Source organism: Providencia sp. PROV272 (assembly GCF_049901975.1).
Lineage (GTDB): Bacteria > Pseudomonadota > Gammaproteobacteria > Enterobacterales > Enterobacteriaceae > Providencia > Providencia stuartii.
This window is the reverse complement of the sequence record NZ_CP096291.1, coordinates 4,037,007-4,080,001: the sequence shown is the minus strand read 5'-3', so window position 1 is coordinate 4,080,001 and position 42,995 is coordinate 4,037,007. Positions and strand designations below refer to the sequence as shown.

Sequence of the window (42,995 nt, the reverse complement as noted above, 5' to 3'; positions counted from 1 at the left end):
AAAATATTTTTAGATCGGCCGATGATCCTTGCGCTTTGAGGCGGAGTCCGTATAATCTTCCACCCTGTGTACTGCATTGAAGTGATTTTCACGATAGACCATTTCGAGGTAAGTTATGAAAATGGCGCTTCATTCGCTGTTGCAGCATATGTCAGCAAACCTGTCAGCCAGGCTATAAATAAAGTGGTTTGATTGCGTCATTTCATTGACGTGACCCCCTATGTTTTATTACAATCCTGCCTCTTTCTATATTGTTGCGATAGAGGCACAGGTGTAAATCAGTTTCCACTGGTTGCCAACGCGTTTACTGAATCAGTAATAAATTTTAAAGTTAGGTAGAAATCGTTATGAAACGCACTTTTCAACCGTCCGTACTGAAACGCAACCGTTCACACGGTTTCCGTGCTCGTATGGCCACTAAAAATGGTCGTCAGGTTCTGGCTCGCCGTCGTGCTAAAGGCCGCGCTCGTCTGACCGTTTCATCTAAGTAATAAAGCTAGCCCTCTATTCAAGTGGTTACGCTCGCTTTTACCCGGGAGTTACGTTTGTTAACTCCCAGGCACTTCGATAATGTCTTTAAGCAGCCGCAGAGGGCGAGTTCCCCAGAGATAACAATCCTTGGTCGCCTAAACGAGCTGGGGCATCCCCGCATCGGTCTCACCATCGCCAAAAAAAATGTTAAACGAGCTCATGAGCGAAATCGTATTAAGCGATTAGCCCGTGAATATTTTCGTTTGCATCAACATGAGTTGCCTCCCATGGATTTTGTGGTATTGGTAAGAAAAGGGGTTGCTAATCTCGATAATCAACAAATAACGGAAACATTGGGTAAATTATGGCGTCGACACTGTCGCTTGGCTCAAAACTCCTGATTGGGTTGATTAGGGGATACCAATTGGCAATTAGCCCACTGTTAGGGCCTCGTTGCCGTTTCAATCCAACTTGTTCAAATTATGGAATTGAGGCATTGCGCAGGTTTGGAATGTTAAAAGGTAGTTGGTTAACGGCGAAACGCGTATTAAAATGCCACCCTTTACACGCTGGTGGAGACGATCCTGTTCCGCCTAAAAAAAACGATGATAATAGAGAATTATAACGATGGATTCGCAACGCAATCTTCTACTCATCGCTTTGCTATTTGTTTCGTTCTTAGTATGGCAGGCCTGGGAAAGCGATAAAGCTGCTCAGGATCTAAAAACTGTCCAAACGACACAACAAACAGATATGCCAAGCAGTGATTCCCAAGCTGTTACAAGCAGTGGGCAAGGTAAGCTAATCACAGTGAAAACGGATGTGTTAGATTTACGCATCAATACTCGTGGTGGTGATATCGATGAGGCTGACTTGTTAGCCTATCCTGCAACCCTTCATTCGGAAAGTCCCTTCCGTTTACTGGAAACTACACCCGATTTTATCTATCAGGCACAAAGTGGTCTGATTGGCCAACATGGCCCAGATAACCCAGATAATAGCAATGGTCAACGCCCTGTTTATAGTGTGGAATCATCAAGTTTCATTCTTGCGGATGGCCAAGATGAGCTACGTGTTCCGATGACATTCACCGACAAAAACGGTGTGGTTTATCAAAAAACCTATGTGTTGAAACGCGGCCACTACAATGTTGATGTTGAATACAATATTCAGAACCCAACAGCGCAAGCTTTGAACCTTGCCTTCTTTGGTCAGTTAAAACAAACTATCCAACTACCAAAAGAACGTGATACAGGTAGCAGCAACTTCGCATTACATACATACCGTGGTGCAGCCTATTCTTCAGATGAATCTAACTATAAAAAATATAGCTTTAGTGATATCGAAGATAAAAAACTCAATGTCACCACTAAAGGTGGTTGGGTGGCGATGTTGCAACAATACTTTGCAACCGCGTGGGTTCCTGCAAGTAATGAAAATAGCACGTTCTACACCATCGACCTTGGTCAAAAAGAGGCGATTATCGGTTATAAGAGCCAACCATTAACGATTGCTGCTAATGGTGCTGGTACTTATTCATCGACGCTATGGGTAGGCCCTGAAATCCAGTCAGAAATGGCTGAAGTGGCACCTCATTTAGACTTAACGGTTGATTATGGTTGGTTATGGTTTATCTCTCAGCCACTGTTCAAGCTGTTGAAATTTATTCACGGTTTTGTCGGTAACTGGGGTATTGCTATCATCATCATTACCTTTATCGTCCGTGGTATTATGTACCCGCTGACTAAAGCACAGTACACCTCAATGGCGAAAATGCGTTTATTGCAACCAAAACTGGCGGCAATGCGTGAGCGTATTGGTGATGACAAACAGCGTATGAGCCAAGAAATGATGGCGTTGTACAAAGCAGAGAAAGTCAACCCACTAGGTGGTTGTTTACCGCTGCTTATCCAAATGCCAATCTTCCTTGCTCTTTATTACATGTTGATGGGTTCTGTTGAACTACGTCATGCACCATTCTTTGGTTGGATTCAGGACTTGTCAGCACAAGACCCATACTACATCCTGCCAGTGTTGATGGGTGTGACTATGTTTGTTATTCAGAAGATGTCGCCAACAGCCGTGACCGATCCTATGCAGCAGAAGATTATGACCTATATGCCGGTCGTCTTTACTATCTTCTTCCTGTGGTTCCCTTCTGGTCTGGTACTGTACTACATCGTGAGTAACTTGGTGACCATTATCCAGCAGCAGATCATCTACCGCGGTCTGGAAAAACGTGGTCTACATAGCCGTGATAAAAAAGAGAAGAAATAATAGAGGTCTTGGGTAAGCAAGAAGCTTATTTCAGGATATAGTATTAAGGCGGCCATTCATGACCGCCTTAATTTTTTATAGGAATGACAGAGAGACATCATGCAAACCAACGATACGATTGTTGCACAGGCAACACCTCCCGGTCGTGGTGGGGTCGGTATTTTACGTGTATCAGGCCCAAAAGCGGCTGTAGTTGCTCAAACTGTGTTGGGTAAGCTACCAAAACCGCGTTATGCGGATTACCTACCTTTTCGTGACGTCGATGACACCGTACTGGACCAAGGTATTGCCATTTTTTTCCCCGGCCCTAACTCATTTACAGGGGAAGATGTTCTAGAACTGCAAGGCCATGGTGGTCCTGTCATTCTTGATTTATTACTTAGACGTATTTTGACGATTGATGGGGTGCGTATTGCTAACCCAGGTGAGTTCTCTGAACGTGCATTTTTGAATGACAAATTAGATTTAGCACAAGCTGAGGCGATTGCAGATCTGATTGATGCAAGTTCAGAGCAAGCCGCCCGTTCGGCAATGAACTCGTTACAAGGGGCATTTTCAGCACAAATCCATCAAATGGTCGAAGCATTGACGACATTACGTATTTATGTCGAAGCTGCCATCGATTTCCCTGATGAAGAAATTGATTTTCTTTCTGACGGTAAAATTGAAGCCAAATTGGATGACGTGATAGCGGATTTAGAGCGAGTGCGCTCAGAAGCTCGCCAAGGCAGCTTGTTGCGTGAAGGGATGAAAGTGGTGATTGCGGGTCGTCCTAATGCAGGGAAATCGAGTTTATTGAATGCGTTAGCAGGTCGTGAAGCAGCGATTGTGACTGATATTGCAGGAACCACACGTGATGTTTTGCGTGAGCATATTCATATTGATGGTATGCCATTGCACGTGATTGATACAGCGGGCTTACGTGAAGCGAGTGATGAAGTTGAACGTATTGGTATTGAGCGAGCATGGAAAGAGATTGAACAGGCAGACCGAGTTTTGTTTATGCTTGATAGCACCACCACGGATGCGACAGAGCCTCAAGAAATTTGGCCTGAATTTATGGCACGCCTGCCAGAAACATTGCCTGTTACTGTGATCCGCAATAAAGCGGATAAAACAGGTGAAAAAATTGAGTTTGTTGAAGATGTTCGTTACCCATTAATTCGCCTATCTGCACGTGAAGAGAAAGGGATTGATTTGTTGCGCGATCACCTAAAAGAGACGATGGGTTTTAATAGTAATACCGAAGGTGGTTTTTTGGCTCGTCGCCGTCATCTACAAGCCCTTGATGCAGCGGCAATGCACTTAGCGCAAGGTCATGAGCAATTGGTCGTTGCTCGCTCCGGTGAGCTACTTGCAGAGGAGTTGCGCCTTGCACAGCAAGAGCTGAGCGAGATCACCGGTGAATTTACATCAGATGACCTGTTAGGCCGTATTTTCTCCAGTTTCTGTATCGGCAAGTAAAAATTTGCTTAGCTAAAAGTTGTGGCAGCTTGCTATCTTATCAGCAAGCTGCTGTCAATCTATCGCCGTTAGATCTGTTAACTGGTTATAAAACTGAGACTTCACAGGATATGCATGACGATCGGTGAATACAAAAGGTATCTTTACGGCGGCTAATGAGGTCTGTATTGTCAATAGTCACCCAATTCGGTGACAGATGTTCACTATTTCCTGCATATAAACTATTGGCAAAAAGCCAAAGGGTGCCTTAGGATAATTTTCCAGTTTTCTTTTTGAGCCAACTCTCTTTTAATCGTAATGAGTACAAATTTTTCATTAGGAAAATTTTTTTGCACTCTGCCATCAAAGGGATTGCGTGAAAACCAATGAAACGGAACATAGCTATCTAATTGATGTTTTTTTCTACCTTCGATGATCTCTTTGTCTGCAATATCATGAAATTTCTTAATGTCTACTCTTGGCTTTAAGCCCTCAATCAATATATTTCTTATATTTTTCAAACTAGTAAGATGATATATTAGCTTTTTTGTTTTGATATCATTCATATAGCGCGAATTCAGATAATAAGTGCAACGCTCGGTCATGTTAGATGGAAGGACGGTTAGCTACTGATAAGCTATCCTGCTCTTCCGACCAAAGATGAGCGAGTAAGTATGAAGTATCAGCAACTAACCGAAGGACAACGATACCAGATATCGATACTGCGTGAGGATAATTTATCCTGCCATGAGATAGGTATCCGTATCGGTGTAAGCAAGTCCACGGTCTCCCGTGAACTGAGGCGTAACACTTCAGATACTGGTTATAACCCACAACAGGCACACCAGAAGTGCTGTGATAGGCGGCTGTCATCTGCCAAAAGGACAATTCCTCAGCAGACCATAGATTTCGTGATATTTGCTCTGGAGTGGAAGTGGAGTCCTGAGCAAATAAGTGCAATTGGCAGCATTATTGGTCTTAGCGTCAGCCATGAATGGATTTACCAGTATATCTATGCGGATAAGCGTAGCGGTGGCGAGTTGTACAGGCATCTTAGGCAGGGCAAACGGCGATATCGTAAGGGCTACGGGCAGAAACGAGGGCGCATCCCTGATGCGGTATCCATTGAGCTACGGCCGTCAGTCGTCGATGACCGTAGCCGTCTGGGGGACTGGGAGGCCGATTTGGTGCAGGGTAAACAGGGCACTGGTGCTATCGTGACACTGGCAGAACGCAAAAGCCGTATTTACCTGACAAAAAAGGTGTTTTCAAAGGATGCGGTGGAAGTCAGTAAGGCCATTATCTCACTGCTGAGTGAGTATCAGGATGTATGTCACACAATAACGTTCGATAACGGTCTAGAGTTTAGTGAGCACAAGGCGATAGCAGAAGCACTGAACGCAGATACGTACTTTGCCCATCCGTATGCCTCGCATGAGCGTGGGCTGAACGAGAATACGAATGGGTTGTTAAGACAGTTTATCCCGAAAGGAACAGACCTGCGGACAGTGACAGAAGAAGACTTACAACGCTATCAGGGAGCGTTGAACAGCAGGCCACGCAAGTGTCTGGGGTTCAGACAACCTTCGGTGGTGTTTGCGGAGCTAAGAAAGGCGGCTTAGCGTTGCACTTCGGACTTGAATCCGCCTAGTATTCCTTTGATTATTATAAAAATAATATAATTAGAGTGTTAGTTTAATTATTTCATCTAATTATCAAGAGAATATCGCAATATATGGCAAAGAGCAGTGATAGTGCTAACATCATTAAGAAATACTTATTATTTGGATGATGTCTGCTTAACGTTAATTTTGTCTTAATCCTTCTTGTGATTTTTCTTTTTATAATGTCGAGCTAATTTTAGTCATAGGTTATATTCATGAGCATTAAGCTTCCTACCAATATACACATCTACAATTTTGTACAGCGACCTGACCTTATCGATGAATCCGATGAACTGCTGGATAAATTATGGCCAGAGTTTATGAGCCAAACTGCTGTTTGTGATGAATATTGGCAAGTATTGTATGAAGAGCCGAATGCACAATTTCAGTTTTTAGCTGTCGCGAATGTGGATGGAAAAGAGAAGGTCGTCGGTGTCATTAAAGCGATCTCCTTTCTATGGCCTGATGAAAATCTGACAAAACTGCCTGATTTTGGTTGGGATGATATTTTCAATTTTGCGGTTGAGAATAAACAAGGTGAAGATCGCTATATTTCTGCATTATCAGTGACGATTGAGCCTGAATATCGTGGTTATCAAATTCCAGCACTACTGATTAATGCGTTGAAAAAAGCGGCTGTAGCGTATGGGGCGAAGGCGGTTGTTGTTCCTGTACGACCCACTTTAAAGCATCGTTATCCTCTACAATCATTTGACGATTATTGTGCATGGAAAAATACACAAGGGGAGCCTTTTGACCCTTGGATACGCACACATTGGCGATTAGGGGGTAAAATTTTACAGCCTGTATATCGTTCTATGGTGATTGCTGGCACCATTAAACAATGGGAGTCATGGACAGGCATGCGTTTTATGCAGTCTGGCCAATATATTGTACCGCAGGCGTTAGTTCCCGTTAATATCGATACACAAGCTCAATGGGGCGAATATATCGAGCCTAACCTTTGGATGTTGCACTCTCTGGGAAATGAATAAAGGGAGTGCTATGTAAATGTTTATGCATGCCATACTATTTTTAATGTTAGGACGTTGATATTTTTCTTTTTTAATTGTTTATTTGAAATATCAGTCGGTGGCTTAATCTGTAATTCGATTACTGTGGGTAAATACTGTGGCTTTTCCTTGGCGGCAGAAACCGACTAACGTTAAATTTGCTTTTTGCGCGACTTCAATGGCTAATGAGGTCGCAGCAGAAACAGCAAACAAAATCTCAGCGCCACAGCTTGCCGCCTTTTGCACCATCTCATAACTCGCTCGACTAGAAACCAATACGGCACCTTGTTGCCAATCATGACGGTGTTTCATACCTAAAAGTTTATCCAATGCGACATGGCGGCCAACATCTTCACAACCGCCAACCAATTGGCCCTCTGGTGAAATCCACGCGGCAGCATGAGTACATCCAGTGAGTGCTCCGATTTCTTGCACTTTTTTTAGCTCAGATAATGCGTTATCTAAGTGACTTAGTGAGAAAGTTTGGGTGAATGGCAGTGGGGAAATAGGTTTAAAAATTTCGTCGAGTTGTTCCGTGCCGCAAATACCACAGCCTGTCCGGCCGGCGAGGTTGCGCCTGCGCTCTTTCAACCCCATGAAACGGCGGCTGGATAACTCAACATGCACTTCAATACCACGATGGCAGCCTTGAACAATATCAATTCCACGAATTTCTTGCCTTGACTGTATGATCCCTTCCGATAATGAGAACCCAACAGCAAAATCTTCTAAATCTTTTGGGGTCGCCATCATAACGACATGAGATATCCCATTATAAACCAAAGCAACAGGTAATTCTTCGGCTACCCAATCAGTTACAGACTGTTCGAGGTTGCCTTTTTGTTGCACACTTGTGTGATTTGCGCCAATCATTTTGATGGATTTTGACAATTTCGTGTTATTTGTTTCATGCATTAGATGAATTCCTAGCATTAATGATACATAATATTGATTATGGGTAAAAAGAATTTACACCATTTATCAGGCAATGAACCTGAATACGATACGGAAGACGTTGAATAAGAACAGTTTACCTGAATAATGCGATTTAAAACATTCACCGGGTAACAAGAGCAATGTAAATGAGGAGATCCCCATGCAAGTCAGCAGAAGACAGTTCTTTAAGATCTGTGCTGGCGGTATGGCGGGTACGACGGCAGCAGCATTGGGTTTTGCACCCTCAACTGCGTTAGCGTCCACACGTCAGTATAAATTACTGCGTGCGAAAGAAACCCGAAATACCTGCACGTACTGCTCTGTCGGTTGTGGGCTATTGATGTATAGCTTAGGCGATGGAGCGAAAAATGCGAAAGAGAGCATTTTTCATATCGAAGGTGACCCGGACCATCCGGTAAACCGCGGCGCACTCTGCCCGAAAGGTGCAGGACTTATCGACTTTATTCATAGTGAAAGTCGACTCAAATACCCTGAAGTACGCGAACCAGGTACGAATGAGTGGAAACGTATCACTTGGAACGAAGCGTTTGACCGCATCGCCAAGTTGATGAAAGAAGACCGTGATGCCAATTTTATTAAACAGAACAAAGATGGTGTAACGGTTAACCGTTGGCTGACAACAGGTATGCTCTGTGCATCAGCCGCCAGTAACGAAACAGGTTTTGTCACCCAAAAATTTAGTCGCGCCCTCGGCATGCTTGCCGTGGATAACCAAGCGCGTGTCTGACACGGACCAACGGTAGCAAGTCTTGCTCCAACATTTGGTCGCGGTGCGATGACCAACCACTGGGTTGATATTAAAAACGCTAACCTTGTTGTTGTTATGGGTGGTAATGCGGCTGAAGCGCATCCAGTCGGTTTCCGCTGGGCGATGGAAGCCAAAATCCATAATAAAGCCAAACTGATTGTTATTGATCCACGCTTTACCCGTACAGCGGCAGTGGCGGATTTCTACACGCCTATACGTTCTGGTACTGATATTGCGTTCTTGTCAGGTGTGATCAAATACCTACTGGATAATAAAAAAATCCAGCAAGAGTATGTGGAAGCCTACACTAACGCCAGCCTGATCATCCGTGAAGATTACGGTTTTGATGATGGTTTGTTCACAGGCTATGATCCCGAGAAACGTCAGTATGATAAAACGACGTGGAACTACGAGATGGATGAGAATGGTTTCGCACGACGCGACCCAACGCTCACTCACCCTCGCTGTGTCTTGAACTTACTAAAAGAGCACGTTAGCCGTTATACACCAGAAGTGGTGAATAACATCTGCGGTACCCCAATCGAAGATTTCCTGAAAGTTTGCGAGTACATTGCAGAAACGAGCGCGAAAGATAAGACGGCCTCATTCCTATACGCACTTGGCTGGACACAACATACTATCGGTGCGCAAAACATCCGTACGATGGCGATGATCCAGTTACTGCTAGGTAATATGGGTATGCTAGGTGGCGGTGTTAACGCATTGCGTGGTCATTCGAATATCCAAGGTCTGACCGACTTAGGTTTATTATCTCAAAGCTTACCGGGTTATCTGACTTTACCGTCAGAAAAACAAACTACCCTCGAAAGCTATTTGGCTGCGAATACACCCAAAATGACCTTACCAGGTCAGGTTAACTATTGGGGCAATTACCCGAAATTCTTCGTCAGTATGATGAAGACATTCTATGGTGATAAAGCGCAGAAAGAGAATGATTGGGGCTTTGACTGGTTGCCTAAATGGGATCAGGGCTACGACGTATTGCGTTATTTCGAGATGATGGATAAAGGTGAAGTCAATGGCTATATCTGCCAAGGCTTTAACCCATTAGCCTCATTCCCGAACAAAAACAAAATTATCAAATCGCTATCTAAGCTGAAATTCTTGGTCACCATCGATCCGCTGAACACAGAAACGTCAAACTTCTGGCAAAATCACGGTGAAATGAATGACGTTGACCCGTCTGCAATTCAGACAACGGTCTTCCGTCTGCCATCTTGCTGTTTTGCTGAAGAAAATGGTTCGATTGTTAACTCAGCGCGTTGGCTACAGTGGCACTGGAAAGGTGCAGATGCACCCGGTGAAGCGATTAGCGATGGCGAAATTCTGTCGGGTATCTACCACCGTATACGCCAACTCTATGAAACAGAGGGTGGTGAGTCGCCAGAGCCAGTCTTGAACATGACTTGGAACTACTTTGACCGTGATAATCCAACACCGGAAGAAGTGGCTCAGGAAAGCAATGGTTATGCGCTGGTGGATCTGAAAGATGCCGATGGCAACATCATTGTGAAGAAAGGCGAACTACTGAGTTCGTTCGCTCAATTGCGTGATGATGGTACGACATCAAGTGGCTGTTGGATCTTTGCTGGTAGCTGGACACCGAAAGGTAACCAGATGGCGCGCCGTGATAACTCTGACCCTACTGGCCTAGGTAATACCCTTGGTTGGGCGTGGGCATGGCCATTAAACCGTCGTGTTATCTATAACCGAGCATCTGCTGACCCAATGGGTAAACCATGGGATCCTCGCCGTCAAATTCTTGAGTGGGATGGCAGCAAGTGGATTGGTATGGACGTACCAGACTATAGCAATGCGCCTCCGGGAAGTGGTGTGAATCCGTTTATTATGCAACCGGAAGGGATGGGTCGCCTATTTGCACTAGACAAAATGGCAGAAGGTCCGTTCCCAGAACACTATGAACCAATTGAAACTCCGCTCGATACTAACCCATTACATCCAAATGTGGTCTCGAACCCGGCTGCGCGTGTGTTCAAAGATGACTGGGCGCAAATGGGTAAAGCGACAGAGTTCCCTTATGTTGGAACAACCTATCGCTTAACAGAGCATTTCCACTATTGGACAAAACATGCGTTGTTGAATGCCATTATTCAGCCACAACAATTCATTGAAATTGGTGATCGTTTGGCGAAAGAAAAAGGTATTAAACAAGGTGATATGGTGAAAGTCAGCTCTAAGCGTGGCTATATCAAAGCGAAAGCAGTTGTGACGAAACGTATTCATACGTTGAAAGTCAACGGCAAGGATGTGGATACGATTGGTATTCCTATCCACTGGGGCTTTGAGGGCTTAGCAGTGAAAGGCTTTATTGCAAATACACTGACACCATATGTGGGTGATGCCAACACGCAAACGCCGGAATTTAAATCATTCCTTGTCAATGTGGAAAAGGTGTAAGGAGATAAATTATGTCAATGCAATCACAAGACATTATTCGTCGCTCCGCCACCAATTCCCTGACGCCCCCCGCGCAAGTGAGGGACTTTAAGGAAGAAGTGGCGAAGCTGATTGACGTGACTACCTGTATTGGCTGTAAGGCTTGTCAGGTAGCATGTTCAGAGTGGAACGATATTCGTGACAAAATCGGCACTAACGTTGGGGTATATGATAACCCAACGGATTTGACCGCGAAGTCGTGGACCGTTATGCGCTTTTCTGAAGTGGAAGAAAATGGCAAGTTCGAGTGGTTGATCCGTAAAGATGGCTGCATGCACTGCTATGACCCAGGCTGTTTGAAAGCTTGTCCGTCAGAAGGTGCGATCGTTCAGTATAAAAACGGTATTGTTGACTTCCAATCTGAGCACTGTATTGGGTGTGGCTATTGTATTGCGGGGTGTCCGTTCAACATTCCACGCATCAACAAAGAAGATAACCGTGCATACAAATGTACGCTCTGTGTCGACCGCGTTGAAGTTGGACAAGAGCCTGCTTGCGTGAAAACCTGTCCTACAGGCGCTATTCATTTTGGTAGCAAAGAGGATATGACGGCGCTGGCAGGCGACCGTGTGGCTGAACTGAAAACACGTGGTTACAACAACGCGGGTCTTTATGATCCAGAAGGCGTTGGTGGTACACACGTAATGTATGTTTTGCATCACGCTGATAAACCTCAGTTGTATCATGGTTTGCCGGACAACCCGACAATCAGTCCAACAGTCACTTTCTGGAAAGGTATCTGGAAGCCGTTAGCAGCGGTTGGTTTTGCTGCGACCTTTGCGGCGGCCATCTTCCACTATGTGGGTATTGGTCCGAACCGCGTCTCCAAGAAAGAAGAAGAAGAGGCTCTGAAAGATATTCAGGACTCAAAATCTTCTGAGACTTCAAAGTCAGTTGAAGGGGAGGATCAAAAATGATGCCGCAGGATAATGAAAAAATTATTCGCCATAAGCCGATTGAGAGGATCAATCACTGGGCGGTTGTGATTTGCTTCTTGTTCACTGCTATCAGTGGATTGGGGTTTTTCTTCCCATCACTGAACTGGTTCATGAACATTTTTGGCACATCACAACTTGCTAGGATCCTGCATCCTTTTGTTGGTACCGCGATGTTCCTGCTGTTCGTCTTTATGTTTTTCCGTTATTTTCACCACAACTTTATCAACAAAGAAGATATTAAGTGGGCGAAAAATATCGGTAAGGTATTGAAAAACGAAGAAGCTGGGGATGTTGGTCAATATAACCTTGGTCAAAAAGGGGTATATTGGGTTGTCTCTATCTGCTTAGTGCTACTGGCTGTAAGTGGCGTGATTATGTGGCGTCCTTACTTTGCAGACTTTTTCTCAATCCCAATTTATCGTGCAGCGATTATCGTGCACTCCATTTCAGCGATAGCTCTGATCATTATGATTATCGTGCACGCTTATGCCGCAATCTGGGTGAAAGGCTCTGTGCGTGCGATGGTGGAAGGTTGGGTAACCCGTGGTTGGGCGAAAAAGCATCACCCGCGTTGGTACCGTGAAATCGTCGAAAAAGAGAAACAGCAGCAACAAGAGAAAAATTAAACCTTTCAATTGTTGAGTTCTGATAATAAACCCACAAACAAGAATATTGTTTGTGGGTTTTTTCATAAAAAGAGGATTAAAAAATGGAACACTTTCTTTTTATATTCATATAAAGTGTACGCTTTGATTAATTTTAAGAATAAACATAATGAGTGTAATAACTTTTTTCTCTATTATCATAATATAGAAAAATACATAACCGATTCTATTTTAATAAAACAAATATGACGTACCGATAAAGATCATTATTAATCACTTTCTTTTTATGAGTTGTTTTATTCACCTGATTAAGGAGTAGATCAAATAAATAATAATTGAATATTATTCAATAATAATTAACTTATTGTTGAATTTTATTTAATCCAATAAAACAGTAGTGCGGTTAATTGGTTGATTTTAAATATAATTTGTTGTTTGTGAATGTTTATTTAAGAACATCCAATTATGTTATTTATTTTTAGTCAACCAAATAGGATTCTCTAAATAAGATGTAATAATGTCTTATTATAATAATCCATATTGTTTATTTTGGTATATATAGATAGAGGTTTGTTCTATTATTGAAAGAATAGGGTATTAATAACTGTTAATCATTAATAGGAAAGGATAATTGAGCTATTAAAACACATTATTTCTGTCGTCTAGACATTAAGTGAAATATTTATTATAACGGTGTAAATCATTATTTATTAATAAAATCCATCTAAATAAAATCTTTATTTTTTGAAATGACTTTCACCACAGCTAAATAAATATTCAATTCCATTTACGACAGCTAAATAATGAGGTAATTCATGGATCTTCCTTTACAAGGTATCAAAGTACTCGATTTCACCGGTGTACAGTCAGGGCCATCTTGTACCCAAATGTTAGCGTGGTTTGGTGCTGACGTAATTAAAATTGAACGCCCAGGCGTCGGTGACGTGACGCGCAATCAGTTAAGAGATATTCCTGATGTCGATGCGCTTTATTTTACCATGCTCAACAGTAATAAACGTTCTGTTGAACTGAATACCAAAACGCCGGAAGGCAAAGAGGTCATGGAACGCCTGATTAAGCAGGCGGATGTATTAGTTGAAAACTTCCATCCGGGTGCTATCGACCATATGGGCTTTACTTGGGAACATATTCAAGAGCTAAATCCACGGTTAATCTTTGGCTCTATCAAGGGGTTCAATGAGAACTCCCCTTATGCAGATGTAAAAGCGTATGAAAACGTTGCGCAAGCTGCGGGTGGAGCGGCGTCAACCACAGGTTTTTGGGATGGCCCACCATTAGTCAGTGCAGCAGCACTAGGCGACAGCAATACGGGAATGCACTTATTAATTGGTCTACTAGCCGCCTTGTTACACCGTGAAAAAACCGGAAAAGGGCAACGCGTGACGATGTCGATGCAAGATGCCGTATTAAACCTTTGCCGTGTGAAGTTGCGCGACCAGCAGCGTTTAGAAAAAGTGGGCTATCTTGAAGAGTATCCTCAGTATCCAAACGGTAAATTCGGTGATGCCGTTCCTCGTGGGGGCAACGCTGGTGGCGGTGGCCAGCCGGGTTGGATCTTGAAGTGTAAAGGTTGGGAAACGGATCCAAACGCATACATCTATTTTACTATCCAAGAGCAAGATTGGGAGCAAACTTGTATTGCTATTGGCAAGCCAGAGTGGGCGAAAGACCCTGCCTACAGCACGCCACAAGCGCGCCAACCACATATCTTCGATATTTTTGCTGAAATTGAAAAATTCTTAGCCGATAAAGACAAACATGAAGCCGTTGAATATTTAAGCAAATATGGTGTGCCATGTGCGCCTGTATTGAGCATGCGTGAGATTGCTCGTGACCAATCATTACGCGATAGCGGCAGCATTGTTGAAGTTGAGCAACCAAAACGCGGGACTTATCTCACTGTTGGTTGTCCAATGAAGTTCTCATCATTCACCCCTGAGATAAAGAGTGCGCCACTGTTAGGTGAGCATACCGAGGAAGTGTTAACTGAATTAGGTTATAGCGCGGAGCAGATCGCCTCAATGCGCACCAATAAAGCCATTTAACGCGAATAAATGAGGGGGTCGCTGATAAGCCCCCTCCACACTTTCTTTTTACATATTTCATGAGGTGGACATGTCGACTGATCAAACCCAAAATTTGACTGATGGTATGCATATTATTGTTGATGCACTGAAAAAAAATGGCATTGACACAATTTATGGTGTTGTGGGGATCCCTGTGACGGATATGGCTAGGCATGCACAGGCTGAAGGTATTCGTTATATTGGTTTTCGTCATGAGCAATCTGCGGGTAATGCTGCGGCAATCAGCGGCTTTTTAACCCAAAAACCCGGTATCTGTTTAACGGTGTCTGCACCGGGGTTTCTAAATGGTATGGTGGCATTAGCGAATGCGACGACCAATGGCTTTCCAATGATACAAATCAGCGGCTCCAGTGATAGAGCAATTATCGACCTACAACAAGGCGATTATGAAGAGCTGGATCAAATGAATACCGCTAAGCCCTTTGTTAAAGCATCCTACCGAGTCAATAAACCGGAAGACCTGGGTATTGCTCTGGCTCGCGCAATTCGTGCTGCTGTTTCTGGTCGTCCTGGTGGCGTCTATCTTGACTTAACAACCGAAGTATTGGCTGCGGTGATGGACAAAGATGCTGCAGACAAAACAATCTTTACGGTTGAAGACCCTGCTCCACGCCAACTACCTGCGCCTGAAGCTGTTGATAAAGCACTTAAATTATTGGCATCGGCAAAGCGTCCGTTGATTATTTTAGGTAAAGGGGCAGCCTATGCCCAAGCGGATGAAAATATTCGTCAATTTATTGAAACAACAGGTATCCCTTACTTGCCTATGTCGATGGCAAAAGGGTTATTGCCAGATAATCACCCACAATCAGCCGCGTCAGCACGTTCCCATGCACTCTCTAATGCCGATGTCGTCGTATTAATGGGGGCACGCCTAAACTGGCTATTAGATCACGGAAAAGGCAAACACTGGTCGCCAGAGACGAAATTTATTCAATTAGATATTGAGCCATCTGAAATCGATAGCAATCGTCCAATAACAGCCCCTGTTGTCGGCGATATCTATTCAAGTGTTGCCGCACTACTTGAAGGGTTAAAAACCACACCAGTGAAGTCACCGAGCGATTGGATGGCTGGGATTGATGAGCATAAGAAAGCAAATAGCGAGAAGATGGCCGCTAAGCTGAATACCGATACATCACCGATGAACTATTTCAATGCATTGCGCGCAATTCGCGATGTGTTAGTCGACCATAAAGACGTTTATGTGGTGAATGAAGGGGCTAACACCCTCGATAATGCACGAAATATCATCGATATGTATGAACCTCGCAAACGTCTCGACTGTGGTACTTGGGGCGTAATGGGGGTTGGTATGGGTTATGCTATTGGTGCAGCGGTCACTAGCGGTAAGCCTGTCGTGGCGATTGAGGGAGATAGTGCGTTTGGTTTTAGTGGTATGGAAATTGAAACTATCTGCCGTTATCAACTGCCAGTCACCATTTTAATCTTTAACAATGGGGGAATTTACCGCGGCGATGGCGTCAATTTACATGGCGATAAGGACCCGTGCCCAACGGTATTAATGGCAGGCGCACGTTATGACAAGATGATCGAGGCTTTTGGCGGCATCGGTTATAACGCAACGACACCAGATGAAATTCAACAGGCGCTAAAAGCAGGTCTTGAGTCTGGTAAACCGACATTGATTAATGTGGTTATTGATCCAGCAGTAGGAACAGAAAGTGGTCATATTGGTAACTTAAATCCGAAATCTGTTGTGAAAAATTAGCGTTATTTCAATGAAATAAATATTTAAATGGTTTCTGTGCCACTTATTCTTTTAAGTGGCATAGGAACGCTTTTGCCCAAAATAGGTGAAAATCATATGGCTGATTTTATGTTTAAGATATTTATGAGCGATTTATTGCCCATAATTATCATTATGGTTCTGGGATACGCTAGCGGTAAACGCAACGTATTTACCAATGACCAAGCAAAAGCATTTAATAAACTGGTTTTAAACTATGCTTTGCCTGCCGCGTTATTTGTCTCCATTGTGCGTGCAAACCGTGAAATGATTTTTGCAGATACTAAGCTGACAATTATTTCGTTTGTCGTGCTATTGGTCTGTTTTTTCTTTTCTTTCTTTAGTTGTAAGTACATTTTTAAACATAGTCGTGGTGAAGCCGCGGTGTGTGCATTGATTGCTGGCTCTCCTACCATTGGCTTCCTTGGTTTTGCGGTTTTGGATCCTATCTATGGGCAAACCGTATCAACCGGTTTAGTTGTGGCGATTATTTCGATTATCGTGAATGCGATTACTATCCCAATTGGCTTATTCTTACTTAACCCTTCCAATGCTGATGGTAAAAAAGGCGGCGGCGGTATGGATGCTCTTATTTCGGCATTCAAAGAGCCTGTTGTCTGGTCACCAGTATTGGCGACAGTTTTGGTATTAATCGGGATTAAAATTCCTGATGTTTGGGACCCGACCTTTGACCTTATTGCCAAAGCTAACTCCGGTGTCGCGGTATTTGCAGCCGGCCTGACACTGGCCGCGAATAAATTCGAATTTGATGGTGAAATTATCTACAACACCTTACTCAAATTAATATTGATGCCGGGCTTATTATTGCTAGTTGGTATGACATTTAATATGAGCTCAGAGCAACTACAGATGATGGTATTAGCCGGCGCATTACCGCCTGCCTTCTCTGGAATTATTATCGCGAGCCGTTTTAACCTGTATACCCGTACGGGAACAGCATCCCTCGCAGTCAGTGTACTTGGTTTTATCATCGCAGCACCGTTGTGGATCTACGTTGCGCGTTTGGTTGCATAATAAATAGATGAAGGTGAGGCATCAAATAGATGCCTCGTATCCATCATACAATAAGGAGTGATTATGGCTTTTCCACTTCCACTTGAAGGCATTCGTGTTCTTGATTTTACAGGGGTACAGTCTGGCCCATCATGTACTCAGATGTTGGCTTGGTTCGGGGCAGATGTAATAAAAATTGAGCGACCGGGGATTGGGGATGTCACCCGTAACCAGCTTAGAGATATTCCTGATGTTGATGCATTGTATTTTACCATGCTCAATAGTAATAAGCGTTCGCTAGAGCTGAACACGAAAACCCCTGAAGGCAAAGAGGTGATGGAAAAGCTGATCCGCCAAGCAGATATTTTGGTTGAAAATTTCCATCCGGGAGCGATTGACCATATGGGGTTTACCTGGGAAGTCATTCAACAGCTAAACCCACGCCTGATTTTTGGCTCCATCAAAGGGTTCAATGAAAACTCCCCTTATGCGAATGTGAAAGCCTACGAAAACGTTGCGCAGGCCGCGGGGGGAGCCGCATCAACAACGGGTTTTCCTGATGGCCCACCGGTTGTGAGTTCAGCGGCACTAGGCGATAGCAATACTGGTATGCACCTATTAATTGGTTTATTAGCAGCATTACTGCAACGCGAGAAAACGGGGAAAGGGCAACGTGTCACTATGTCGATGCAAGATGCCGTGCTTAACCTATGCCGCGTTAAATTGCGTGACCAGCAACGTCTCGAAAAACTCGGTTTTTTAGAAGAGTATCCTCAATATCCAAATGGTTCATTTGGTGATGCAGTACCGCGTGGCGGTAATGCCAGCGGTGGAGGGCAACCGGGAACGATGTTGCGATGTAAAGGGAGTGATCATGACCCGAATGCCTATATCTATTTTATCAATCAAGATCACAACTGGGCCAATACCTGTGATGCATTAGGTAAACCTGAGTGGAAAACCGATCCTGCCTTTGCAACCACAGAAGCACGGGTCAGCCATATCCAAGATGTTTGGGATGCTATTGAAGAGATTGCTAAAGACAAAGATAAACATGAGCTAACAGATTACTTTGACCAGTTCGGCGTACCTTGCTCGGCGGTTTTGAGTATGAAAGAGATTATGTATGACCCATCTTTGCGTGACAGTGGCTCTATTGTTGAAGTAGAACAACCATTGAGAGGCCATTATTTGACGGTGGGTTGCCCAATGAAATTTTCAGCTTTTACGCCTGAAATAAAAAGTGCACCACTTTTAGGTGAACATAATAGCGAAATTTTAAAAGAGTTAGGCTATAGCGAACAACAAATAGCTGAAATGAAAACGAAAAAAGTTATTTAAATTATCCAGCCCAATTAATTTTATTATTTAAATAAATTAATTGGGCTACGGCTAAATAATAGAGATTAATGATATCGAAATAAGAGTGCTACGCATTAATTAAATAAACGTAATAAATCAATTAAGAAGTTTGTTACCTCATCATTATTGATGAGTCGGCTTCACTCATCAATTTTTTGAATATTCGTTATTTGTTGGTTTAGCCAATAGTTGGGCTGCTTTATATGACTTCTGACAATAACGGTGGTTATTAAATAAGGACGAATAGCATGAACCATTTAACAGTGAAGAAAAGCAGTAAAGTTGCTGCTGTTGATTTTGTTCCCGCTTGGGGCGACTTAGAGGGGAATATTCGCCGTCTCGCGGAAGCAGCGGAAAAAGTGGCGGCACAAGGCGTTGATTATGCAGTATTCCCCGAAACGGCAGTAAGTGGTTATTTATTTTCTGATTCAGCAGAATTAGCACCTTATTTAGCAAAATCCGCCGTAAACCCTCGCCCAATGCGGGCGGGGATATAAGGCGAAAAGCCCGCTGGGCTTTAAGGCAGGCTACTCCGGCGTATTCTGACTGAGCACATACGCTTTGAGCGTTTCTATCGTGGCACCACCTGCACTACAGGCAAAGTATGAGCGAGACCACAGCAGCCCAGTTTTGCTCTGCATCCGCAAGTGGGTATTTTGCTGACGGAGCAGGCGCGACGATACCGATTTTAAATTATTGACCATCACGCTGACAGCTAGCTTTGGCGGATACGCTATCAGCAGGTGGACATGATCTCGTTCGCCATCCATCTCGATAATTTCGCACTCCAACTTTGCCGCAGCCGAACCAAAAGCTTCACGTAACTGAGCGATCATCTGCCCGTCAAACAGCTTACGGCGGTATTTTGTCGTAAAGATTAAATGCACAACCAGCTTACTTACACTATGCCGTTTACGAAGAAAGCCTTCGAGAGATTCGTGTTGATTACTCAATTGAATTTTTCACTTAACGTGTTAAAATAAATGAAGTATATCAATGAGCGCTGAATATGTTAAGAGCTACAAAAGTACGCATATATCCGACACCAGAACAAGCTGAGTATCTCAATGCCCAGTTCGGTGCAGTTCGTTTCGTGTACAACAAAGCTCTGAACATTAAAAAGCAGGCTTACCAGCGTCACGGCGTAAATTTAAACCCACGTAAAGACCTCAAGCCACTGCTTGCAGTAGCGAAGCGATCACGCAAATATGCCTGGTTGAAGGAATATGATTCGATCGCGTTGCAGCAGGCGGTGATCAATCTGGATATCGCTTTTTCCAACTTTTTCAATCCGAAGCTAAAAGCCCGTTTCCCGTCGTTCAAACGCAAACATGGAAAACAATCGAGCTATCACTGCGTTGGGGTGAAAGTGCTGGATGGAGCAGTCAAAATCCCGAAAATTCCGGCGATTAAAACACGGTTGCATCGTGAAATTACCGGCACGTTGAAAAGCATCACATTGAGCCGCAGTGCAACGGGGAAATACTATGCCTCGCTACTATGTGATGACGGGATGGAAGAGCCATCAAAGCCAACGTTGATATCAAATATCACAGGTCTGGATATGGGGCTGACGCATTTTGCCATAAAATCTGATGGCGCTAAGGTTGCTAATCCCCGACACCTTATCAACGCCAGCCGGAATTTACGGCGCAAACAGAAAGCCTTATCACGTAAGAAAAAAGGTAGTGCAAATCGCAGGAAAGCCCGCATACAGGTTGCGGGTGTCCATGAGCGGGTAGCTAATGCCCGCGCTGATTTTCAACACAAACTCTCTCGCGCAATTGTTGACGAAAGCCAAGCGGTAATTGTAGAGACGCTGAAATCGGCAAATATGATGAAGAACCACCATCTGGCACGAGCGATAGGCGATGCCGGATGGAGCGGATTTATCTCAAAACTGGAATACAAAGCAGCAGAGAAAGGTGTTCATGTGGTGAAACTGGAACAATGGTTCGCCAGTTCGAAAACCTGTCATTGCTGTGGTTACAAAATGCCGGAAATGCCGTTGAACAGGCGTATCTGGCAATGTCCCGAATGCGAAGTTGAACATGACCGCGATATCAATGCGGCGATCAATATACGGCAAAAGGGCATGCTGGAATTATGTGCGGCGGGACTCGTCGTGCCTGCCCATGGAGGCCAGCGTAAATCCGTCATATAGACGGTTGCGGCCAACGAAGTGGGAAGCCTCGCCCGAAAGGGCGGGGAGCAGTCACAAATCATACTGCTGTTACTGCTCATTGCTTATATTTACTTTTTTAAAGTGGAGGCAAGTGGTTTCCACGCGGTATGGGCGCTATCGTTTATTGCGGGTATGCAAGGTAATGCGTTCCATAAAATTAATGGCATGTTATATGGCAATATTGCTGTGACACTTAACGTACAATTAGGTTTTAGCTCATTAGCAGAATCCGTGGCATTTAAAGGGCAAGAGCGCAAAGAGGCGTTATACAAAAGTTATTGCTACTTTTTAACCTTATTTGGCTTTGCTGGTGGTGCTTTTATGATGGCAATGTTAGCTGACTATGCGAGAGAGTACGCATTATTAATTACCCTAATCCCATTATGTTTGATTTTTACCATGGGGCGACATTTCGCAAAAGAAGACAGTAGCTTACCTATTGATTCAAATTAGTCTGAGTCCGTTTAACAAATATAACGCGATATGGGTGATATTCAGGCGTAGTGAAATCACCCATTATCTTTAATATCATCATTTCCTTCCCCACATCACCTCATCTAAAGAAACGGTATAAAGATTGCTTCGCTCTGATATAAAAAGCTGGCGATACGCACGATACAAAGGGAACAAGGTGGCTACTGAGCGACTTTTGTTTTATCCTGAGCGATAGATAACAGCAATTTCCGCTGATAAGCATACAATACGATAGATAGCTCTAGGGAAATCCCCTAGAGCTATCATTTTAAAAATTTGAAAGAGAGCAATGCGATGGGTATTCGTATCGTCCCTAAAGAAGAATTAGGGCAAGAAAGACTAAAAGAAAAAGGTATTGGTTTTATCCCGCCTGTCCTATTCCCGAATTTAAAAAATCTGTATCAACGACGCGCAGAAAGATTAAAAGCACTGGGTGTGGATGAACATCCTTTTGCAGATTATCTTAATTTTGCAGCGGAAGTGGCAACAGCACAAAACAATGCGCAGCATGATAATCCTTTAGAAATGGATATGAATGCGGTATTAGAGCGCGCAACGGCGACCAATAATCCGCCTCTTGAGGCGAAAACATTCCCACGTATAGCCCATTGGCATAAGTTATTAAATGCGATTATTGCTGAATTATTACCAGTGGTTCCAGAGTCAGTACGCCCTGCATTAGAGAATCTCGATAAGGCGTCTGAAAATGAGCTTGAAGAGATGGCGACTGCGCTACTTAACGAGCAATTTGAGAAGGTTCCCGCTGATAAATCCATGTTTATTTGGGCGGCACTGTCTGTGTATTGGGCACAAATGGCAGCACAAATTCCCGGAAAAGCGCGCGCTGAACATGGTGATCATCGCCACTTCTGCCCCGTTTGTAACAGCATGCCTGTGTCTAGCATTGTACAAATTGGCACAACGCAAGGCCTACGCTATTTGCACTGTAACCTGTGTGAAACAGAATGGCATATGGTACGTGTCAAATGCAGTAACTGTGAACAAACTCGCGATCTCCACTATTGGTCTCTTGATGATGAAAATGCTGCGGTAAAAGCAGAAAGTTGTGGTGACTGCGGTAGTTATCTCAAAATTCTTTATCAAGAAAAAGATGCGAAAGTCGAAGCCGTTGCTGATGATCTGGCGTCTATCATCCTAGATGCTCGGATGGAAGAAGAGGGCTTTGCCCGTAGTAGCCTTAACCCATTTTTATTTCCCGGTGAAAAATAGTCACTAAAAGAGAGTAATCACGATGGTAGACTCCACCGCCGAACTATACCGCCAGCTTCCTGCTGTTGATAAACTCCTCCAACTTGACGAGGTGCAAACCCTCGTCATCGAGTCAGGACACCACTGGGTAACCGAGCAGTTGCGAGAGATGCAACAGCAAGCTCGCGAGTATATCCGACAACATAGTCAGTTGCCCGCTTGGCATCCTGATTGGGTTGCTGAGTTGGTTAGGCGCCATGGTGCTTTACAAGAAAGCGCATTAAAACCCGTGTTTAACCTGACGGGAACGGTGCTGCACACCAACCTTGGTCGCGCGGTGATGGCCTCTTCAGCGATTGCTGCCGTTAATAAGGTGATGAGCTCACCTGTGACTTTGGAATACTCTCTTGATGGCGCGACGCGAGGGCATCGTGATCGCGCTTTGGCTGAATTGCTATGCCAACTCACGGGCGCCGAAGATGCTTGCATTGTGAATAATAATGCTGCTGCCGTATTATTGCTTTTGGCGACGGTGGCTCAAGGCAAGCAAGTTATTGTTTCACGTGGCGAATTAGTTGAAATAGGCGGTGCTTTCCGAGTACCGGACGTGATGGCACAAGCAGGTTGCCAATTAGTCGAAGTAGGAACAACAAATCGTACTCACCTGCGTGATTATGCGGGCGCTATTAATGAGCAAACCGCGTTATTGATGAAGGTGCACACCAGCAACTACAGTATTGAAGGGTTTACCGCGGAAGTTGAAGGCGCTGAATTGGCGGAATTAGGTCAACAGCATCAGTTGCCGACCGCAATTGATTTAGGCAGCGGATCAATGATCGATATGACCGCCTATGGACTACCTGCCGAGCCAATGCCGCAAACGTACCTTGCTCAAGGGATTGACCTTGTTTCTATTTCTGGGGATAAGCTACTGGGAGGGCCGCAAGCAGGGATTATTCTCGGGAAGAAAAAGTGGATTGAAGCCATTCAAAAGCACCCGCTTAAGCGTGCCTTACGTGCTGATAAAATGACGTTAGCCGCATTAGAGGCCACATTAAAACTCTATTTAACGCCCGAAAAACTGGTCACGGAGCTTCCAACACTACGCTGGTTAACACGTAGTGCCGATGAAATCAAAGCGCGAGCTGAACGTTTGATCGTTCCATTACAAGCCTTCTATGGCGATAAATTTGTCGTAGAAATGGAGCCTTGTTTATCCCAAATTGGTAGCGGCTCATTACCGATTGATAGGCTACCGAGTTATGCCGTGACGTTTACGCCATTTGATGGGCGGGGCAATACGTTGGCCTTACTGACGGCACGTTGGCGTCACACCGACCAACCAGTAATTGGTCGATTAAAAGATGGCAAATTATGGCTAGATCTCCGTTGCTTAGATGATGAACATGGATTATTGCAGGTATTGTTGTCATGATTTTTGCTACTGCTGGCCATGTTGACCATGGTAAAACATCGCTAATTCAATCAGTCACTGGGGTGAATACGGCGCATTTACCCGAAGAAAAAAAACGGGGTATGACCATCGACCTCGGCTATGCTTATTGGCCTCAACAAGATGGTAGTTCAATCGGTTTTATCGATGTTCCCGGACATGAAAAATTTTTAGGGAATATGTTAGCGGGGGTCTGCGGGATCAATCATGCCTTGCTGGTGGTTGCTTGTGATGATGGGGTCATGGCGCAAACGCGAGAGCACTTAGCGATTTTACGTTTAGCTGGTTGCCAAAATATAACAGCCATTTTGACGAAAGCAGATAAAGTTGATGCAGAGCGAATTGCACACATTTCTTTGCAAGTGAAAAATGAGCTACAGCACCAAGGTTGGCCTGACGCTGCGATATTTGTGACCTCGGCCAACGATGGACGCGGAATTGCGGAATTACAGGCTTACTTACAACAATTACACCAGCAAAGAGCCGATCACCAAAATCGTCAACAACGTTTTCGTTTAGCGATTGACCGTGTATTCCATGTCAAAGGGGCCGGTATTGTTGTCACAGGCACGGCCTTAGCAGGGCAAGTGCAGCTTGGTGATACTTTATGGTTAACGGGCGCTGACACCACTGTTCGTATTCGGGGGATCCACCGCCAAAATCAGCCAGCAGAGCTAGCTCAAGCGGGTGACCGGGTTGCACTCAATTTAGCAGGAGATATTGATAAAGCGGCTATTACACGTGGTGATTGGCTGCTATCAGAGAAGCCTTTCGCTGCGGCAACAAGAGTGATTGTTGAATTAGAGTGTGATTCGGTGATTAAACATTGGCAGCCGGTCCATTTATACCATGGTGCGAGCCATATTACAGGTCGAGTTTCATTATTAACCGAATTTGGCTCGACGCCCTTACTCGCGGAACTCATTCTCGATACACCGTTGTGGTTTGTGGATAATGACCGCCTCATCATTCGTGATATTAGTGCGCGAGAAACACTGGCGTCAGCAAGAGTGATCCGGCTTACCTCTCCACGTCGAGGTAAGAGATTACCTGAATTCATTGAATGGTTAACTCGCCTCTGTATGACAAATGATGAACTTACCCATCTGAAATTACAGTTACCTAATGGTGAGTTAGATTTAAAGCGTTATAGTTGGGCTCGTCAATTAACCCCGCCCGCCCTTGAACAGCTATTATCACAGGTTGAACTCGTTCGCGTAGGAGATTTGGCTCTTTCTGCTTTTAAAGCCCAAGTGGCGAAAGAACGGCTCGTTCAAACATTAGAAGATTTCCATGAGGTGCACAGTGACCAAATTGGGGTTGGGAAAGCGCGCTTAAAACGCATGGCATTACCGACAGTAAGTGAATCATTAGTTTTTAAATTAATTAATGAGTTGATTGCTGATGAGCGTATTAAACAGACCCGTGGTTGGCTACACATGCCACAACATGGGTTAGTCTTTGATACGGAACAACAACAAATTTGGCAACAAATAGCGCCTTTATTCCCTCGAGCCGAGGCATGGTGGGTCCGTGATCTGGCTAAAGAAATCAATCATGATGAAGACGCTGTCCGACGTGCGATGAAAAAAGCGGCACAAATGGGGCTAGTGACGGCGATTATCCGTGACCGCTACTACAGTAGTGATCAAATAAAGCAATTTGCCGAGCTTATTTTGCGTTACTGTACGCATAAAGGAGAAATAGGCGCCGCTGATTTTCGCAATGAATTAGGGATTGGTCGGAAATTGGCGATTCAAATTCTTGAATTTTTCGATAGAAGTGGCTTCACTAGACGCAAAGGCGATGGGCACTTTTTACGAGATAAAGGCATTTTTGTTGAATAGATTTATCGTCTAAATTAGTTAAAATAGCCAGTCTGTGGCGGCCTTTATCTGTTGGAGGTCGTCGATACTTACATATTTTGTGGTAAACCCGATGAAGAAAAGAGTATTTTCCGCCGTTTATCTAACACTGATATTCATTGCTTCCCTTTTCCTAGTCTTCGAGAAAACGAGTGTGATTTACCCCGGATTGATCTCGGTAAGTGTTTATGCCGTTATCTTTGGGGTGCTCTATCTTGTCTCAGCTAGATGGTTATTTTCTGCCGTTGTTACCAGTACGCTGTTTATTATTATTAAATTCCTTAACCAACTCAAAGTTCACTATTATAAAGAGCAATTATTTTATTCCGATATTAATATCATGACGGATACGTCAAATATGGGAACCTTGGGGCATTATTGGTTAGCTGGCGTTGCATTGATCGGATTATTGATTTTGTTAATCATTAATGCAGTGCTTAGTTGGCGTCTATTACGCCCAACGAAAACATTTTCTTGGCGATTAATTGGCATATTACTTGGCGTTGGTGGCTATTTTGGCGCGAGCTTTGCGGCCTCCCATTATTACAACCAATGGACGGAGACCTTACCTAAAGGTAGAGGAACCGTTACCAACTTGGTTATGTCGGCGAAAAATTCAAATTACCATTCCCCCCAAATTAAATGTTCATCTGATTATTTTATACAAAAAGCGGCAACGGTATCATTACCCGCATCTGATATAACAGAAAAACCGGATATCTTATTGTTATTACAAGAGTCCACTGTTAATCCAAGCATCTATAAATTACCAGACGGCACTAAACTACCCGATTTATTTATGTTTCAACAGGATAACGAGTTGATCGCGCATAGCCATATGCGAGTGCAAACTTTCGGGGGAGGAACTTGGTTGTCTGAATTTGCCGCTTTAACAGGGCTAAACAGTGATGACTTTGGCTCGCAAAAAAGTGGTGTCTTTTACTTTATTGTCGACCATCTAAATAACAGTTTGTTTAAAGAGATGAAGGCAAATGGTTATTATACCGTCGTTCTGACACCATTTAACCGTGGTGCTTACCATTCAGGCCATGCTTATCAAACATTAGGTGTCGATAGAATTATTCAGCCTCAAGAGTTGGGTTACCCAGGAAAATTACAAGATAACTTATGGACGATCAGCACTGAAGATATGCTGAAATATGTCAAAGAAATCTTAGCAAAAGAGACTGATAAACCAGTATTTATTTTCTCGTTAACCATGTATGAGCATGGCCCTTATAAAGAGAGCCATCATGATGATTATGGCTTAAAAGGGAAGGTAAAAAATGCAGACTCCGTTGGTGAATTTAGCCATTATATGGAAAAAATCGTCGCGTCTGATAACGCGATACGCGATTTTGTAGAATTTATGGCGAAGCGCAAACGTCCATTAATGTTTTTATATTTTGGTGACCACCAGCCGGGGATCAGCTTAAATCAATATCAATCTGAATTTTCTAACCCCGCCTTTATCACACAATTTACGTTACGTGATAATTTGAAATCGGGTAATCAGATTAAAACGGGTCCGTTAACCGATATTGCCTTCCTTGGAGGGATAATATTAGAGCGCGCAAATTTACATGTTTCCCCGTTCTATGAAGCGAATATTAAGATGCGTCATTTGTGTGATGGCAAGTTAGATGACTGTGAAGATAAAAAATTATTAGAGAGTTATCACCACTACATCTATCACACATTACAGGCGGCGAATAAAAACGTCGAGGAATAAGGGGTAGGAAAATAGCGGGGCTGTGCTCCGCTATTTTTTATCTCCGCTGCAATCACTGGCGAGTCGCGAGGATCACACTAGAGGCTTTCACTAAGGCGATGATATCGACCCCTTTAGTGAGCGCCATCTCTTTTAGACTTTCATTGGTGATCACGGCGGTTAGCTCAACACCTTTATCGGTGACGAGGAGAACGGTACTGTTGACGGCGCCTTCAATAATATTGCTGATTTTACCGTTGAATTGATTACGGGCTGAAAATTGCAAACCACAGTCCGGTGTGGCGAGTACCACCCAAGGGGCCTTAATAATAGCGACCGCCTCTTTGCCTACCTCTAACCCCAAGGTTTTGCAGCTTTCACAGGTAATGACGGTGGTAAGTTGTTCTCCGTTGCCTAAACTGAGCACCACTTCGTTGTTAACTGCACCTTCTTTAATTTCACTAACTGTACCGATTAATTGGTTACGAGCAGAAACCTGCATGATTTATCCCCTCTCTTTAATAGTAAAAACGACTATTAATTAGAATAAAGGTAAATGTTTAAGTAATCTAAATTATCAATCGTGTTCGTGGATAAGATCACGCCAAGCGTTATGGTGAATTAAACTCCAACTCATAGATATCCCCACGGCAGATGATTTCACTGTACTCAATGATCACGCCACCTTGCAGGGTGCTAGTTTGTTTCACCTGTAATAATAGAGCCCCTACCGTTGTGTTTAACCAATTTGCATACTCTTCATTGCAACTGATCGCTTTCACTTTATGTTGCACATGATTGAAAGTAATACCTTGGCTCCCCCATAGGGCATAGAGAGAGTCGGTCAGTTTTTCCGGTTCAGGAAGATATTGAGCAGGAATATAGTTATTTTCAAAAGAAACAGGCTGACCATTTGCGATACGGATACGCCTTAATTGCGCGATTTGGCTACCAACAGCTAAACCTAATTTTGCGGCAATATCAGCCGTTGCTTCGGTGAGTGTGCGCAATAACCACTGTGTGGTGACTGTACCACCTGCTTTAATCACTTGAGAGGTAAAACCACTTTCATGTGATAACGAGTAACCTAGATATTTTGCGACTTGAGTACCAACCCCTTGCTGCCGAACAACGGCTCCCTTTTTTTCAAGAGATTGCATTGCTTTACTGATTGTCACTCGAGAAAGATTTAACTGTTGTGCAAGATAGCGCTCTGCTGGAAGATAATCGCCTGCATCCACAATTTTGTGCTCAATCGCGGATTCAATCGCTTGTTGCAATTGGCGATACAGAGGCATTGTGGAATTCACATCTAGTTGATTCTTAATCCATTCAAGAAAGCGTACTTGCATTGTATTTTTCCATAAAACTTTCAACAAATTAAGTTTATAACAGAGTTCAGGATATGCATAATATCATCGATTGGACTTACATTGGCATTATTTTTTAACTGATTGGACTGGTATTGGACTTAATTGCTGCTAATATAATTAGTGTTGTTAAGGAAAGTACTGGGAGTAAAAATGGGCCTGAAACCCAACATTGAAGCGGCGATACTTGGATGCTTATATGGTCAGGCTACAGGGGATGCCATGGGCATGCCTTCTGAACTATGGCGCCAAGACAAAGTTCAACAATTTTTCGGCTGGATAGATCACTTTTTACCAGGGCCAGACGAAAATATTGCCGCGATTGGGTTTCGTGCTGGTGAAGTGACGGATGACACTCATCAAGCAATTGCGTTAATGGATGCGATTATCGCTTGTCATGGTCAGGTAGAGCCGAAGGTGGTTGCACAAAATATTTTAGCGTGGGCAGACCGCATTAATGCCTTTGATAAAAATATTTTTGGACCAACATCCAAGCAATCTCTATTAGCTATTCAAGCAGGCGTTCCAATTAACGATATTGTGTCAAATGGTGTCACCAATGGTGCGGCAATGCGGATAGCCCCTGTAGGGTGCATTGCTTCAACTGCTGATCGCAATCAATTTATAAAAACCGTTGAAGCGGCTTGTATCCCGACACATAAGTCGGACATTGCGATTGCAGGTGCCTGTGTCATTGCTTGGGCAATTAGCCGAGCTATCGAGCAAACTCCATGGCCTCAAATAAAACAAGAACTTCCACTACTCGCCGATGAGGTGCAACAGTTATATGCCTCAACGTTTAGTCCATCTTTAGGCCAACGAATTTTATTGGCCTTTAAGAAGGCTAGTGAGTTGCAAACATGCTCTCCTCAAACAACACTTAAAGAGCTGTACGATTTTATCGGAGCCGGTATGGACACGATAGAGTCTATTCCCTGCGCTCTGGCCATAGTTGACCTAACAAATGGTGATCCTGTCATGTGTGCGAAATATTGTGCCAACCTGGGGGGAGACACGGACACCATTGGTGCTATGGCCGGAGCGATTTCGGGAGCTTTGTCAGGTATTCAATCTTTTCCTGAAGAATGGATTGCAATGATTAACAATTCTAATAATATAGATTTTTATCCCTACGCAAAAATACTCAGCGCCTTACGTCATTAAGGAGAGTTGAATGAGTGCACTACCTGACGCTGCACAAAAAAATGAAGCATGGAAAATCGAAAATACAGGTATTGATATCGTACCTGAGCATGAGCGAACAGCCACTCCTCTTGAGTTATTTTGGATCTGGTCTGCCGCGAATATCGGGATCCTCGGTATTGTTTATGGCGGAATTATTGTTTCTTTTCGTCTCTCTTTCGTGCAATCGCTGCTCGCGGCGATTATCGGTATAGCCAGCTTCGCATTAGTTGGTTACATCAGTTTATCAGGCCAAAAAGGCCGCACCTCTACACTAACACTCTCGCGAACCATTTTCGGCAAAACAGGGAATATAGCCCCGACATTTTTCAGTTGGGTCACTTTGATGGGATGGGAAGCCATCAACATGATCACTGGGACACTGACATTAAAAGCGCTTTTTCAGGTGCTTGGATTTAGTGATTCAGTGACATTAACCGTTGTCTGTATGGTGTTATTTGGTGGTTTAGCTATCACTATTAGCCTACTCGGGCAAGCAACGGTTGTGGTTATGCAAAGCTGGATCACGCGTATCTTTGGCACCATGACTTTGATTGCCGCGCTGTATATTATTTGGCATACAGATTGGCAGGCAGTGTTATCCATGCCTTCTGGTAGCTGGCTAACGGGCTTTTTACCTGCTGTCTCAATTATTGCGGCAGGAACAGGTATTGGCTGGGGGATTGCAGGAGCAGATTACAGCCGTTATCAAAGCGAACGGTCATCAAAATCATCTATTTTTAATGCCGTCACATTTGGAGCGATGCTACCGCTATTTATTCTGTTATTTACAGGGATTTTGCTGTCGGCACGCTTGCCGGAATTAGCTTCCGCTGAAAACCCGATTGCGTTAATTGGTGCAGAGCTGCCAAGTTGGATGTCTATCCCTTATTTATTAACGGCAACCGCGGGTATTATTACTATTGCGGTACTAAGCCTCTATTCTGCGAGTCTCAACTTACTGACGATTGGCATAAAAATTCGCCAAGTTTATGCGGTCGCAATAGATGCTATTTTAGTCATGGGTGTGGCGATTTATATCCTATTTATTTCAGGCGAATTTATTAATTCATTTATTGCTTTCTTACTATTTTGTGGCGTGTTCTTAGCCTCATGGGAAGCGGTATTTATGTTGGATTATGCCGTATTGCGTAGTCGCCAAGGTTATAAGTTTGAGCAACTGTTTGGTCAGTCGAACGCAGGAATTCGTTGGATACCGCTGCTGTGCTGGCTGTTAGGTGCGCTGGCTGGTTTGTTAGTCAGTGATAATGAGTTTATTAAAGGGCCTTGGGCAACAGGGATTTTTGAAGGCTCTAGTTTATCCATTCTTCTTTCATTTGTATTAAGCTTTTTGCTTTACGGCTTATACTTGATGTTTAGTCATTCAGCGGAGAAAGATTAATCATGCGTACCGTTGCCGTGATAGGGGCTGCTGCTGGTGATTGCGTTTTAAGCGTCGCGAGAATGCCACGTAGTGGTGAAGATATTGCAGCCCACGATCACGGCTGGCAAATCGGTGGCTGTGCATTTAATGTTCTTCGTGCTTTAGCTCGTCTACAACTCCCTATAATTAATGGTATTCGTGTGGGTAATGGCCAATGGGGACAGCGAGTTCGCCAAGCGCTATCAGAGCTTGGTGTGTCACCTTTTTTCGTTAGCGAAACCCAAGATAATGGTTGGTGCTTTGCATTAACAGAGCCTAACGGCGAAAGGACGTTTATTTCTATCGCGGGTTGTGAAGAAGAGTGGAATAGGGAGGAGCTACAAACTCTCGCTTTACCGAACGACAGTATTATCTATGCGAGCGGCTACGAACTAGGCTGCTTGCAAGGGGAAGCGTTACAACAATGGTTGCTGAATGACTGCCCAACACAAACCCTCGTTTTAGATTTAGGGCCAAGACTTGCAGTGCTTCCTCAGAATTTCTTACAGCAATTACCCGCCAATAGAACCCTTTTAACGGTCAACCGTGATGAGGCGCGTTTCCTCTGTGGTGAAGGTGACCTTGTAAGGTTGTCAGCGGAGTATGCGTATCGTCGTGGTATTACGCTGATTGTTCGCTTGGATAGCCAAGGTGCTTGGCTATGTCAGCCGAATCAACAGCCACTGTTCGTGCCTGCATACCAAGTTGCCGTTGTGGATACGATTGGTGCTGGGGATGCACATACCGCAGGAGTATTGGCGGGATTATCCCAAGGCTGGTCATTACGCGATTGTGTTGACTTTGGTAACCAAGTTGCTGCCATCGTTGTCAGTAAGCAAGGCCCCGCGGGTGCACCGACATTAAGTGAAATTAATCAATCTGCACTATCACAAGCCATACCAGAAACTTTCGAATAGCTCACTGAGAGCATTATTTTATTTCTTTAGAAATAAAACCATTGTTACATTTACAGGTCTTAACTCTAAATGGATATTGAATGCGGCTTATATTGAGTCGTGAGAATGGTTTAATACTAAAAGATAATTAACATGAAATATTTAGTTACTGGTAGTGCAGGTTTTATCGGTTTTAGACTATGTCAGCGTTTATTAGATAGTGGTCATGAGGTTGTTGGGATCGACAACATGAATGCTTATTACGATCAGGGTCTGAAACAGTCTCGTCTACATATTCTTGAGCAATACCCTCATTTTCGTTTTATTCCACTTGATATTACCGACCGTGAAAAAGTCGTGGTGTTGTGTACCCAAGAAGATTTTGACCGTGTGATCCATCTTGCTGCTCAAGCAGGAGTTCGCTATTCATTGCAAAATCCATTTGCTTATGCAGATAGTAACCTTTCCGGTCATTTGGCTATCTTGGAAGGGTGCCGACAGGCAAACGTCAAACACCTTGTGTATGCGTCTTCTAGCTCTGTGTATGGCATGAGTGAGCAAACTCCATTTAGTACCGATATGCCGACCGACCACCCAGTCTCCTTGTATGCGGCAACTAAAAAAGCCAATGAATTGATGGCACACTCCTATTCACATCTCTATCAGTTGCCAACCACCGGTCTGCGTTTCTTTACGGTTTATGGTCCGTGGGGGCGTCCGGATATGGCCTTATTCAAATTTACTAAGGCAATTTTGGCGGGCGAGCCTATCGATGTTTATAATAACGGCAATCTCAGCCGTGATTTCACTTTTATTGATGATATCGTGGAAGGGGTTATCCGTATTTCCGATATAATCCCACAAGCAGACCCAGAAAATGGTTCTCTTTCACCTGCACAAAGTCGTGCGCCATACCGTTTATACAATATCGGTAATGGTCAGCCTGTGAAGTTAACTGACTTTATTACTGCACTTGAAAAATCACTGGGCAAAAAGGCAATCAAAAACTTTTTACCGATGCAGGCTGGGGATGTGTATACCACATGGGCCGATACCGAAGACTTATTTAAGGTTACGGGATACCGCCCACAAGTTTCGATAGAGCAAGGGGTGCAGGCGTTTGTTGACTGGTATCAGTCATACTATCACCTGTAATTTGTCGCTGATGAAGGATCCCTTGTCATACACTAAGATGGATTTGAGAGGTCAGTTTTGAAAATAGCAATTGCGGGTACAGGCTATGTGGGTCTGTCCAATGCCATGTTACTGTCACAACACCACGAAGTGGTGGCAGTCGATATCATTGCCGAAAAAGTGGCGATGCTTAACAACAAACAGTCGCCAATTATCGATACCGAAATCGAGCAATTTCTACGCGAAAAAACACTCAATTTCCGAGCGACACAAGATATTGTCGAAGCCTATACTGGCGCACAATATGTGATTGTGGCGACTCCCACTGACTATGACCCTAAAACCAACTACTTTAATACCAAGTCAGTGGAATCGGTCATTCACGACGTGCAGAAAATCAATCCTGCCGCCACTATCATTGTGAAATCCACCATTCCGGTTGGCTTTACTGAGCGCCTACGTGAAGAGTTTGGCTACACCAATGTGATTTTCTCGCCTGAGTTTTTACGCGAAGGCCGTGCACTTTGGGATAACCTGCACCCTTCCCGTATTGTGGTAGGGGAGCGCTCTGAGCGGGCAGCGATTTTTGCTAACTTGCTGCTGGAAGGAGCCATCAAGAAAGATGTTCCGGTGCTGTTTACTGACAGCACAGAAGCCGAAGCGATTAAACTGTTTGCAAACACCTACTTGGCTATGCGCGTCGCCTATTTCAATGAATTAGATACCTATGCAGAAAGCCGCGGTTTGAACGCACGACAAATTATTGAAGGGGTGTCATTAGACCCGCGTATCGGTAGCCACTACAACAACCCCTCTTTCGGTTACGGCGGGTATTGCCTCCCTAAAGACACCAAACAGTTGTTGGCAAACTACGATGATGTGCCGAATAACCTGATTAACGCCATTGTGGAGTCTAACCGCACACGTAAAGACTTTATTTCCGATGCGATTATTGCCAAAGCGCCACGTAAAGTGGGGGTATACCGTTTGGTGATGAAGGCAGGCTCTGATAATTTCCGTGCCTCTGCGGTGCAGGGCGTGATGAAACGTATTAAGGCCAAAGGTATCGAAGTGATTGTGTATGAGCCGGTGCTGAAAGAAGATGAGTTCTTCCGCTCGAAAGTCTACCGTGACCTTGAGGCCTTTAAAGCGGACAGCGACATTATTTTGGCTAACCGGATGGTGCCTGAAATCGAAGATGTGGCGGATAAAGTGTATACCCGCGACCTATTTGGTAACGATTAATTCCCTTATTTTTTCTGATCTATCACTAGCCAGCTGTTATGCTGGCTAGCTCACAGTGGATACTTGCCATTCTTTAACTATAATCTGCAACAATCGCTAAGAAATGAATGTAGGTAATTGTTAGCATTGGTTGAAACAGATGGTACGGTGAAATGGCGAGCAATGAAAAATATAATAAAGTCACAAAAAAATGGGTATCAGGTTTATCAAAAAGAGAGTGATATAGATTATTGGCAAGTCATTGATGATTATATCCAAGGCAAAATTGTTGGTAAAAATCTCAATAGTGGCAATATGGAGCGCAGTGTCGCTCGTATTACGATTAATGGGAAAAACTACATCATTAAGTGTGAAAAAGAGCGCGATAGTCGTTTAGAAAAGCGAATTATGCGTATGGTGCATGGCCCTTATTTTTCCCGCCTACTTTATCGTTTAGTGCGTGCGCAAAATCAAGGTTGTACTATCACAAATGATATCTATTTTGTGGCCGAAAAGATGCGCTGCCGAGAATCCATTGAAACATGGATTATTGCCGAATATGTTGAGGGCACAGTACTTTCGGAGGTCAGCGATATCACGCCTTATTACCCCGAAATAGCAGCACTTATTAACCAACTCCATGCTTATGATTTAGCATCGAATGATATTCATGCAGGTAATCTGGTGCTCACCGATAATGGACTTAAAATTATCGATTTATCAGACTTTGGTCATCTCGCGATTTGCAAAGCGAATGACTTAATTGCATTAAAACGGTTTTATGGTATCGAACCTGATAAAAAGAATTTTATGTACCAATTTATCATGTTGCGAAATAACATGCGTCATTGGTCGCGTAAAATACGTGGTAAGAAAACGCGTTTATAAATGTCGCGATATACGCCATTAACGCTGATTTAGCGTGATGATAATGCGTCCAAAAATTCAGGCACAAAGCTACCCGTTCCACGACAGCGTTGCTTTGCAATTTCGCCTGCTTGTTTCATGATGGCACATGTATTCGCGATATTGGCTAACCGATCTCCGGGTAATGCACAGCTTGCCGCAACAACGGCAGATAACCCACAACCGGTACCGACAACACGGGTCATTATTGGGTGGCCGCCAGAGATAGCCATCGTTCTTTGACCATCGGTAATATAGTCAATTTCTCCACTTATCACGACAATGGTTTGGGCTGTTTGGGCAAGAGATTGGGCGGCAGGTAGGGCATCATTCGTGGTGTTTAATGAATCGACACCTCGACCACCTTGGTTAAATCCTGCTAGCGCCATAATCTCAGACGCATTACCACGAACGGCAGTTGGCGATAAAGCCAGCAGTTCATGACTAAAGCGGGTGCGAAAGGTCAGTGCACCAGCCGCAACGGGATCTAACACCCATGGCTTTTCAGCTTTTTTAGCACTGTGTACCGCTAATGCCATGGCATTTTGGCGGTTTGCGGTCAATGTGCCTACATTAATTAATAAACCATCAGCAATAGCAGCAAATTGCTCCGCTTCTTCGGGTTCAATCACCATTGCAGGGGAACAGCCGAGGGCTAATAAAATATTAGCAGTAAAGGTTTGTACAACGTCATTGGTCATACAATGGATCAGGGGTGAATGTTCAATAAATCGCTGCTTAGTTTTTGAAATTTGCTCTTCTGAAGTCGTTTCAAATTGCATCACTGTCTCCTATGTCACCTGATCTCGCCAGTCTTTGTTAACCTAAAATTAATCCGCCAAATAATTTTCTAATACCATTCCACCCGCACCTTGAGCGACGACTTCATAGGAGTCATTTGCTGGAAAAATACGGGTTTTAATATGTGGAAATGCAGCCATTTTCGCTTCTATCGACTTTTTCGTCATGGCAAAAAAATGGTTTTTAGGTGTCAATGTACCACCACATACCACAACATCCGGCTGTAATGTTAAAATAGCGTTTGCAATCGCAAGGCCATAATAATAGGCAGCTTCCTCTAGCACTTCTAAACATAATTTATCATCCATAGCGAGTGCTTGGAAAATAGTATGATAATTAATCTCCGATTCAGTGCTGACTAACTGATTAATGATTGAAAATTTTCCTAATCGAATTTGCTGAATAATGCGTGCTTTTATGGCCGATAGCGAACTGTATTGTTTTAAGCATCCATAAGAGCCACATTCACATCTTAACCCTCGAATATCAATCGTCGTGTGACCAAAAGCTTGAGCGGTACTGATTGGCGCAGGGGCAAAGGTATTATTGATGATGGTACAGCTACGTATGTCCGTATCACAAGTTGTAAATAAAAAACGTTGGCTTTTTGAATGATACCTTAAACGGTATTCGGCAAGCGCGGCAAAGGTGATACCACTGCCCAGTGTCACAAAACAGGGCACTTTATTATCAATATAATTGAATAGGCTACTGATCCGCTCATCATATTTAGTAAAGTCGACCTTATCTCGTTCTAGAATATGATCAATGGCGATGCCAATACCCAGTATTTTTTCGATTGTTAATTGGTGCTCAGATAATAACTGTTCAACTTTGATCAATAGGTGATCCAGCATATTTTCTGCTGTCTCTAGCTGTTCATTTTTTATTTTCAGCATGCCTAAAATATCTAATTTTAGGTTAAGCAACATAATGGTTGAGTAGAGATCGCTCATCTCAATCCCAACAACATACCCATCATCCGAGTTGATACTATACAATATTGGCTTGCGTCCCCCCGTTGATTCCCCCAATTCCGATGTCGAAATTAATTGGCTTTTACTTAACTCATCAAGCAGTCTTGCACAAGTCGCGGGTTTCATACTGGCTAATGATGATAGCTCTTCTGCTCTTACTGGCCCATGATTCAGGATTAGCCTATACAGCATTTTGAGTTTACGAGTTTTTGAATTTTTCGAGGTGCGAAATTCATTCAATAGTGTAAGTAACAAGTCATCACCTTTTTCTTATCAAGACACGCCGCGTCCAAGATTAGCAGATCTGCTCAAAAAATCCTGCTGTTTAAATAAGATCATAGCGAGAATCTTTTTCTTAAAATGAGATTAAGATCGCTGATTGATTTTTAAATTACTTTATCATCACCTCATTCACTCTTTTGGGCACGATCCGGAGATTTCCATGCATAACACCAATGATATTTTAGAAAGCTTGCGTTTTATTGAATCACGTACAGCGACAAAACCAACGATTGGTATCATTTTAGGGTCTGGTTTGGGGCCATTTGCCGATACATTAGAAAATGCAGTCCATATCCCGTATAGCGAGATCCCACATTTCGCTAAGTCCGAAGCGGTTGGCCATGCGAATGAATTGGTGATCGGTACTATCGCAGGTAAAAATGTGGTCGCAATGAAAGGCCGTTTTCATTATTACGAAGGTTTTTCTCTCGACCAAGTCACTTTTCCTGTGCGCCTGATGAAAGCATTAGGTGTCGAGAAATTGATCATTACCAATGCTTGCGGTGCCGTCAATACTGACTTTAACCCCGGTGACCTGATGGTTATCACTGACCATATCAACCTAACTGCTAATAACCCGCTGATAGGGCCAAATAACCCGGAATTAGGTGTTCGCTTTTTGGATGTGAGCGAAGTTTATAACAAAGAGTTGCGCCAAGTGATCCTTGATGTTGCCAAAGAACAAGGCGTTTCGCTGCGCCAAGGTGTCTATGCCTGGTGGACTGGCCCGACTTATGAAACACCAGCCGAAATTCGCATGATTAGAACCTTAGGGGCGGATGCCGTCGGTATGTCAACCGTACCGGAAGCACTGGTCGCTCACCATTCACAAATCAAAACAGTGGGTATTTCCTGCTTAACCAATATGGCGTGTGGCATTTTAGAGCAACCATTAAGCCATGATGAAGTGATTGAAACTGCCGAGAAAGTGAAGGCGACATTCTTGAAATTAGTCACTGGCGTGATCGCTCGCTTCTAACTTATTCTCAAAACAATATAAAGAGTGCCATAGAACACCATGTAGGTAGGTATGAAATGAAATTAAAGGGGTTAGTTTTAGTTTCACTGGGCGCTTGCAGCTATGGCATTTTGTCAACATTGGTTGTATTGGCTTATCAGGCCGGATTTTCTTTGAATGATGTCATCGGTAGCCAAACCGTGCTAGGGGCGGTTCTGCTCTGGCTATTTGTTTTGATTGGCTCCGCCATTAGGCGAAAGTCACTCAGTTGGCCATCGAAGAAACAATCAATATTGATGTTATTGACGGGGACAACAACAGGATTAACTGGGCTATTGTATTACGCATCATTGCAGTATTTATCTCCTGCTTTAGGTGTTGTGCTATTTCTGCAATTTACTTGGATGGGGGTGGCGATAAATACGGCTGTAACTCGCCGAGCTCCTACAGCAATGACGCTGGTGTCAGTATTATTTATCTTAATTGGTACGACATTCGCTACGGGGTTGCTTAATACGATGCATATCCAATTCCATTGGTTAGGTGTTGCATTAGGTTTATGTGCTGCTTTGTCGAATGCGATACGTGTCTATGTGAGTGGTGCACTCGCGGTGAAAACCGATCCTATGATGCGTTCCGCAATTATGGTAACGGGGGGAGCGATACTCACTTCAGTCATTGTACCTCCTACCTTTTTATGCCATTTCTCAACATTTAACTCACTCTTTTTTTCTTATGGATTACCCTTAGCCTTTTTTGGCTCTTTTTTTGGTATGTGGATGTTTGCTAAAGGAACTCCACTTATCGGAACGAGCCTTGCGACAATTTTAAGCTCAATGCAATTACCTGTAACAATCTTGCTGTCTGTTACCGTCTTACATCTACCTCTCGAATTCATTCAGTTTGTAGGCGTTGCCATTATCTTATTCGGTGTCACTATTGCTGAAGTGAAAATAAAAACAAATAAACAAATGCTCTTGAATAAACTGAGGCGCAGTAAGGCGACACGTTAATCAACGTTTAAACTCATCGAACAATATGTCCCGTATGAGTTAGCCAATAATGCTGCCAACCTAAAGAATGACGAGTATAACTCCAAATGGAGACTTGTATGAATATTAAAACCCGCTTAAAAATTATGTTGTTTTTGCAATATTTTGTCTGGGGAAGCTGGTTAGTGACGCTCGGTGCCTATATGATGAAAACACTCAATTTCTCAGGTGCCGAAGTCGGAATGGTTTATAGTTCTAAAGGGATTGCCGCCATTTTGATGCCGGGCATTATCGGAATAATTGCAGATAAATATATTCCCGCGAATCGGTTATATATGATCTGCCATATTATTTGTGCAGGCTCCTTATTCTACGCTGCAACAGTTACTGACTCGACATTGATGTTCTGGATCATGCTAATTAATGCGATGGCATTTATGCCAACCATTGCTTTATCCAACTCAATTAGTTACTCCTCATTAAGCCAATACCAATTAGACTCTGTGGCTAATTTCCCATCAATCCGAGTGTTTGGTACGGTAGGTTTTATTATTGCTATGTGGAGCATTAGCTTATTAAAATTTGAATTAAGTAGCATGCAGCTCTATATCGCAGGAAGTTGTTCGTTATTGTTGGCACTATATTCTTTGACACTACCTCATATTGCCGTGAATAAAAAAGCTATCTCAAGTAGTTGGGTCAGTAAACTGGGCCTTGACGCTTTGGTGTTATTTAAAAAAACTATTATGGCTGTCTTCTTTTTATTTGCGATGTTATTAGGCGCTGTTTTACAAATAACCAATACGTTTGGCAGCCCATTCCTACATGATTTTGCTCGTGACCCGCTATTTCAAGATAGTTTAATCGTACAGTATCCATCTATTTTACTGTCTATCTCACAAATGGCAGAAGTTGGTTTTATTTTAGCCATTCCATTTTTCTTGAAGCGTTATGGCATTAAAACTGTCATGTTATTAAGTATGTTCGCTTGGACATTAAGATTTGGTTTCTTTGCTTTTGGTGACCCTTCTGCAATAGGTTTAATGTTCTTGATCTTATCCATGATTGTTTATGGATGTGCTTTTGATTTCTTCAATATTTCGGGTTCTATTTTTATTGAAAAGGAAGTTGATAATCGAATGAGAGCAAGCGCTCAGGGGCTATTTATGACAATGGTCAATGGTGTCGGCGCTTATTTTGGGGCGATATTAAGTGGTCTCGTCGTTGACTACTTTAGCGTCGATGGCGTAAAAGATTGGCATACCATTTGGCTTGTTTTTGCCTCTTATACTGTTGTTCTTGCTGTTATTTTCTACTTCACGTTCCACTACCATCATGATAGGGAAGGTGAACTTGCAGCAGCAAAAGGGTAATGTATTTTATTCGATAGGAGATAAACTGCCCCCTACAATTGGAGGGCAGTTTGCATAATCATTAATGTTCAGCTTGAGAACCCCAAATTGCTTTTGAAACTGGGATTGTCGTAAATTCCTTAATGATTTGATTATAGGTTTCTTCAGGTTTCAGTGACTTAAATTGTTCGGGATAGATGAATTTCGCTAGATACTCCATACCGACAATATTGTAAGGGTGGTTATAAAAATTATGGTAAACGCCATATAGGCGGTTATTTTTTACGGCACTGATTTGGTTAAAACCAACACGTTTTTTGAGCCGTTCAAAGCCACGTTGATTTTCGTCTTCAGTTACGCCATAACCAAAGGGTGCTGCAATATTATTTTTATTGACCCAACGAGAGCCTGTAACAATATAGACATCAGGCTTAGTGGCAATCACTTGTTCTAAAGAGACAGTACCAGAAGCGCCAGGCAAGAATTGGCTACCAATATTATCTGCACCAATTGCCTGTACTAACCCACCCCAACCTGCGTTGTTATGGGTGAAGCAGCAGCTATCGCTACCATTTGCGCCCGCTTTGGCTTCAATAAAAACACGAGGTTTATTTTCAATTTTTGTAGTCGTTTTCTGGATATCAGACAAGCGTGTGTTGTAGAAATCAGTATATGCTTTGGCCTCTTTTTCCTTATTGAGCACTAATCCAAGTATATCGACGCTAGCTGGCGTATTTTTGACGGGCTGTAAGAAAGTATCAATATATAGGACAGGAATATTGGCATCTTTTAAGCGGCTGACAACACCTGAACCTTCTAAGGCTGGCTTTGCACGCAGTTGCGCAATTAATACATCCGGTTTTTGCGCAATAACCACTTCTGTATTGACCTCACCTTTATCATTAAACCCCATGTCTGGGATTTTCTGCATATCCTCTTGCCATTTTTTCTCCAGTAACGTTACTGTTTGTGGATCAGATTTTTTAAGGTTGTTGTTCCATGCAACAACACGACTAAATGGATCGTCCCTATCAAGCAAAGCAAGGGTTAAAATATCTCGACCATCCTGTAGCACAACACGTTTAGGCTCTTGCTTTAACGTGATTTTTTGACCGTCCATATCGGTGATTGTGATTGGATAAGTCGTTGCTAATGCTGAAAATGAGAGTGATGTGATAAATGTTATTGAGAGCAGGTGATTAACTATCTTCATATTTAGACCCCTTTTGAGCAAGATTAGATAATAACAATTATCATTATCATATGTAAAATGTCCGGAACAATAACCTATAATCTTTTTCTATTTATTGATGAGTTAATGTTTTTTTTGATTTAATTCATCAGGTTATAATCTTAATCATTTGAATAAGTTTTCGGGTGGCGTTAAGAAAGAGAGGAGAAAAATGTACCTCGATTAGCGGAGAAGTACGCTGTAAGCGACTGATGGTAGGATGATATTTGCAGTTGAATAAGGAGGGTGGTAAAAATTGTATGAATATTTAATAAATGACACACTCTACAAGCAATTGAGTGTGTCTAATAATACGTTTCTAATTACTCTTAGAAATCAAGACATAGGAGATGACTTTTGAAAAATTAACCTTCAGTAGTATTTTTTCATTATGAAGTAATGGATAATCCCCTTTATCTCTGGATTTTTTAAATCGACTAATAATAAATTTATTGAAAATTTTTAATTTATCCTTTCTTCTGTGAGAAGGTAACCAAGAGCCACTAAAATGGTGGATAGAAAAGTTAATCTTATTATATTCA

39 protein-coding genes (1 of these 39 only partly in view) are annotated in these 42,995 nt (G+C 43.2%); 30 read left to right on the top strand and 9 right to left on the bottom strand.

Annotated features, from left to right (window positions below; genetic code table 11):
* Nucleotides 1-347 precede the first annotated feature (347 nt).
* The 5 genes from rpmH to mnmE all read left to right on the top strand — a co-directional run bounded on the left by rpmH (nt 348) and on the right by mnmE (nt 4,212).
* Nucleotides 348-491 (top strand): 50S ribosomal protein L34, encoded by a 144-nt coding sequence (rpmH, locus tag M1E93_RS18975; protein WP_004906236.1) that lies wholly within the window; start codon nt 348-350, stop codon nt 489-491.
* A gap of 21 nt (nt 492-512) precedes the next feature.
* Nucleotides 513-872, top strand: coding sequence for a ribonuclease P protein component (gene rnpA / locus M1E93_RS18970; protein WP_004924110.1), 360 nt, complete (start codon nt 513-515; stop codon nt 870-872).
* Complete coding sequence (gene yidD, locus M1E93_RS18965; protein WP_014657163.1) at nt 836-1,096, top strand: membrane protein insertion efficiency factor YidD; 261 nt, start codon at nt 836-838, stop codon at nt 1,094-1,096. The genes rnpA and yidD overlap by 37 nt, the downstream gene beginning before the upstream one ends.
* A 2-nt stretch (nt 1,097-1,098) precedes the next feature.
* Complete coding sequence (gene yidC, locus M1E93_RS18960; protein WP_004924116.1) at nt 1,099-2,748, top strand: membrane protein insertase YidC; 1,650 nt, start codon at nt 1,099-1,101, stop codon at nt 2,746-2,748.
* A gap of 99 nt (nt 2,749-2,847) precedes the next feature.
* Entirely contained in the window at nt 2,848-4,212 is a 1,365-nt protein-coding gene (mnmE, locus tag M1E93_RS18955; RefSeq protein WP_004924119.1) for a tRNA uridine-5-carboxymethylaminomethyl(34) synthesis GTPase MnmE, read from the top strand.
* A gap of 221 nt (nt 4,213-4,433) precedes the next feature.
* Here mnmE and M1E93_RS18950 read toward each other — a convergent pair whose 3' ends face one another.
* Nucleotides 4,434-4,757 (bottom strand): DarT ssDNA thymidine ADP-ribosyltransferase family protein, encoded by a 324-nt coding sequence (locus M1E93_RS18950; RefSeq protein ID WP_060560777.1) that lies wholly within the window; start codon nt 4,755-4,757, stop codon nt 4,434-4,436.
* Between the two features lie 108 nt (nt 4,758-4,865).
* Between M1E93_RS18950 and M1E93_RS18945 the strand changes: the two genes are divergently transcribed.
* Both M1E93_RS18945 and M1E93_RS18940 read left to right on the top strand, forming a co-directional pair.
* A complete protein-coding gene (locus M1E93_RS18945; protein WP_140035165.1) occupies nt 4,866-5,813 on the top strand; it encodes an IS30 family transposase in 948 nt (315 codons plus the stop codon).
* A 257-nt stretch (nt 5,814-6,070) separates the two neighbouring features.
* A complete protein-coding gene (locus M1E93_RS18940; protein WP_036942445.1) occupies nt 6,071-6,850 on the top strand; it encodes a hypothetical protein in 780 nt (259 codons plus the stop codon).
* A gap of 102 nt (nt 6,851-6,952) precedes the next feature.
* Here M1E93_RS18940 and fdhD read toward each other — a convergent pair whose 3' ends face one another.
* Nucleotides 6,953-7,783, bottom strand: a complete 831-nt coding sequence (gene fdhD / locus M1E93_RS18935) for a formate dehydrogenase accessory sulfurtransferase FdhD (protein ID WP_053110692.1) — start codon at nt 7,781-7,783, stop codon at nt 6,953-6,955.
* A 181-nt stretch (nt 7,784-7,964) separates the two neighbouring features.
* On the opposite strand from fdhD, the gene fdnG reads away from it, so the two are divergent.
* The 8 genes from fdnG (at nt 7,965) to M1E93_RS18895 (ending at nt 19,325) form a co-directional block, all read left to right on the top strand.
* Nucleotides 7,965-11,012, top strand: a complete 3,048-nt coding sequence (gene fdnG / locus M1E93_RS18930; RefSeq protein ID WP_080728249.1) for a formate dehydrogenase-N subunit alpha — start codon at nt 7,965-7,967, stop codon at nt 11,010-11,012.
* A gap of 11 nt (nt 11,013-11,023) precedes the next feature.
* Nucleotides 11,024-11,968 (top strand): formate dehydrogenase subunit beta, encoded by a 945-nt coding sequence (gene fdxH / locus M1E93_RS18925; RefSeq protein ID WP_014657167.1) that lies wholly within the window; start codon nt 11,024-11,026, stop codon nt 11,966-11,968.
* Nucleotides 11,965-12,615 (top strand): formate dehydrogenase cytochrome b556 subunit, encoded by a 651-nt coding sequence (gene fdoI / locus M1E93_RS18920; protein WP_004924143.1) that lies wholly within the window; start codon nt 11,965-11,967, stop codon nt 12,613-12,615. The genes fdxH and fdoI overlap by 4 nt, the downstream gene beginning before the upstream one ends.
* 794 nt (nt 12,616-13,409) lie before the next feature.
* The gene (frc, locus tag M1E93_RS18915) at nt 13,410-14,660 is read left to right on the top strand and encodes a formyl-CoA transferase (RefSeq protein ID WP_014657168.1); all 1,251 of its coding nucleotides are present in this window, start codon (nt 13,410-13,412) and stop codon (nt 14,658-14,660) included.
* Between the two features lie 70 nt (nt 14,661-14,730).
* Nucleotides 14,731-16,434: an oxalyl-CoA decarboxylase gene (oxc, locus tag M1E93_RS18910; protein ID WP_104873113.1), complete on the top strand. Its 1,704-nt coding sequence runs from the start codon at nt 14,731-14,733 to the stop codon at nt 16,432-16,434.
* Between the two features lie 108 nt (nt 16,435-16,542).
* Nucleotides 16,543-17,487, top strand: coding sequence for a transporter YfdV (gene yfdV, locus M1E93_RS18905; RefSeq protein WP_014657170.1), 945 nt, complete (start codon nt 16,543-16,545; stop codon nt 17,485-17,487).
* Nucleotides 17,488-17,550: 63 nt separating this feature from the next.
* Complete coding sequence (frc, locus tag M1E93_RS18900; protein ID WP_042117085.1) at nt 17,551-18,807, top strand: formyl-CoA transferase; 1,257 nt, start codon at nt 17,551-17,553, stop codon at nt 18,805-18,807.
* Between the two features lie 269 nt (nt 18,808-19,076).
* Nucleotides 19,077-19,325 (top strand): nitrilase-related carbon-nitrogen hydrolase, encoded by a 249-nt coding sequence (locus M1E93_RS18895; RefSeq protein WP_061064540.1) that lies wholly within the window; start codon nt 19,077-19,079, stop codon nt 19,323-19,325.
* Nucleotides 19,326-19,355: 30 nt separating this feature from the next.
* Here M1E93_RS18895 and tnpA read toward each other — a convergent pair whose 3' ends face one another.
* Nucleotides 19,356-19,781 carry an IS200/IS605 family transposase gene (tnpA, locus tag M1E93_RS18890; protein WP_061064539.1) on the bottom strand — a complete coding sequence of 142 codons (426 nt, stop codon included), beginning with the start codon at nt 19,779-19,781 and terminating at the stop codon, nt 19,356-19,358.
* Nucleotides 19,782-19,837: 56 nt separating this feature from the next.
* Between tnpA and M1E93_RS18885 the strand changes: the two genes are divergently transcribed.
* From M1E93_RS18885 to M1E93_RS18860, 6 genes are all read left to right on the top strand, one after another.
* Nucleotides 19,838-20,992 carry an RNA-guided endonuclease InsQ/TnpB family protein gene (locus tag M1E93_RS18885; RefSeq protein ID WP_061064538.1) on the top strand — a complete coding sequence of 385 codons (1,155 nt, stop codon included), beginning with the start codon at nt 19,838-19,840 and terminating at the stop codon, nt 20,990-20,992.
* An 18-nt stretch (nt 20,993-21,010) separates the two neighbouring features.
* Nucleotides 21,011-21,466: a DUF1275 family protein gene (locus M1E93_RS18880; RefSeq protein WP_104873114.1), complete on the top strand. Its 456-nt coding sequence runs from the start codon at nt 21,011-21,013 to the stop codon at nt 21,464-21,466.
* 315 nt (nt 21,467-21,781) lie between these two features.
* Nucleotides 21,782-22,717 (top strand): formate dehydrogenase accessory protein FdhE, encoded by a 936-nt coding sequence (gene fdhE / locus M1E93_RS18875; RefSeq protein WP_104873115.1) that lies wholly within the window; start codon nt 21,782-21,784, stop codon nt 22,715-22,717.
* Nucleotides 22,718-22,739: 22 nt separating this feature from the next.
* Nucleotides 22,740-24,131, top strand: a complete 1,392-nt coding sequence (gene selA, locus M1E93_RS18870; protein WP_104873116.1) for an L-seryl-tRNA(Sec) selenium transferase — start codon at nt 22,740-22,742, stop codon at nt 24,129-24,131.
* Nucleotides 24,128-25,996, top strand: a complete 1,869-nt coding sequence (gene selB, locus M1E93_RS18865; protein ID WP_004924165.1) for a selenocysteine-specific translation elongation factor — start codon at nt 24,128-24,130, stop codon at nt 25,994-25,996. Before selA ends, selB begins: the two co-directional genes overlap by 4 nt.
* A 91-nt stretch (nt 25,997-26,087) precedes the next feature.
* Nucleotides 26,088-27,746: an LTA synthase family protein gene (locus tag M1E93_RS18860; protein WP_104873117.1), complete on the top strand. Its 1,659-nt coding sequence runs from the start codon at nt 26,088-26,090 to the stop codon at nt 27,744-27,746.
* A 52-nt stretch (nt 27,747-27,798) separates the two neighbouring features.
* Here the strand turns inward: M1E93_RS18860 and M1E93_RS18855 are convergent, their stop codons facing one another.
* Together M1E93_RS18855 and M1E93_RS18850 are read right to left on the bottom strand one after the other, a co-directional pair.
* A complete protein-coding gene (locus tag M1E93_RS18855; protein ID WP_004924171.1) occupies nt 27,799-28,227 on the bottom strand; it encodes a TOBE domain-containing protein in 429 nt (142 codons plus the stop codon).
* Nucleotides 28,228-28,336: 109 nt separating this feature from the next.
* A complete protein-coding gene (locus M1E93_RS18850) occupies nt 28,337-29,077 on the bottom strand; it encodes a GntR family transcriptional regulator (protein ID WP_426207052.1) in 741 nt (246 codons plus the stop codon).
* 171 nt (nt 29,078-29,248) lie between these two features.
* On the opposite strand from M1E93_RS18850, the gene M1E93_RS18845 reads away from it, so the two are divergent.
* The 6 genes from M1E93_RS18845 to M1E93_RS18820 all read left to right on the top strand — a co-directional run bounded on the left by M1E93_RS18845 (nt 29,249) and on the right by M1E93_RS18820 (nt 35,842).
* Complete coding sequence (locus M1E93_RS18845; RefSeq protein WP_004924178.1) at nt 29,249-30,259, top strand: ADP-ribosylglycohydrolase family protein; 1,011 nt, start codon at nt 29,249-29,251, stop codon at nt 30,257-30,259.
* A 10-nt stretch (nt 30,260-30,269) separates the two neighbouring features.
* Nucleotides 30,270-31,679: a purine-cytosine permease family protein gene (locus M1E93_RS18840; protein ID WP_004924182.1), complete on the top strand. Its 1,410-nt coding sequence runs from the start codon at nt 30,270-30,272 to the stop codon at nt 31,677-31,679.
* 2 nt (nt 31,680-31,681) lie between these two features.
* A complete protein-coding gene (locus M1E93_RS18835) occupies nt 31,682-32,617 on the top strand; it encodes a PfkB family carbohydrate kinase (RefSeq protein WP_104873118.1) in 936 nt (311 codons plus the stop codon).
* Between the two features lie 132 nt (nt 32,618-32,749).
* The gene (locus M1E93_RS18830; RefSeq protein ID WP_004924190.1) at nt 32,750-33,751 is read left to right on the top strand and encodes an NAD-dependent epimerase; all 1,002 of its coding nucleotides are present in this window, start codon (nt 32,750-32,752) and stop codon (nt 33,749-33,751) included.
* A gap of 57 nt (nt 33,752-33,808) precedes the next feature.
* On the top strand, nt 33,809-34,975 hold the full coding sequence (locus M1E93_RS18825; protein WP_004924193.1) for a nucleotide sugar dehydrogenase: 1,167 nt from the start codon (nt 33,809-33,811) through the stop codon (nt 34,973-34,975).
* A 162-nt stretch (nt 34,976-35,137) separates the two neighbouring features.
* Nucleotides 35,138-35,842, top strand: a complete 705-nt coding sequence (locus M1E93_RS18820; protein ID WP_230084717.1) for a lipopolysaccharide core heptose(II) kinase RfaY — start codon at nt 35,138-35,140, stop codon at nt 35,840-35,842.
* 29 nt (nt 35,843-35,871) lie between these two features.
* Here M1E93_RS18820 and thiM read toward each other — a convergent pair whose 3' ends face one another.
* A complete protein-coding gene (gene thiM / locus M1E93_RS18815; protein WP_104873119.1) occupies nt 35,872-36,642 on the bottom strand; it encodes a hydroxyethylthiazole kinase in 771 nt (256 codons plus the stop codon).
* Nucleotides 36,643-36,690: 48 nt separating this feature from the next.
* Nucleotides 36,691-37,893, bottom strand: coding sequence for an ROK family protein (locus M1E93_RS18810; RefSeq protein ID WP_040132607.1), 1,203 nt, complete (start codon nt 37,891-37,893; stop codon nt 36,691-36,693).
* 187 nt (nt 37,894-38,080) lie between these two features.
* Here M1E93_RS18810 and M1E93_RS18805 point away from each other — a divergent pair, with 187 nt between their 5' ends.
* The 3 genes from M1E93_RS18805 (at nt 38,081) to M1E93_RS18795 (ending at nt 41,243) form a co-directional block, all read left to right on the top strand.
* Nucleotides 38,081-38,899, top strand: coding sequence for a purine-nucleoside phosphorylase (locus M1E93_RS18805; RefSeq protein ID WP_004924203.1), 819 nt, complete (start codon nt 38,081-38,083; stop codon nt 38,897-38,899).
* Between the two features lie 56 nt (nt 38,900-38,955).
* Nucleotides 38,956-39,891 carry an EamA family transporter gene (locus M1E93_RS18800; RefSeq protein ID WP_004924207.1) on the top strand — a complete coding sequence of 312 codons (936 nt, stop codon included), beginning with the start codon at nt 38,956-38,958 and terminating at the stop codon, nt 39,889-39,891.
* Between the two features lie 98 nt (nt 39,892-39,989).
* Nucleotides 39,990-41,243 (top strand): nucleoside permease, encoded by a 1,254-nt coding sequence (locus M1E93_RS18795; protein WP_104873120.1) that lies wholly within the window; start codon nt 39,990-39,992, stop codon nt 41,241-41,243.
* A 61-nt stretch (nt 41,244-41,304) separates the two neighbouring features.
* Here the strand turns inward: M1E93_RS18795 and M1E93_RS18790 are convergent, their stop codons facing one another.
* Both M1E93_RS18790 and M1E93_RS18785 read right to left on the bottom strand, forming a co-directional pair.
* The gene (locus M1E93_RS18790) at nt 41,305-42,435 is read right to left on the bottom strand and encodes an ABC transporter substrate-binding protein (RefSeq protein ID WP_104873121.1); all 1,131 of its coding nucleotides are present in this window, start codon (nt 42,433-42,435) and stop codon (nt 41,305-41,307) included.
* A gap of 337 nt (nt 42,436-42,772) precedes the next feature.
* Nucleotides 42,773-42,995 carry the end of a glycosyltransferase family 32 protein gene (locus M1E93_RS18785; protein WP_426207051.1) on the bottom strand. The gene runs 569 nt beyond the window's last position, so 223 of the gene's 792 nt are visible here — the last part of the coding sequence; the start codon falls outside the window, past its right edge; its stop codon occupies nt 42,773-42,775.

Excerpts from the sequence above, each read along its gene's own strand:
- rpmH (WP_004906236.1), top strand. The coding sequence starts at position 348 with ATGAAACGCACTTTTCAACCGTCCGTACTGAAACGCAACCGTTCACAC.
- yidD (WP_014657163.1), top strand. The coding sequence starts at position 836 with ATGGCGTCGACACTGTCGCTTGGCTCAAAACTCCTGATTGGGTTGATT.
- yidC (WP_004924116.1), top strand. The coding sequence starts at position 1,099 with ATGGATTCGCAACGCAATCTTCTACTCATCGCTTTGCTATTTGTTTCG.
- mnmE (WP_004924119.1), top strand. The coding sequence starts at position 2,848 with ATGCAAACCAACGATACGATTGTTGCACAGGCAACACCTCCCGGTCGT.
- M1E93_RS18950 (WP_060560777.1), bottom strand. The coding sequence starts at position 4,757 with ATGAATGATATCAAAACAAAAAAGCTAATATATCATCTTACTAGTTTG.
- M1E93_RS18945 (WP_140035165.1), top strand. The coding sequence starts at position 4,866 with ATGAAGTATCAGCAACTAACCGAAGGACAACGATACCAGATATCGATA.
- M1E93_RS18940 (WP_036942445.1), top strand. The coding sequence starts at position 6,071 with ATGAGCATTAAGCTTCCTACCAATATACACATCTACAATTTTGTACAG.
- fdhD (WP_053110692.1), bottom strand. The coding sequence starts at position 7,783 with ATGCATGAAACAAATAACACGAAATTGTCAAAATCCATCAAAATGATT.
- fdxH (WP_014657167.1), top strand. The coding sequence starts at position 11,024 with ATGTCAATGCAATCACAAGACATTATTCGTCGCTCCGCCACCAATTCC.
- fdoI (WP_004924143.1), top strand. The coding sequence starts at position 11,965 with ATGATGCCGCAGGATAATGAAAAAATTATTCGCCATAAGCCGATTGAG.
- frc (WP_014657168.1), top strand. The coding sequence starts at position 13,410 with ATGGATCTTCCTTTACAAGGTATCAAAGTACTCGATTTCACCGGTGTA.
- oxc (WP_104873113.1), top strand. The coding sequence starts at position 14,731 with ATGTCGACTGATCAAACCCAAAATTTGACTGATGGTATGCATATTATT.
- yfdV (WP_014657170.1), top strand. The coding sequence starts at position 16,543 with ATGTTTAAGATATTTATGAGCGATTTATTGCCCATAATTATCATTATG.
- frc (WP_042117085.1), top strand. The coding sequence starts at position 17,551 with ATGGCTTTTCCACTTCCACTTGAAGGCATTCGTGTTCTTGATTTTACA.
- M1E93_RS18895 (WP_061064540.1), top strand. The coding sequence starts at position 19,077 with ATGAACCATTTAACAGTGAAGAAAAGCAGTAAAGTTGCTGCTGTTGAT.
- M1E93_RS18885 (WP_061064538.1), top strand. The coding sequence starts at position 19,838 with ATGTTAAGAGCTACAAAAGTACGCATATATCCGACACCAGAACAAGCT.
- fdhE (WP_104873115.1), top strand. The coding sequence starts at position 21,782 with ATGGGTATTCGTATCGTCCCTAAAGAAGAATTAGGGCAAGAAAGACTA.
- selA (WP_104873116.1), top strand. The coding sequence starts at position 22,740 with ATGGTAGACTCCACCGCCGAACTATACCGCCAGCTTCCTGCTGTTGAT.
- selB (WP_004924165.1), top strand. The coding sequence starts at position 24,128 with ATGATTTTTGCTACTGCTGGCCATGTTGACCATGGTAAAACATCGCTA.
- M1E93_RS18860 (WP_104873117.1), top strand. The coding sequence starts at position 26,088 with ATGAAGAAAAGAGTATTTTCCGCCGTTTATCTAACACTGATATTCATT.
- M1E93_RS18855 (WP_004924171.1), bottom strand. The coding sequence starts at position 28,227 with ATGCAGGTTTCTGCTCGTAACCAATTAATCGGTACAGTTAGTGAAATT.
- M1E93_RS18850 (WP_426207052.1), bottom strand. The coding sequence starts at position 29,077 with ATGCAAGTACGCTTTCTTGAATGGATTAAGAATCAACTAGATGTGAAT.
- M1E93_RS18845 (WP_004924178.1), top strand. The coding sequence starts at position 29,249 with ATGGGCCTGAAACCCAACATTGAAGCGGCGATACTTGGATGCTTATAT.
- M1E93_RS18840 (WP_004924182.1), top strand. The coding sequence starts at position 30,270 with ATGAGTGCACTACCTGACGCTGCACAAAAAAATGAAGCATGGAAAATC.
- M1E93_RS18835 (WP_104873118.1), top strand. The coding sequence starts at position 31,682 with ATGCGTACCGTTGCCGTGATAGGGGCTGCTGCTGGTGATTGCGTTTTA.
- M1E93_RS18830 (WP_004924190.1), top strand. The coding sequence starts at position 32,750 with ATGAAATATTTAGTTACTGGTAGTGCAGGTTTTATCGGTTTTAGACTA.
- M1E93_RS18820 (WP_230084717.1), top strand. The coding sequence starts at position 35,138 with ATGAAAAATATAATAAAGTCACAAAAAAATGGGTATCAGGTTTATCAA.
- thiM (WP_104873119.1), bottom strand. The coding sequence starts at position 36,642 with ATGCAATTTGAAACGACTTCAGAAGAGCAAATTTCAAAAACTAAGCAG.
- M1E93_RS18805 (WP_004924203.1), top strand. The coding sequence starts at position 38,081 with ATGCATAACACCAATGATATTTTAGAAAGCTTGCGTTTTATTGAATCA.
- M1E93_RS18800 (WP_004924207.1), top strand. The coding sequence starts at position 38,956 with ATGAAATTAAAGGGGTTAGTTTTAGTTTCACTGGGCGCTTGCAGCTAT.
- M1E93_RS18795 (WP_104873120.1), top strand. The coding sequence starts at position 39,990 with ATGAATATTAAAACCCGCTTAAAAATTATGTTGTTTTTGCAATATTTT.
- M1E93_RS18790 (WP_104873121.1), bottom strand. The coding sequence starts at position 42,435 with ATGAAGATAGTTAATCACCTGCTCTCAATAACATTTATCACATCACTC.